General features: G+C 36.0%; 50 protein-coding genes, 1 tRNA gene and 1 riboswitch (1 of these 52 running past the window's edge). Of the genes, 29 read left to right on the forward strand and 22 right to left on the reverse strand.

Annotated elements, in window-relative coordinates:
- Positions 1 to 215: 215 nt before the first annotated feature.
- The 13 genes from ACN0U3_RS10895 (at position 216) to rfaD (ending at position 13894) form a co-directional block, all read left to right on the forward strand.
- Entirely contained in the window at positions 216 to 1112 is an 897-nt protein-coding gene (locus tag ACN0U3_RS10895) for an EamA family transporter (protein ID WP_417266245.1), read from the forward strand.
- Positions 1113 to 1151: 39 nt separating this feature from the next.
- Positions 1152 to 1246: riboswitch (TPP riboswitch) on the forward strand.
- A 50-nt stretch (positions 1247 to 1296) separates the two neighbouring features.
- Entirely contained in the window at positions 1297 to 2037 is a 741-nt protein-coding gene (locus tag ACN0U3_RS10900) for a class I SAM-dependent methyltransferase (protein ID WP_417266246.1), read from the forward strand.
- Positions 2037 to 3098: an AIR synthase-related protein gene (locus ACN0U3_RS10905; RefSeq protein ID WP_417266247.1), complete on the forward strand. Its 1062-nt coding sequence runs from the start codon at positions 2037 to 2039 to the stop codon at positions 3096 to 3098. Before ACN0U3_RS10900 ends, ACN0U3_RS10905 begins: the two co-directional genes overlap by 1 nt.
- A 4-nt stretch (positions 3099 to 3102) precedes the next feature.
- The gene (locus ACN0U3_RS10910; RefSeq protein ID WP_417266248.1) at positions 3103 to 3738 is read left to right on the forward strand and encodes a thiamine phosphate synthase; all 636 of its coding nucleotides are present in this window, start codon (positions 3103 to 3105) and stop codon (positions 3736 to 3738) included.
- Between the two features lies 1 nt (position 3739).
- Positions 3740 to 4003 carry a Trm112 family protein gene (locus ACN0U3_RS10915; protein WP_299200798.1) on the forward strand — a complete coding sequence of 88 codons (264 nt, stop codon included), beginning with the start codon at positions 3740 to 3742 and terminating at the stop codon, positions 4001 to 4003.
- A gap of 226 nt (positions 4004 to 4229) precedes the next feature.
- The gene (locus ACN0U3_RS10920) at positions 4230 to 6608 is read left to right on the forward strand and encodes a T9SS type A sorting domain-containing protein (RefSeq protein ID WP_417266249.1); all 2379 of its coding nucleotides are present in this window, start codon (positions 4230 to 4232) and stop codon (positions 6606 to 6608) included.
- A 148-nt stretch (positions 6609 to 6756) separates the two neighbouring features.
- On the forward strand, positions 6757 to 7800 hold the full coding sequence (locus ACN0U3_RS10925) for a Fe(3+) ABC transporter substrate-binding protein (RefSeq protein ID WP_417266250.1): 1044 nt from the start codon (positions 6757 to 6759) through the stop codon (positions 7798 to 7800).
- On the forward strand, positions 7781 to 9445 hold the full coding sequence (locus ACN0U3_RS10930) for an ABC transporter permease (RefSeq protein WP_417266251.1): 1665 nt from the start codon (positions 7781 to 7783) through the stop codon (positions 9443 to 9445). Before ACN0U3_RS10925 ends, ACN0U3_RS10930 begins: the two co-directional genes overlap by 20 nt.
- Positions 9446 to 9447: 2 nt before the next feature.
- The gene (locus ACN0U3_RS10935) at positions 9448 to 10449 is read left to right on the forward strand and encodes an ABC transporter ATP-binding protein (RefSeq protein ID WP_417266252.1); all 1002 of its coding nucleotides are present in this window, start codon (positions 9448 to 9450) and stop codon (positions 10447 to 10449) included.
- Between the two features lie 141 nt (positions 10450 to 10590).
- Positions 10591 to 10672: transfer RNA gene (locus tag ACN0U3_RS10940), tRNA-Leu, on the forward strand.
- 94 nt (positions 10673 to 10766) lie between these two features.
- The gene (tig, locus tag ACN0U3_RS10945; protein WP_417266253.1) at positions 10767 to 12128 is read left to right on the forward strand and encodes a trigger factor; all 1362 of its coding nucleotides are present in this window, start codon (positions 10767 to 10769) and stop codon (positions 12126 to 12128) included.
- 222 nt (positions 12129 to 12350) lie between these two features.
- Positions 12351 to 12803, forward strand: coding sequence for a hypothetical protein (locus tag ACN0U3_RS10950; protein ID WP_417266254.1), 453 nt, complete (start codon positions 12351 to 12353; stop codon positions 12801 to 12803).
- Between the two features lie 125 nt (positions 12804 to 12928).
- Positions 12929 to 13894, forward strand: coding sequence for an ADP-glyceromanno-heptose 6-epimerase (gene rfaD / locus ACN0U3_RS10955; protein WP_299200818.1), 966 nt, complete (start codon positions 12929 to 12931; stop codon positions 13892 to 13894).
- Positions 13895 to 14025: 131 nt separating this feature from the next.
- On the opposite strand, the gene ACN0U3_RS10960 is transcribed toward rfaD, so the two are convergent.
- Genes ACN0U3_RS10960 through ACN0U3_RS10970 form a run of 3 tightly spaced genes read right to left on the reverse strand, consistent with a single transcriptional unit; the run spans position 14026 to position 18676 of the window.
- Complete coding sequence (locus tag ACN0U3_RS10960; RefSeq protein WP_417266255.1) at positions 14026 to 15501, reverse strand: O-antigen ligase family protein; 1476 nt, start codon at positions 15499 to 15501, stop codon at positions 14026 to 14028.
- 3 nt (positions 15502 to 15504) lie between these two features.
- Positions 15505 to 16494: a hypothetical protein gene (locus tag ACN0U3_RS10965; RefSeq protein WP_417266256.1), complete on the reverse strand. Its 990-nt coding sequence runs from the start codon at positions 16492 to 16494 to the stop codon at positions 15505 to 15507.
- A 52-nt stretch (positions 16495 to 16546) separates the two neighbouring features.
- Positions 16547 to 18676, reverse strand: a complete 2130-nt coding sequence (locus ACN0U3_RS10970) for a S46 family peptidase (RefSeq protein WP_417266257.1) — start codon at positions 18674 to 18676, stop codon at positions 16547 to 16549.
- A gap of 94 nt (positions 18677 to 18770) precedes the next feature.
- Between ACN0U3_RS10970 and ACN0U3_RS10975 the strand changes: the two genes are divergently transcribed.
- Complete coding sequence (locus tag ACN0U3_RS10975; protein WP_299200828.1) at positions 18771 to 19430, forward strand: hypothetical protein; 660 nt, start codon at positions 18771 to 18773, stop codon at positions 19428 to 19430.
- Here ACN0U3_RS10975 and coaE read toward each other — a convergent pair.
- Genes coaE through ACN0U3_RS10990 form a run of 3 tightly spaced genes read right to left on the reverse strand, consistent with a single transcriptional unit; the run spans position 19423 to position 20964 of the window.
- The gene (coaE, locus tag ACN0U3_RS10980) at positions 19423 to 20007 is read right to left on the reverse strand and encodes a dephospho-CoA kinase (protein ID WP_299200831.1); all 585 of its coding nucleotides are present in this window, start codon (positions 20005 to 20007) and stop codon (positions 19423 to 19425) included. The two genes, ACN0U3_RS10975 and coaE, sit on opposite strands and share 8 nt — an antisense overlap.
- A gap of 4 nt (positions 20008 to 20011) precedes the next feature.
- On the reverse strand, positions 20012 to 20395 hold the full coding sequence (locus tag ACN0U3_RS10985; RefSeq protein ID WP_299200834.1) for a DUF1987 domain-containing protein: 384 nt from the start codon (positions 20393 to 20395) through the stop codon (positions 20012 to 20014).
- Positions 20396 to 20403: 8 nt separating this feature from the next.
- Positions 20404 to 20964, reverse strand: a complete 561-nt coding sequence (locus ACN0U3_RS10990) for a SiaB family protein kinase (protein WP_299200837.1) — start codon at positions 20962 to 20964, stop codon at positions 20404 to 20406.
- Between the two features lie 172 nt (positions 20965 to 21136).
- Here ACN0U3_RS10990 and ACN0U3_RS10995 point away from each other — a divergent pair, with 172 nt between their 5' ends.
- Complete coding sequence (locus ACN0U3_RS10995) at positions 21137 to 21877, forward strand: class I SAM-dependent methyltransferase (protein WP_417266258.1); 741 nt, start codon at positions 21137 to 21139, stop codon at positions 21875 to 21877.
- A complete protein-coding gene (locus ACN0U3_RS11000) occupies positions 21874 to 22638 on the forward strand; it encodes a ZIP family metal transporter (protein WP_417266259.1) in 765 nt (254 codons plus the stop codon). Before ACN0U3_RS10995 ends, ACN0U3_RS11000 begins: the two co-directional genes overlap by 4 nt.
- An 18-nt stretch (positions 22639 to 22656) precedes the next feature.
- Here the strand turns inward: ACN0U3_RS11000 and ACN0U3_RS11005 are convergent, their stop codons facing one another.
- Genes ACN0U3_RS11005 through ACN0U3_RS11015 form a run of 3 tightly spaced genes read right to left on the reverse strand, consistent with a single transcriptional unit; the run spans position 22657 to position 24687 of the window.
- Positions 22657 to 23139 (reverse strand): OmpA family protein, encoded by a 483-nt coding sequence (locus ACN0U3_RS11005; protein WP_417266260.1) that lies wholly within the window; start codon positions 23137 to 23139, stop codon positions 22657 to 22659.
- Positions 23140 to 23158: 19 nt separating this feature from the next.
- The gene (locus ACN0U3_RS11010; protein ID WP_417266261.1) at positions 23159 to 24265 is read right to left on the reverse strand and encodes a glycoside hydrolase family 3 N-terminal domain-containing protein; all 1107 of its coding nucleotides are present in this window, start codon (positions 24263 to 24265) and stop codon (positions 23159 to 23161) included.
- 14 nt (positions 24266 to 24279) lie between these two features.
- Positions 24280 to 24687 (reverse strand): OsmC family protein, encoded by a 408-nt coding sequence (locus ACN0U3_RS11015; protein ID WP_417266262.1) that lies wholly within the window; start codon positions 24685 to 24687, stop codon positions 24280 to 24282.
- 127 nt (positions 24688 to 24814) lie between these two features.
- Between ACN0U3_RS11015 and lipA the strand changes: the two genes are divergently transcribed.
- Positions 24815 to 25708, forward strand: coding sequence for a lipoyl synthase (lipA, locus tag ACN0U3_RS11020; RefSeq protein ID WP_299200850.1), 894 nt, complete (start codon positions 24815 to 24817; stop codon positions 25706 to 25708).
- Between the two features lie 168 nt (positions 25709 to 25876).
- Complete coding sequence (locus ACN0U3_RS11025) at positions 25877 to 28963, forward strand: T9SS type A sorting domain-containing protein (protein ID WP_417266263.1); 3087 nt, start codon at positions 25877 to 25879, stop codon at positions 28961 to 28963.
- Between the two features lie 434 nt (positions 28964 to 29397).
- Here ACN0U3_RS11025 and frr read toward each other — a convergent pair whose 3' ends face one another.
- From frr to rplM, 6 genes are all read right to left on the reverse strand, one after another.
- Positions 29398 to 29961, reverse strand: coding sequence for a ribosome recycling factor (gene frr, locus ACN0U3_RS11030; protein ID WP_417266264.1), 564 nt, complete (start codon positions 29959 to 29961; stop codon positions 29398 to 29400).
- 53 nt (positions 29962 to 30014) lie between these two features.
- Positions 30015 to 30719 (reverse strand): UMP kinase, encoded by a 705-nt coding sequence (gene pyrH, locus ACN0U3_RS11035; RefSeq protein ID WP_299200859.1) that lies wholly within the window; start codon positions 30717 to 30719, stop codon positions 30015 to 30017.
- Positions 30720 to 30813: 94 nt separating this feature from the next.
- Entirely contained in the window at positions 30814 to 31638 is an 825-nt protein-coding gene (gene tsf / locus ACN0U3_RS11040) for a translation elongation factor Ts (protein WP_417266265.1), read from the reverse strand.
- A 22-nt stretch (positions 31639 to 31660) separates the two neighbouring features.
- Positions 31661 to 32512: a 30S ribosomal protein S2 gene (gene rpsB, locus ACN0U3_RS11045; protein WP_299200862.1), complete on the reverse strand. Its 852-nt coding sequence runs from the start codon at positions 32510 to 32512 to the stop codon at positions 31661 to 31663.
- Positions 32513 to 32624: 112 nt separating this feature from the next.
- Positions 32625 to 33011 (reverse strand): 30S ribosomal protein S9, encoded by a 387-nt coding sequence (gene rpsI, locus ACN0U3_RS11050; protein WP_299200865.1) that lies wholly within the window; start codon positions 33009 to 33011, stop codon positions 32625 to 32627.
- Positions 33012 to 33016: 5 nt separating this feature from the next.
- Positions 33017 to 33472 carry a 50S ribosomal protein L13 gene (rplM, locus tag ACN0U3_RS11055; RefSeq protein ID WP_299200868.1) on the reverse strand — a complete coding sequence of 152 codons (456 nt, stop codon included), beginning with the start codon at positions 33470 to 33472 and terminating at the stop codon, positions 33017 to 33019.
- Positions 33473 to 33701: 229 nt separating this feature from the next.
- Here rplM and ACN0U3_RS11060 point away from each other — a divergent pair, with 229 nt between their 5' ends.
- The 5 genes from ACN0U3_RS11060 to ACN0U3_RS11080 all read left to right on the forward strand — a co-directional run bounded on the left by ACN0U3_RS11060 (position 33702) and on the right by ACN0U3_RS11080 (position 43297).
- Positions 33702 to 35819: a DPP IV N-terminal domain-containing protein gene (locus tag ACN0U3_RS11060; RefSeq protein ID WP_417266266.1), complete on the forward strand. Its 2118-nt coding sequence runs from the start codon at positions 33702 to 33704 to the stop codon at positions 35817 to 35819.
- 253 nt (positions 35820 to 36072) lie between these two features.
- Entirely contained in the window at positions 36073 to 36384 is a 312-nt protein-coding gene (locus ACN0U3_RS11065) for a hypothetical protein (protein WP_299200874.1), read from the forward strand.
- A 22-nt stretch (positions 36385 to 36406) separates the two neighbouring features.
- Positions 36407 to 40192, forward strand: coding sequence for a gliding motility-associated C-terminal domain-containing protein (locus ACN0U3_RS11070; protein ID WP_417266267.1), 3786 nt, complete (start codon positions 36407 to 36409; stop codon positions 40190 to 40192).
- 10 nt (positions 40193 to 40202) lie between these two features.
- Positions 40203 to 41138, forward strand: coding sequence for a type IX secretion system membrane protein PorP/SprF (locus tag ACN0U3_RS11075; RefSeq protein ID WP_417266268.1), 936 nt, complete (start codon positions 40203 to 40205; stop codon positions 41136 to 41138).
- Between the two features lie 2 nt (positions 41139 to 41140).
- Positions 41141 to 43297: an OmpA family protein gene (locus tag ACN0U3_RS11080; protein ID WP_417266269.1), complete on the forward strand. Its 2157-nt coding sequence runs from the start codon at positions 41141 to 41143 to the stop codon at positions 43295 to 43297.
- Between the two features lie 72 nt (positions 43298 to 43369).
- Here the strand turns inward: ACN0U3_RS11080 and ACN0U3_RS11085 are convergent, their stop codons facing one another.
- On the reverse strand, positions 43370 to 43891 hold the full coding sequence (locus tag ACN0U3_RS11085) for an NUDIX domain-containing protein (RefSeq protein WP_417266270.1): 522 nt from the start codon (positions 43889 to 43891) through the stop codon (positions 43370 to 43372).
- Positions 43892 to 43901: 10 nt separating this feature from the next.
- Positions 43902 to 45101 (reverse strand): pyridoxal phosphate-dependent aminotransferase, encoded by a 1200-nt coding sequence (locus ACN0U3_RS11090; protein ID WP_417266271.1) that lies wholly within the window; start codon positions 45099 to 45101, stop codon positions 43902 to 43904.
- Positions 45102 to 45459: 358 nt separating this feature from the next.
- Here ACN0U3_RS11090 and ACN0U3_RS11095 point away from each other — a divergent pair, with 358 nt between their 5' ends.
- Positions 45460 to 46059, forward strand: a complete 600-nt coding sequence (locus tag ACN0U3_RS11095; protein ID WP_299200894.1) for an RNA polymerase sigma factor — start codon at positions 45460 to 45462, stop codon at positions 46057 to 46059.
- A 114-nt stretch (positions 46060 to 46173) separates the two neighbouring features.
- Here ACN0U3_RS11095 and ACN0U3_RS11100 read toward each other — a convergent pair whose 3' ends face one another.
- The gene (locus ACN0U3_RS11100) at positions 46174 to 47256 is read right to left on the reverse strand and encodes an HlyD family efflux transporter periplasmic adaptor subunit (RefSeq protein WP_417266272.1); all 1083 of its coding nucleotides are present in this window, start codon (positions 47254 to 47256) and stop codon (positions 46174 to 46176) included.
- Between the two features lie 317 nt (positions 47257 to 47573).
- On the opposite strand from ACN0U3_RS11100, the gene ACN0U3_RS11105 reads away from it, so the two are divergent.
- Positions 47574 to 48116, forward strand: a complete 543-nt coding sequence (locus tag ACN0U3_RS11105) for a hypothetical protein (RefSeq protein WP_299200900.1) — start codon at positions 47574 to 47576, stop codon at positions 48114 to 48116.
- Between the two features lie 8 nt (positions 48117 to 48124).
- Here ACN0U3_RS11105 and ACN0U3_RS11110 read toward each other — a convergent pair whose 3' ends face one another.
- On the reverse strand, positions 48125 to 48751 hold the full coding sequence (locus ACN0U3_RS11110) for a hypothetical protein (RefSeq protein WP_299200903.1): 627 nt from the start codon (positions 48749 to 48751) through the stop codon (positions 48125 to 48127).
- Between the two features lie 59 nt (positions 48752 to 48810).
- Entirely contained in the window at positions 48811 to 49332 is a 522-nt protein-coding gene (locus ACN0U3_RS11115) for a hypothetical protein (RefSeq protein ID WP_299200905.1), read from the reverse strand.
- A gap of 280 nt (positions 49333 to 49612) precedes the next feature.
- Here ACN0U3_RS11115 and ACN0U3_RS11120 point away from each other — a divergent pair, with 280 nt between their 5' ends.
- The 3 genes from ACN0U3_RS11120 to ACN0U3_RS11130 are packed head-to-tail and all read left to right on the forward strand — an operon-like array spanning position 49613 to position 53840.
- The gene (locus ACN0U3_RS11120) at positions 49613 to 51181 is read left to right on the forward strand and encodes a hypothetical protein (protein ID WP_417266273.1); all 1569 of its coding nucleotides are present in this window, start codon (positions 49613 to 49615) and stop codon (positions 51179 to 51181) included.
- Positions 51178 to 52404, forward strand: a complete 1227-nt coding sequence (locus tag ACN0U3_RS11125; protein ID WP_417266274.1) for a hypothetical protein — start codon at positions 51178 to 51180, stop codon at positions 52402 to 52404. Before ACN0U3_RS11120 ends, ACN0U3_RS11125 begins: the two co-directional genes overlap by 4 nt.
- Positions 52392 to 53840, forward strand: coding sequence for a T9SS type A sorting domain-containing protein (locus tag ACN0U3_RS11130; RefSeq protein ID WP_417266275.1), 1449 nt, complete (start codon positions 52392 to 52394; stop codon positions 53838 to 53840). The genes ACN0U3_RS11125 and ACN0U3_RS11130 overlap by 13 nt, the downstream gene beginning before the upstream one ends.
- Positions 53841 to 53843: 3 nt before the next feature.
- On the opposite strand, the gene ACN0U3_RS11135 is transcribed toward ACN0U3_RS11130, so the two are convergent.
- On the reverse strand, positions 53844 to 54359 hold the full coding sequence (locus ACN0U3_RS11135) for a KdsC family phosphatase (protein ID WP_417266276.1): 516 nt from the start codon (positions 54357 to 54359) through the stop codon (positions 53844 to 53846).
- Entirely contained in the window at positions 54356 to 55129 is a 774-nt protein-coding gene (locus ACN0U3_RS11140) for a Rossmann-like and DUF2520 domain-containing protein (RefSeq protein WP_417266277.1), read from the reverse strand. The genes ACN0U3_RS11135 and ACN0U3_RS11140 overlap by 4 nt, the downstream gene beginning before the upstream one ends.
- Before the next feature lie 104 nt (positions 55130 to 55233).
- Here ACN0U3_RS11140 and ccsA point away from each other — a divergent pair, with 104 nt between their 5' ends.
- Positions 55234 to 57671, forward strand: the 5' portion of a protein-coding gene (gene ccsA / locus ACN0U3_RS11145) for a cytochrome c biogenesis protein CcsA (RefSeq protein ID WP_417266278.1). Its footprint extends 913 nt past the window's final position; the window shows 2438 of its 3351 coding nt (coding positions 1-2438); it begins with the start codon at positions 55234 to 55236; the stop codon falls past the right edge of the window.

The following is a 57671-nucleotide window of genomic DNA, read 5'->3' on the forward strand; positions in this document are numbered from 1 at the left end:
ACATTCATTTGTGTGAGGTTTTTTTGTTTTATGCTATTTGCTCCCATTGGGAGAGCACCGTAAATTTAAATCTTCGATTTATAAATTTTCGAATGTCTACGAAGGTTTACAAAACAGCGTTTTGAACCTTCGGGATAAGACGTAAGCCACTTTTAGATTTTCTTTTACGCCTTTATTTTATGGGCTGTATAGCTTAATTAATTATGTTTGCTTTTATGAATAAAAAACTTGGATTAACATACGTAGCAACCGGTTCTATTAGCTATGGGATTCTTGCTACTGTTGTTAAATATGCAAATAGTCAAGGTGCTGGAACTGCATTACTTACTTTTGCTCAGTATGTTTTTGCAGCATTAATCTTAACTATTCTTGCTTGGAAGGTTACCAATACAAGAAATTTTAAAGAAAATCATGAGTTGCCTTCTAGCAAATTAAAGAGAAAATTAATGGCATATGGGACAACTTTGGGTTTTTCAAGTAGTTTCTATTACATGACCATTCAATATGTTCCTGTTTCGGTTGGGATTATTTTATTGATGCAAGCCATTTGGATGGGAGTTGTAATTGACTTAATTACCACAAAAGGAAAAAATAGTAGCTTAAAAATAATTGGAGCTTTAGTCGCCATAATCGGAACTTTATTAGCGGCTAAAGTTTTTGAGAATTCAATCTCATTCCATCCTCTTGGAATTGCCTTTGGATTATTGGCGGCTATTAGTTTTACTTCTTTTATGTATTTTTCAAATAGACTAGATCATCAGACCCATGTGATTATTAAAAGCAAGTACCTCGTTTATGGTGGCTTTGTAATTGTTCTTTTATTTTGGAACTTTCATATTCTGCACGAATTTACCTTGAAAGATATGTTCAAATGGGGAGTCTTCCTAGCTATTTTTGGCTCTATAATACCACCTGTATTCTTTTCTCAAGGAATGCCATCAATAGGAACAGGCTTAGGAAGTATTGTTTCAAGTATTGAAATTCCATTCTCAGTGTTAAGTGCGGCGGTAATCCTAAATGAGGATGTTTCAATATTGCAATGGGTAGGAATTGCAATTATTCTTTTTGCCGTGGTTTTAATCAATTTTCGGAAAGAAAAAATCATTCATTAGTATTTTAGATTATCATAAGATTTAATTTATATCTTTGGCAATAAACATAGGGGGTGCTTAATTAATATTAGGCTGAGATTATACCCAACCTGATCTGGATAATGCCAGCGTAGGTAGTAAAGGCTTTTAATTTCGATTAAAGCATTCCCTGTATAATATTAATTTATCAAGGACTGTTTTAGTTATGAAAGCTACAAATCCAATTACATTAGAAGAAGAAAAGTTTGATCTAGTAACCCAAGATCTTCAAAAATGGCAAGGCCGTGAAGAATGGTTCTTTAATCGTGAGCATACAGATACTTATGAGCAATGGTACGAAGGTCGCTATAAACGTGCTGAAGTCTGGCAGAAAAAAGTAATAGGTGGGCTCGTTAAAAAAGATGATAGGGTAAAAACCTTACTCGAATTTGGATGTGGAACCACTAGGTTTACTCGTTGGTGGCATGAAATAGGCATAGAAGCCAGTGGTGGTGATATTTCTCCTTTTATGTTAAGCCAAGGAGTGCATTTGTTTCATGGAGACCTGGTGTTAGCAGATTCACATCACATGCCTTTTAAGGAGAATACTTTTGATGTTTTAGCTTTCATTACCACATTTGAATACTACAAAGATCCTGTACAAGTGATAAGAGAAGCGGCTCGTGTTGGAAAACATGGAATCGTATTTGGAATGATGAATCGTAACTCACCGAAAGTACTACGCCGAAGAACTCAAGAAATATTTGGTAAAAATCCATTTTACCTAACGGCAAATTTTTATTCTCCTAAATCTTTAATTAAAGTAATTGAAAAAGCTTTAGAAGGAAGGTCTTATGAGATTGAGTGGACAACTACGGGCTTACCAAAATGGTTCCCAGTACAAAAGTGGGATCAACCTTACGGAGACTTCTTTGGATTATATGTAAAGCTAAATGATAGTTTCTAATGGGGTTCGATCAATTATCTGGAAAAGTTACCGCTTCTTCTTTTAAAGAAGTTTTATTGCCTCAATTAGGTAGTAAAAGAAAAGAGGTTATAGTTGGTCCACAATATGGTGTTGACAATTCTATAATAGATATAGGAAACAATATTGGGATGGCTGTTTCGAGCGATCCGCTTTCTTTAATCCCTAATATTGGTCCGAAAGCTTCAGCATGGTTGTCTGTACATTTATTGGCGAATGATATTGCAACTTCTGGTTTTGCACCAAAATACGGACAGTTTGTCTTAAATCTTCCCGCTGAGACTAGCCTATCTATATTTGAAGAATATTGGCGTTATGTTCATCTGTTCTGTAAACAAATCGGTGTTGCCATTACTGGGGGACATACTTGCAGGATGGGAGGTAAAGACACTGTGATTTCAGGTGGTGGAACAATGTTTACTACTGCACCTCTAAATGAGATTATTTCTAGTCATGGAGCGGAGCCTGGAGACGTGATTATAGTTACCAAAGAAACAGCGCTAAACTCATCTTCTATTCTAGCAATGAGTTTTCCTGAAACCATAAAGAATAATCTGGGGAACGTTGTATTTCAGAAAGCTTGTGATAACTTTTATGAAACCTCCTCACTTAAAGAAGCATTGTTGGCAGCAGAGTATTTAGAAAAAAATACAGAGTTAAAAGCAATGCATGATGTCACAGAAGGAGGCGTATTAGGTGCTATTTATGAAATGGCTTGTGCTTCTGAAACTGGGTTTTTAGTTTATAACAATAGTTTGCCTACAGGAGAAGCACAAATGCAAATTATGGATTTGTTTGAAATAGATCATCGTTTTTGTATTGGAGCAGGTGCGATGATTATGGCAGTGAAGAAGGGGAAGGAAAATGACTTAATTGAATATTTAGCTAAACATAACATTAAGGCTACTGCAGTTGGAGAGATGATTTTGAAAAATAAAGGCTTTCGATTGGTAGAAAATGGAATTGAAAAAGATTTTCAATTTGATGGTGTCGATCCTTATTGGAAAGCTTATTTCAATGCTGTTAAAAATAATTTAAAATAAAACCATGAAGAAAATTGACGGAGGATTATACCTTGTCTTAGACCCTTCTAAAGAAAAAACGATGCTGTTGAATCAATTATCAGCGGCTCTTAATGGAGGTGTTAAAGTGTTGCAAATCTGGAACAATTGGAGACGTGGAATGCTACAAGATGATAAGGTTTTGTTGATTAACGAAATCATTAAACTAGCGAAGCACTTCAGTGTTCCTGTTTTAATTAATGAAGAATGGGAATTACTAAAACATACTGAATTGAATGGAGCTCACTTTGATTCTGTTCCGACTTCATTGGACCAAATTAAAAGAGATGTTGGTCGAGACATCAGTATAGGAATCACGTGTGGTAATAATATAGAATTGGTAAAATGGGCCGACGATCACAAAGTTGATTATATTTCTTTCTGTTCAATTTATCCATCCAAGTCTGCAGGAAGCTGCGAAATTGTTTCCCCTGTTACTATTCAAAAAGCCAATGAGCTTACCAATATTCCGATTTTTGTTTCTGGAGGAATTACACCAGAAAATCTATTACAACTTGAAGGTCTCGGAGTAGATGGCGTTGCGGTAATCTCAGGAATATTAGAGTCTAAAACACCTAAGAAATCAAGCTTTGCATACATACAATCATTAAATAAAATTTAAAATGAAACTATCATTATTAGAAAAATTATGTTGTCCACAGGACAAAAATGAACTTGAACTTAAAATATTTAAGCAAGTAGAAGATGAAATTATAGAAGGAATATTTACTTGTCCAGATTGTAAAAGGTATTACCCAATCGTCTATGGAATTCCAATTATGACTCCGGATGAATATAGACAAAAAGAGCTCGAGACTCCTTTGTTAAATCGATGGGGACTCCAACTACAAGAAAAAGAAGAACGTTTTATCTTATTAAATAAGTAAGGTTTTTTACCATTGGTAATGCTCACTGCGTTAATTTTCAGAACTAAAGATTTTAGTTAATACATGTTTTATCCTATTTTTTTAATAGATATATGGTAACCGGCTAGTTTACAGGAGTTAATATGTGGTTGTAGGTGTAGATTATTTTTCTATATTTATCCCCATTAATAAATAATCACCAGTCTTATCCCTAAATCACAAAAAAACAATTATTAAAACATGGTTTATGAAAAAACGTTTATTTAATTTTAAAAGTCTGTTGCTTATTATAGCTACAGGACTGTTAAGTATGAGCACGTTTGCACAAATGCAAATTGACAACTCTGATTTTGAGCAGTGGGACGATGTAGGAAGTACAGATGAGGAACCAGTAAATTGGAACTCGTTTATGACTGCGAATTGTCACTTGAGTTGGCAATGTGGTATTGCCCAAGACCAACAAATTGAAAGAACAACTGACGCTCATTCTGGAACTTATGCTGCCAGAATTTGGAGTAGAAGTGTTTTTGGAGTTGTAGCCAATGGAAATATGACTATAGGTCGCATAAATATGGGGAGTTCTACAGCAACAGATGATAGTAACTTTAATTATACGAATACAACAGATCCTGATTTTAATCAGGCTTTAACAGGTAAACCTGATAGTCTTGTCGTATGGGTGAAATACAATCCTGTTCAAGCGACAAGCCTAGCTAGAATATCAGCTACAATTCATGATAATTTTAATTATCGCGACCCAGAAGACGCTGTTGCTTCACCGCATAAAGTAGCACAAGCAATCTTAAATTATGGTTCAACAAATAACCAATGGTCTCGAATTTCTATTCCATTTGATTACGCAGGTCCTGCCACAACTCCAGCATTCATTTTGATTACATTCACCACCAGTTCTATCGCAGGAGGTGGAAGCGCAAATGATGAAGTGTTTATCGATGATCTAGAATTAATTTACAATGCAAACGAAGTTGAAATCGCACCTATTGCAGTCCAAAACTTATTTGTTAATGAATCTGGAAACGTATTGACTGCAACTGAAACTCCAAATGCAGCAAGTTCTGTTACTGCGAGACAATGGAAGTCTTCAACTACTGCAGGAGGACCTTATACTGCTATTGCTGGTGAAACAGGTACTACTTATACGCCAAGTTTTTCAACAGCTGGTACTTATTATGTAGTTTGTGAAACTGATTTTGATGGTGATGTTGTGGTTTCGAATGAAGTTCAGGTGATTGTTGATGCGTACACAGCTTCGATTGCTCCTGTGGCTGTTCAGAATTTAATTGAAAATCAAAATGGTTCTATTTTGACAGTAACTGAAAACGCAACTGCAGATTCAAGACAATGGAAGTATGCTACCACTGCTGGAGGTCCTTATATTGATATTACTGGCGAAACAGCAACAACATACACACCATTATTTCCAACAGCAGGTACATATTACGTGGTTTGTGAATCTGTTTTAGCAGGAACAAATATAATTTCAAATGAAGTTCAAATCAATGTTGTTGAATTCACAGCAAGTATTACTCCTGCTGCTGTTCAGAATCTTGTAGAAAATCAAACAGGTTCGACCTTAACAGTTACTGAGAGCCAGCCTGCGGATTCAAGACAATGGAAGTACGCTTCAACTTCAGGAGGACCTTATACAAATGATATTGCGGGGCAAACAGCAACAACATACACCCCTCAATTTTCAACTGCAGGCACTTATTTTGTTGTTTGTGAATCAAGTTTAGCAGGTAGCACAGTTGTTTCTAATGAAGTTGAGATTAATGTAACTACTCCAACCTCAAACGTAGTTTCAATTGCCCCTTCGTTAACGCAAACGCTTATTGAAAATCAAAGTGGTATAGCATTAACAGCAAACGAAATTCCTGCTGCTGCAAATTCTAGAGAATGGATGTACAGCACAACTTCAGGTTCTGGGTACACTTCTTTTGCACCTTCAGAAACTGCAGTGAATTATACACCGATGTTTGCGAACGTAGGTGTTTACTATGTAGTTTGTGTTTCTGATTTTGGAAATGGTGATATCGTAACTTCGGCTGAAGTGGTAATCAACGTTGTCGAGTTTACGAATTCTATTGACCCTTCTGCTGATCAAACAATAGATCAAGAGGAGTCAGGAAATGTGTTGACTGTTACAGAAACGCCAGCTGCTGATGCTAGAGAATGGATGTTCAGTACAACTTCAGGTTCTGGTTATGCTTCATTTACAACTCCAGAAACAGGTTCAACTTATATTCCTTACTTTGAAACTCCTGGTACATACTATGTTGTTTGTGAATCTGAAATTGACGGCTTTACTACACTTTCAAATGAAGTGAAGATTACCGTTGAGTCTACAGCTGGAGTTTCTGATGCAGAATTGCAAACATTCTCAGTATACGCTGTTGGTCAAAACATAATTGTTGACTTATCAGATGTAGAAATTAAGGATGCTTCAATTCAGGTTTTGAATGCACAAGGACGAGTTGTAGCAAAAGAACAACTTAGAAGCAATGTGTTGAACTCAGTTCAGCTTTCTGTTCCACAAGGAATTTATTTCTATTCAATTCACAGTGGATTAAATCACTACACAGGTAAGGTTTATATTAAAAACTAAACCCTGTAAAATGGAGATAGGCCTTCTGTAGAAATACAGAAGGCTTTTTTATTTAAAAAAAAATATTGGGAATGGGCTAAATTTGTAGCGTTCGCCTATTTATATCCATTCTAAATTACTATCTTTGCCACTCAAAATATCAACAAAAATGAAGAAAGTACTCGTAACTATAGTTGCTTTTGCATTATTTACCGCATGTGGAGATAATAGCACTAAAGAAGTTAAAGAAACAGAAACTGGACAAGTTGTAAACGTTTATACGCATCGTCATTATGAGCCAGACCAGAATATTTTCAAGATGTTCGAAGAACAGACAGGAATCAAAGTGAAGGTCATCAATGCAAGTGCAGACGAGTTAATTCAGAAAATGAAGATGGAGGGGAAGCAATCTCCTGCAGATGTATTGATTACTGTTGATGCTGGTCGATTAAGCAGAGCAAAAGAACAAGGTCTCCTTCAAAGTATCCAATCGGAGGTGTTAGAAAATGCAATACCTTCTCATTTACAAGATGTAGACAACCAATGGTTTGGATTGACGAAACGAGCGAGGATTATTGCTTATGCAAAAGACAGAGTAAAACCGGAAGAATTGACTAGTTACGAAGACCTTGTGTCTGAGCGTTGGAAAGGGAAAATCTTGGTCAGATCATCTTCAAATATTTATAACCAATCCCTAATGGCTTCTATCATTGCAAACGACGGAGAAGAAGGTGCGAAAAAATGGGCAGAAGGCATAGTTGCTAATATGGCACGCTCTCCAAAAGGATCAGATAGAGACCAGGTGAAGGCAGTTGTTGCAGGAGAAGGTGATATTGCTATTGTAAACTCTTATTACATTGGTAAAATGTTGAACTCTCCAGATGCTGAAGAAGTTGCCACAGCGCAAAAAATCGGAATCTTCTTTCCGAATCAAGAGGGTAGGGGAACACATATTAATGTGAGTGGAGCAGGTGTGGCCAAATATGCCCCGAATAAAGAAAATGCAATTCGTTTCATTGAATTTTTAATAAGTGAAGAAGCACAAACTGTATTTACCAATGCTAACTTTGAATATCCAATTTTAGAAAGCGTTGAGCCTGTTGAAGACATTAAGGTTTGGGGTGATTTTAAAGAAGATGACTTAGAATTGAACAAACTAGGAGAAAATAATAAAAAAGCAGTTTTGATTTTTGATGAAACAGGTTGGAAGTAACAAAGAGACCTTTTCCTTAAAATCAAGGCTAAAGAGATTAAAAAGAGACAGTAACAGATGGTCAATTTTCACATTGATCATCGTTCTGTTTTTAGCGCTTCCCATTATCTTTATTGGTGTAGAATTGTTCTCTGGTCCTGGTGAAACATGGAACCATATTGTTCAGCATTTATTGCCTGAATATATCTGGAATTCCCTCTATCTTGTTGTTTTTTGTAGTGTACTGGTACTCCTTTTCGGAGTTTCTTCAGCTTGGTTAGTTTCTAGGTTTGAGTTTCCTTTCCGTAAACAATTGGAATGGTTGCTTATTCTTCCTTTAGCTATCCCATCTTATATTGTTGGTTATGCTTATGCAGGAATGTTTGATTATGGTGGTAGCTTAGATTTGTTTTTTAGAGCAATGAACTTCGACTTTATTCGTATTGATATTATGAATAGAGCGGGACTCGCATTTGTTTTGAGTATCTCTTTATTCCCCTATGTGTATGTAAGTGCGAGGGCATTTTTCCTTAATCAAGCCAATAATCTTCTAGAAGCTTCTAAAATGTTAGGCGTAGGAGAGCGTAAGACATTCTTTAAATTAATGTTGCCGTTGGCTAGACCAGCCATAGTTGCAGGTTTGGTTTTGGTGTTGATGGAAGTACTGAATGATTATGGAGCTGCCAGTTATTATGGCGTGAATACTTTTACGACAGGAATATTTAGATCTTGGTTTTCTTTAGAAGAACCTGAAACTGCAGTTTACCTTTCAGCCCTGTTAATCATCATTATTTTTGCCTTAATTCTGTTCGAAAAATGGCAAGTGAGAAAAGTAAAATTCACTTCGTCCAAAACAAACAATACACACATCCAACGCAAGGAAACAAAAAAGTCTATTCAGTGGGTAATTTTTTCTGTCGTTTTTCTTCCTGTCCTTTTGGGCTTTGTTTTACCCGTAGGTCAGTTAATTTATTGGGCTTTTATCACCGCTTCAACAGTTTTTGACTTAGAGTTTATTTTAATTTCCTTGCAAAGTTTCGGCATTGCAATTGTCTCTGCTCTAATCACTGTGTTTTTTGCATTGCTTTTAATCTACTTTTCTAAATGGAGTGCTTTAAGATTCATTAAGAACATTGCCCGTATTGGTGTTTTAGGATATGCTATTCCAGGTGCTGTAATTGCAATAGGTATTATGATTCCAACCATTGCTTTAGACAAATGGTTAATCGATGTATTGGCTCAATTTGGAATAGATTCGGGGTTGATTATCAATGGAACCCTAATCGCTTTGTTCTATGCTTACGCTGTTCGGTTTTTAGCGGTTGCATATAATCCTATCGACTCAACAGCTTTGAAGGTGGATAATTCTATTCCTGATTCCTCAAAAGTGCTTGGTGTTGGAAATTTAAAGACATTTTTTAAAATTGAATTTCCATTAATTAAAACAGGTGTGTTTAGTGCAGTTATTTTAGTTTTTATCGACGTAATGAAAGAATTGCCCTTGACTTTAATTTTAAAACCATATCATATCGATACATTGGCCGTTAAGGCTTTCGAATATGCCAGTGATGAAATGGTGATGGAGGCTTCAATCCCATCTCTTTTTATTATCTTTACTGCAATGATACCCGTGATATTTTTAAATAAATTATTGATTAAAAAATAACAATGCTAGCAATTAAGTCTCTTTCTAAAAGTTTTGATAAAGGTAAGAATTACGCTTTAGAAGATGTAAGCTTTGATTTAAAGGCAGGGGACGTTTGTGCCATTGTAGGAGAGAGTGGAAGCGGTAAAACAACATTGGTGCGATTAATTGCTGGGTTAGAAAGACCTGACCATGGTAGTATTGTTTTAGAAGATAAAGTAATCGCCTCAGTCGATAAATTTGTTCAACCAGAAAAAAGAAAAATCGGATTGGTTTTTCAAGAATACGCCCTATTCCCTCATTTAACCATATTTGATAACATCTTATATGGGATATCAAAAATGAAAAACAAAAAGGCCAGGGTGCAAGAAATGCTCGATTTGGTTGGATTGAGTGATATGGGAAAGCGTTATCCACACCAACTATCTGGTGGTCAACAACAACGTGTTGCATTGGCAAGAGCATTGGCGCCAAAACCATCTTTGCTTATTCTTGACGAACCATTTAGTAACTTAGATTCTATGTTGCGCACCCAATTGCGTAATGAAGTTTTTGATATCATTAAAAAAACTGGTGTCACAGTATTATTTGTTACCCATGATACTCAAGACGCACTTTCTGTGGCGGATGAAATCTTGATCCTTCAAAAAGGGAAAGTTGTACAAAAAGATGCGGCGGCAAACCTTTATGTCAAGCCCAATAATTTATATGTCGCTTCTTTATTTGGCGATACGGTGCAAATCAATAAGAATTTGCAAACAGCTTTCCACTGCCCTTTAAAAGAAGATTGTTGTCATGCCATTAGAAATGAGAAAATCAAAGTCAATCCTACAACCTATGATTCAGATTGTGATTATATCACCACTGCTCAGGTCATAAGAAAAGTAGTCTTGGGAGATTCTATCCAACTGCTCTTGAAATTAGAATCTGGAGAGCAACTAACTGTCATGACCAAAGATGCAAATATTTCGGACACCATTCATATCGGCTTTAATTCAAAAGATATTTTGGAATTTAACCAATAGATAAAGAGCGCTTTAAATTTTTTTTCAAATAAATCGTCAATAATTATTTTTGTTAAAGAAAATTTACTTAAATTTGCACTCGCTTTTAGTTGTAAAAGTTGATAGGTATCAAATAACGATTTGGTATAGTATTTTAAGATTGCGGATGTGGTGAAATTGGTAGACATGCTAGACTTAGGATCTAGTGCCGCGAGGCGTGTGGGTTCGACTCCCTCCATCCGCACAAAATTAAAAGTGGTATGAGTATAAAACTTATACCATTTTTTGTTTAACCCTTTTTGGTTTTTAGTATTAAGTAAAAGTTTATTTCAATCGATATGAATATTACAAAAGAAAACGTTGATGATCTCAACGCACTATTGAAAGTTACAGTTGAAAAGAGCGATTATCAAGAAAACGTTGATAAAGCTTTAGCTGATTACAGAAAAAAAGCAAGTATTCCAGGTTTTAGAAAAGGAAAAGTACCAATGGGTATTATCAAAAAACAATATGGAAGAAACGTACTTGGAGATGAGTTAAACAGAATTGTAAGCGAAGGACTTTTTAAATATGTTGACGAACAAGAGTTTGAAATTCTTGGAAATCCATTACCTAAAAATGACGTTCCAGTAGAAGGTGACTTTGATAACCCAGATAATTTTGTTTTTACTTATGAAATTGGAATCTCTCCAAAAGTTGAAGTAAAACTCTCAGGAAGAAATAAATACGAATACACTAAAGTTAAGGTTGATAAAAAACTAGTTGACAAACAACTTGAAGACCTTACTCGCCGTTACGGAAAGTTAGTTTCTGGTGAAAAAATCGGTGAAAAAGATATGGTTCTTGGTCAATTCGTTGAATTGGATGAAAAAGGAGAAATCCTTGAAGGTGGAGTCATGAATAACTCTACAATTTCAATGGAATTCATCGAAGATGAAAAATTGAAAAAAGAATTGATCGGTAAAAAAGTGGGAGATAAGGTGGTTGTGAACCCTGTTCATGTTTCTCGAGGCGGAAGTGATACAGCTTCAATGTTAGGAATCGAAGAAAGCCAATTGGGGTCTATTTCAGATAAATTTCAGTTGACCATCAACGACGTGAAAGTAATGGAACCTGCTAAATTAGATCAAGAATTATTTGATAAATTATTTGGTGAAGGTGAGGTTAAGTCTGAAAAAGAAATGAGAGATAAGGTGAAAGCTGACATGGTTCAAATGTTTGAAAAAGACAGTGAAAAAATCTTAACCCGTAGAATTTCTAATGACTTAATTAAGAAAACAGATATTCAACTTCCTGATGGATTCTTAAAAAGATGGATCTTGGCTTCTCAAAAAGAACCTGTATCAATGGAGGAAATCGAAAAAGATTACGAAAACTATGCACGTAGTTTAAGATGGCAGTTAATTCAAAACGAAATCTTCAAAAACAACGATATGAAAGTTGAACATGAAGAGGCTATGAATTACACCAAAGGCTTATTGGTTAATCAATACGCTCAATATGGAATGCCTGCACCAGAAGATGAAGAGTTGACGAAATCAGCACAACAAGTTTTGTCTAATCAAAAGGAAGCTCAACAAATCTATGATATGTTGGCAGAAGAGAAATTAACGAAGTACTTTAAGGAAACCGTTAAGCTGGATGAAAAAGAAGTAGATTACGATGAATATGTTAAGATTGCTCAAGATAGCAATGCTTAAGAAACATAAAATTTGAAGAAAGCCTCATACATTGTATGGGGCTTTTTTTTTCAATTGTTTTCTGAATTTTTAAGCGCATATTTTTTTATTCCTTCTTTTCAGATTTGTCATCTGTTGTTTAAAATGTGCTTTAGTCTATTACTTATGGTTTGTTTATTTTATTGTTGTCTTTTTTTCTTATAACTTAGCCCTTTAACTTTTTAAAAATAAAAACACATAAGTATGTTATTACAAATTATTAAAAAATCATCCCTATTACTTTGTGTAGGAGCAATGGTGTTGTTTACTTCATGTAATAGTGAAGAGGTAGTTGAAGAGTCAGCTGATGCAGTTAAAGAATCCGTAAATGAAACGCAGCACAAACTAATAGATGCTGAATCAACAAATGATAAGGTTGTTGAAGGAGGAGCTGTAAATACGAATGAGGGAATAGAAAATACGCCTTTAAATACGGCACCACCTGTAAATAATGGAGTCGCTTTAAATCCTCCACATGGTGAGCCGGGTCATGATTGTGCGGTTCCTGTTGGACAACCGTTAAATGCAGCTGCAGGAGCAAATGTAAATGCACCAACAGTGAATACCCCAAAAGTGAATAACAATGTAAGGTTAAATCCTGCACATGGAGAACCTGGACATGATTGTGCAGTTCCAGTTGGGCAGCCATTAAACTAAAAGAGAATTGCTTAAAATAGCAGAAATCTAAATTTTTAGAACCTCATGTGATTGCATGGGGTTTTTTTATGCGTATTTTTGTGTTCTAAGTAATCTAGATTTGATCACTTTTAAATTAAAAGAATATGATAGTTGTAACAGGTGCTGCTGGTTTTATTGGTAGCGGTTTAGTGGGGAAACTAAACGATATGGGGATTAAAAGAATCATTATCGTTGATGATTTTTCAAATGATGATAAAGAACATAATCTCGTGGGTAAAAAATATGCTCAAAGAATTGATAGAGCTGATTTTATCGAATGGTTTAAAACACACGGAGATGAAGTGAAATTCGTTTTCCATATAGGAGCAAGAACGGATACAACAGAATTCGATAAAGAAGTCTTTGACCGCTTAAACTTAAATTATTCTAAAGACATTTGGAGGTATGCAACTCAACATGGAGTTCCTTTGGTCTACGCAAGTTCAGCAGCAACTTACGGTTTAGGAGAACATGGCTATGATGATAATCATAGAGTAGTAGAAAACTTAAAACCATTAAACCCATACGGTGATTCTAAAAATGACTTTGATAAATGGGTTCTAAAACAACACATCAAACCTCCGTTCTGGGCTGGACTCAAATTCTTTAACGTATATGGTCCAAATGAGTATCACAAAGGCAGAATGGCTTCAGTGGTACTTCATGCTTATCGTCAGATTTCTCGTACTGGTGAAATGAAATTGTTTAGATCTCACAATGAGAAATATGATGATGGTGAACAAAAAAGAGATTTCATTTATGTAAAAGATGTTCATAATATTTGTGCTTTCTTGATGGAAAACCGTCCAGAAAGTGGATTGTATAATGTTGGTTCTGGAAAAGCAAGAACATTTAAAGAACTTGCTGTTCATACCTTTCATGCAATGAATCGTGAAGTGGAAATTAGTTTTATTGATACTCCTGAAGACATCAGAGATAATTATCAATACTTTACTGAAGCAAAAATGAATAAGTTAATCTCAGCCGGTTACTCAAAAGGATTCCATACTTTGGAGCAAGGAGTAAAAGATTATGTTGAGAACTACTTATTAGATGGTAAGTACCTTTAAATGATATTCATATGTAAATGGAAAAGACCTGTAGGAAACTATAGGTCTTTTTTACTTTATGACTAATTCTACAAAGAATTTTTCCTTATTGTATTTTTGATTGCAGTAGGAAAGCAAGAAATTTAATGGTATTATTTAGATTTTGATAAGTCAGGGAGATGCATGGAAATTCTTTTCCTTTTTAGTCTGACTTGCTGTGCGATAATCATTGCTGCAGCACCGTAAACCGGAACCGAGGCTTTGTCTGTATCTAGATAGTTATTCAATAGACCATGAAAAAAATAGGTTGACATCGCCAATACAACACAAAGGATTAGCGTATACATCTGCTTTTCTTCGGGAGTAAACCTTTTAATGTTGATGAGTAACATGACACCCGAATAAAATAAAATAGCCACAAAAACAAGCACTGATAGCATTCCAATTAGTCCCATTTCTGCCAGCGGACCTAGATACTCTGAATGTGCATTCCCTTGTGTACCGAAATTTGTAGAGATAATGGTTAATTTCTCAGGGTCTTGATAAGGAGCATATTCAAATGCGTATGTTGCGGGTCCAAAACCAAAAACGGGCTTTTCTTTAAACATATTGAACGCAGCTCCCCATCGGTTGAGGCGTTCTAAATTTGAAGCATCTGAGGAGATATTGGCGGCAGACCTAAGTCGTTCATCGAAATTTGTTGTGGTATGTTCGTGTTTGTTTTTGGCCAATTCCATTTCTATTTTACTCCATGAAATGATAATGATAGAAAGTGCAGCTAAACCAACACCCAATACATATTTGAATTTGATTTTGTATTTTATTAAAACCCAAACACCAAAAGCAAAAACAACACTCAACCATGCTCCACGAGTATAACTAAAATACAAACCAATCAATGTAATGACTAAGATGATGGCCAGAATAACTTGCGCTTGAATGGAATGCTTTTTATAGGCAATTAATCCAAAAATGAAAAACAAGCTCATGGCTACGCTTGAACCATAAATGGTATGGTCTTTAAAGAAAGGCCACATCACCCAATGTCCTTCCTTTTCTCCAAAGTTATATCCAGAATGACGGATTAAGGTGTAAACAATAGCTATAGACATTCCTATAGTATAGCACCAAAGAAACTTTACAATATTGCTTTTCTTTTCGAACACCATAAACCCAATGGTCATCAAAGGAATGATGTACCAGAGTTTCATTAAAAGGAATTTGAATGAAACCATTGGGTTGGTACTTGTTATTGAGGTCAGGAAAACCCATGCTATATAAAACCCAACGGATAAAGTGAGAGGGTGTTTCCAAAACGATTTGTCAATGATAGAACTTTTTAACTCTTTAAAGATAATCAACAGCATTAACCCAAAAAGGATAGGTTCTGTTGGTAGAAATAATCCGATTTGACCTTCTGTGAATCCTTCAAGGTTGACAGATAATGGAGTTAATAGTGCAGTAATTAAAAAAGTTGTATGGGTATGGAAAATGGCAATGTAGGCAATGATTAAAACTAAAGGAAGGGCGTTGAAAAAGTAGTTATCCTGAAACATAAAATAGGCATTCAGCCCTATAAATAGAGCCACAAAACCAAATAACAAACCGTTCCTTTTTAAAGTTTCCACTGTCTAAATTGCATGCTTAATGGTGCGCACTCTTTCTCGAATCAATAATGCAATAAACATTAATAGAACAGCAGCAAATGTGTAAACCAACACAATGATCATTCTTTTTGGTTTGGCCTTTTTGTCAGAAGCAACTGCGTATTCTACAACGAATTTGTGATTGAAATTTTCTACTGCATCCGATTCTGCTTGTTCATAAGAAACTTCTTGATCTGTTAACTTCTCAATTCTAAATTCACGAAGGTCTGAAAGGGCGTCATAACGTGCTCCATATTTCAAGTTCACCTCAATTTGATTCTTAAAAAAGGCTTTGTCCTCAGCAGTTTTTGCTTCGTTTAATGCGGCAAACAAACTCGATCTTGATTTAGCATCTACTACACCAAGCTGCGAAAGACTATCCATTTCTTCGTTTAGTTTTTCTTGAGCATCTTTTAATTGATTCAACTTTCTTTTGTTGATTTCTAATGCTGGTACTGTACGCTCTTTGATCAAATCGTTTTTAACTGTATCAATAAGCTGAACTATTTTATTCGCAATATTAGCTGCTAATTCAGGGTCTTCATCTAAAACTGAGATATTAATCGAACCAAAACGCGTACGTTCAAAGTTGATATGACTTTTGTATGCTTTTCCCAATTTATAATGATAGCTTTTGTCCTTTGGATCGATGTCGTAAACTTTCGCTAAATTAAATTCATTGATAATTCTATTGCGCAAAGGAGATGACTGCAAAATCTGAATCAACTGCTCGGCGTTTTCTTCTTCACCAAAATCCATTGAGCTGGCCTTGGCGTTACTCAAAGCATTAAATGATACTGTACTTGTTGCGGCAGGGAAAACTATTGCGTCAGATCGATAAAGTACAGGTAAAAATAATGACACGATTATAGAAACTACTCCGGCGATTAAACCTGTAAGCATTAGTGGCTTCCTGTTTTTGTATGTAAAAACCAACAACTCATTTGTGTTGTGTTCAGATTTCTTTTTTTCCATCCTTTTATTTGTGTTTATACGCTAACTTTTATCAATAAGAATTATTGCGTTTTTATCTAACAATTGTCATTTCCTCAACCAAATGTGGTGCTTCACCATAAATGTCAATCATCCATAAAACGTAACGAATGTCAACAGAAATATTACGACAACGAGAAGCGTCAAACATGTAATCACTCATTGTGCTTTCCCAACTTCTGTCGAAGTTAACACCGATTAAATGACCTTCTCCATTGATTACTGGTGATCCTGAATTACCTCCAGTTGTGTGATTAGAGCCCGTAAAACAAACCCATAGTTCGCCATCTTGATCATAACCACCATAATTTTTAGCTTCGTAGAGTTCCAACATTCTTGGTAGTAAATCAAAATCTTCGTGTCCTGTGTTGTATTTTTCTATAACTCCATCTAAAGTCGTGTGGGGTGTGTACTTCATTCCATCTCTAGGGGTAGATCCTTCCAATTTACCATAGGTAACACGGAGTGTACTGTTGGCATTAGCCCAGTGTTTTGCTTCTGGATACATTTCGTATTTCCCTTTCACATAAGGCTTCATTAATTGATTTCTTGAACCATAGTACATGCGCAAATCTCCAAGCAGCTTTTCTGTAAATACTTCGTTTAATTGATTGAATAAATTGTATCCTGGATCCTTGTTGATTTTTTTCTTCGCATACTTAGTGAAGTTATTTAGAACCTTTTTGTAACGTAATTCATCAACTAAAAATGACTTTGTGTAAATGTCATTTTGTAATTTATTGAGGTCAGAGTGCAATAAAGCATTAGGAAGATATTTTTCATTAAGCGCTTTTTTGTAATATTCACTTTGAAGTAAGAATACTTCTTTGTCTATGTTGATATCATACTGAGAATAGAATGTATTTAATCCTGCTTTTTGTTCTTCAATCGCAGCTTCCAATTCAACATACTTCTCTTCTTGATAAAGTTTCATTAATTCATCTATTGCACGAGCTCTGTGAAACATTTCAGCACCTACGTAAACATACTCTATATACATGTTGTATGTGAAATCACTTTCGTTAAATGTTGTAGAAAGATCACGTAAGGTTTTGACTATCTCTCCGTATTCTGCATTCCACTCCTCAGAAGTTGCTGCAGTCTCAGTATATTTATCTTCGTAATCAATTTTCTTCTGAACAGCATTTCCTCTTTTCAGTCCATCAATTTGGCCCATCCATTTTTTCCATGCATTTGCAATTCTAGCTTGCTTTGATGCATACATAATTTCAGTAGCTTCTGATTTCTTCATTGCTGCATTGATTACAGATAGAGAAAGATCCCTCATGTCAATTTGCGCTGGACGAATGGTGTTGATAATATAATCTAACTCAGTGCTGATGGTGTGTTGGTTGGTTGTTCCAGGAAAACCGAAAACCATTGTGAATTCATCAACTTCTCTTGGTTTTAACGAAATTGGAAGGTGGTGAATTGGGGTGTAAGGTTTATTGCTTTCGTTATAATCAGCAGGAATATTGTTTTCATCAGCATAAATTCTAAATACTGCAAAGTCTCCAGTGTGTCTTGGCCAAACCCAGTTATCTGTATCTCCTCCAAATTTACCAACTGTTTTTGGTGGAGTTCCAACTAATCTAACGTCTCTAAAAGTTTCTTTGATCAATAAAAAGTAACTGTTCCCAAAATCAAAAGGCTTAATTTCAGCTTCGTAATGTGTTCCATCGAGAGCATTGGCCTTAATTAAGGCGATATTCTCCATTATTTTTTGGTTGGCCGCCGAGCCTTCTAGATCGTCAACGCCTGCATTTACAAGTGTGGTTACATCCTCTATTCTAACCATTCGAGTTGCAGTAAGACCAGGGTTCTTAAGCTCTTCATTGAGACTTTTTGCCCAAAAACCGAATTTTGCAATGTTGTTTTCAATCGTTGTATGTGAGTAGATTTGCGAAAACCCACAGTGGTGGTTGGTCAGTAAAAGTCCTTGGTCAGAAATAATCTCTGATGTACATCCACCACCAAAGTGCATAATCGCATCTTTGATACTTGCATTGTTGGCATCATAAATATCCTCTGCGCTAATCTTCATTCCCATGGCCTTCATATCAGATTCAAAAGCACCAAGCAAGGTGGGAATAAGCATGCCTTCTTCGGCACGAGAAAATAAACTAAAAACTACAAACAAAAATATTGTACTAACTTTTTTCATTACCTAAATTTTTATTAGGTTGTAAAGATAAGAAGTGTAAAGAATTTTTAAGGTTCTTATCTGAATAAAGATTTAATTTTTACAACTTTGTAGTGTGGAAGTATTGAATTTTATTTTTCGAATTGGTGTAATATTAGCTGTTTACAATTTTTTGTGGTGGTTAATTATGCTGGCGGTGAACTTGTTAAGGGGTGGAAGACCTAAACAGTTGTTTGAAGTTTATTTAATTAAAGCAGTTCGTTATCTTTTCTTAGCGGATGTCGTTTTTCTGTTTACTGTTTTACAGGCCGGGGATATATTGGTGTTGAATGACTTGCTTATCGCAGGTTTGATCTTGTTGATCTATTTTGTAGGTAAAATTCAGTCTAAACAACACCGACAGTCTTTCTTTTCAGTAAGAGGACAAGCCAATATCCCTGGAATGGGGGATTTGTTCAATCGATTAAAACCTACTTTTGATGTACGTTATGAAATTGCTGTAGTGGTTTTGGCTTTGGTGACTTTCTATGGTTTTTACTTTATACCTGAACTCGCGTCTAATGCGATTTCAAATTGGTTCTTAGACAGTATATTAAACATAGAAGATACGCCAGTCTTCGGATTTGTATTTAAAGTCATTGGATTCTTTTTCTTGGTGACTGTACTCATGAAAGTCCTAGGAGGATTAATGACAATATTGACGGGAGGGAATCGTGTTGCTCCTGAACAAAAAGATGAGGATGATCATTTTGATGATTTTACGGAAATCAAATAGTTTCTCCGAGCGATCTTAGGATGGACTCAATTTGTAAAGTGACCAGCTCCTCGTTGTCGTTATTGATGACAAATGAAGCTAATGCTTTCTTTTCTTCATCTTTCCATTGGTTTTCCATGCGTTTTAACACCTCTTTGCGTGTTGTTTTGTCTCTATCTATGACGCGTTGAATGCGCAATTCTTCTGGAGCTGTGACCAAAATAGTGTAGTCAAAATCTTTGTAACGCCCAATTTCAAAAAGAATTGCTGCTTCGTTGAATACAAGAGAAGAGTCTTGTCGGTTACTCCAGTCTTCAAATTCCTGACGAACAGCTGGATGAACAATGGCATTAAGTTGTTCCTTTAACTCTTCATTGTTGAAGATTTTATCGGCTAAATACTTTCGATTGAGTTGCTTGTCGATGTAGGCCTCTTCTCCAAACACTTCTTTCACTTGTTGAATAACGTTTCTATTATTCACCATTAAAAGTTTTGCCTCAGTGTCAGAATCAAAAACTGGAAAACCTATGACCGTTAAAATTTTAGCGACAATAGACTTTCCAGATCCTATTCCTCCTGTAATTCCTACTTTAATCACCGGCTTATATCTCTTCTACTTCAATCATTTTGAAAGGCAATGGAATAATGGCTTGATAATCTTCTCCAGCTTCCTCCATGTCTTCATCATCCTCTTCAAAGTACCAATTTACCTTGACCTCAGTTCCATTTCCGTTAATGCCTTCTAAAAGTTTAAAAACATCAAGAATACATTTAGAAGATGAAGTGTTGAAATATTCTAGCTTAACATCAAATATCGTAACCTCTTTTGGAGATTTACCATATTCCTCTATCCATTGGTTTATTGGCTTGTAGAATTCAACTGAATTCTCAGGAATTGACCTCCCCTTTAGTTCTAAACGCCCTTCGTTGGCATTAAAGCTAACAGCAGGGGTTTTTGGTGTGCCTTCTAGATTAATATTTTCCATTTTTTTAACTAATTAATTTTAACATTTAAACAAAAGAAACTGAACTTGTCATCTATTGGCAGAAATGCGTATTCAAGCTTGTTGCCCGATTTTCTTGCGATGTCGATTAAGCCCAGTCCTGCGGTTCCCTTGTTGGATAATTGCCCGTGATTCAACACAGACTTATACATCTCGCGGAGCTCCTCTTTATTTAATTTATTGATTTCTATTATTTTTTGCTCCAAACTTTTGGCCTTGTCTCTGTCAATGTAGTTTCCTGTCTTGACCTCGTAGTAATCATCTTGTTTAGCGATCATCAATAAGGCTGACTTCGAAAATAAAGAGTCTAAATCCTGGTCTTTGTTGGTGTTGGTGTCTTCGTTGTGATGATATAGGTTCTGAAGACATTCAACTAAAACATTGTAAACTTTTTTTCTGGTTCTTAGCGATTTCTCTAAGGCTCCTAGTTTGGATTCCATAATTTGAAGCACCGATGAAAGTAAGTCAGGTGTAACAACCCCCTTAAATGATAGCATGGTGTTTTCACGCTCCATTGTTTTATACAATTCATAAATATTCTTTAAGGGCATTATTTAGTGCTTAAATCGGTATTTGATATGACAAATATATACTTTTGTTCGATAAACACAACCTAACTACATGTTTTCTTTGAGATTATGTTATTTAATGCAACATGATTGCAGGTAAACATAAAAATAGGTACATTTGTGCCTTTGAAATTTTAAATCTAAGATTATTAGCATGACAGAACGTAAAGAAAAGTGGTTTGAAACTTGGTTTGATACTTCTTATTATCACATACTCTACCAAAATAGAGACTTCGTTGAAGCAGAACGTTTTATCACCAATTTGTTGGCTTTTCTAAAATTACCAGCAGGTTCTAATTGTCTTGATTTGGCATGTGGAAAAGGACGGCACTCTGTCTTTTTGAATAAACATGGCTTAAAAGTAACGGGGGTAGATTTATCAGAAAACAGCATAAATGAGGCAAAACCTTTTGAAAATGAAACTTTGACATTTGATGTTCACGATATGAGAACAGTCTATAAAAAGAATGAATACGATACTGTATTTAATCTTTTTACCAGTTTTGGTTATTTCGACGATTATGAAGATAATCTCAAAGTGCTGAATTCCGTAAATGAAATGCTTGTTGCTGGTGGTCAATTGGTGATCGACTTTATGAATGCTGATTTTGTATTGGATCACTTGGTAAAAGAAGAGGAGAAGACCATGGATGGAATAAAATTTCATATTACGAGAAATTATGATGGGAGTCACATTTTTAAAAACATCCATTTTACTGATAAAGGGAAAGAATTTAATTTTCAAGAAAAAGTTCAAGCCATCAAAAAGGAAGAATTCGAAGACTTGTTAGAAAAGGCCGGATTTGAAGTGCAACATGTTTTTGGAGATTTTTCCTTGGCGCAATTCGATAGAAGTAAATCAGATCGCTTGATCATCATAGCAGAGAAAAAATGACATTATTATGGGGAACATTACTTCTGATTAGTTCGGTGCTTGTTGGAGGGGGAGTGGTTGTGTTTTTACAAAACTTAAACCGCGGTAAAATCATAAAGGTTTTATTATCGCTCAGTGGGGGTTTTCTTTTAGCCATTGCTTTTATACATTTCATTCCAGAAATTTATGCACACGGATCAGAAGGCGTCGGATATTATATTCTTCTGGGATTTTTAGTTCAATTGTTTCTTGAGTACTTCTCTGGTGGAATTGAACATGGGCACATTCATGCGAAGGATACAAAAGGAACTATTCCTTGGTCCTTATTTATAGCGCTTAGTATTCATTCGTTTTTTGAAGGTATGCCATTGGCTGCTGAGTTTCTCGGTGAGGCAAGCGAGCATGTTGTTGAACATGTTGGACATCATCATCACCATTCAAAGGGAGAAGGGGTGCAAGGATTGTTGTTGGGGATCATTTTACATAAAATCCCTGTGTCCATCGCTTTGATGACTTTGTTGCTGGCTTCAGGATTTAAGGTTTCAAAAGCTTGGGGCGTATTGTTTGCCTTTGCATTGATGGCTCCGTTAGGGATGATTGTAGGTCATTATGGTGCCAAAAATGCATTCTTTAATTTGGAAATTATTCTTGCTGTAGTAGTAGGAATGTTCCTGCATATCTCTACAACGATTATCTTTGAATCAAGTGAAAATCATAAATTCAACTTCATAAAGCTCGTTAGCTTGTTGGTCGGTGTTGGTCTTGCGATTTTGGCAATATAGTAAAGGTAATTTCCTCAGTTATTTAAGAATCATTATTTCTGTTCTTCTGTTAAGTTGGTGTAGCTTTTCTTTTTGTTGATTAGAGTGTGCCCGTTCAATATCAGCGTCCTTTATTAACAGTTTTGATTCACCATACCCTTTAATTGTAATCCTTTTAGGGGAAATGCCAAATTTGTTTACGAGTTCAGATTTTATTGACTTCGCCCTGTGTTCTGATAGTTTTAAATTTGAAATAGAGCTGCCTCTACTATCGGTATGAGTGCCAATTTGTATATTCATTTCCGGAAATTCTCTTAAAAAGTCTGAAATCACTTGAATAGAATCATGAAATTTAGGCCATACGAACATGCCGCCAGAAAGTGAAAAATGAATTTCAGGTGCGCGTATTTTGTCGCCTGGTTCGAAAACAGTATCTGTGAAAGATTTATAAAACTTTATCGGCGCTTGACCATAGCTTGTGAAAGTGGTCAGAATAATAAATGAGATGAATAAGTGCTTCAAATTTATTGAGCTTTTACTCCTAATGAGAAAACAAATCTCCTTCAGTACATAGTTTTGCTCTAATGATTCTCTTACATGATGCGTCTACCTTTTGTTTAAAATCTGAATCTGTTCTGTATTTTTCTAAAATTTCTTCATGTGCTTTAGAAGCGTTTAGTGGCATGAGTAGAACGTCAACACCGGCGTCTATTGCTTTAACGTTAGCTCCTTTGATTGTTGAAACACCAAGCATATTCATGGCATCCGTAACAATGAGTCCTTCAAATTTCAGACTGTCTCTTAAAAGATCTGTTACAATTTCTTTAGAAATTGATGAAGGAAGTCCTTTGGTGTTGTATTGTGTTTCATTTTCCACAGCGATATGTGCAATCATAATACTCATAACTCCTTGTTCGATAAGTGGAGGATAGTTTTTCACTTCCTTCATTTCACCTTTGATGTAAACTAACTTTTTGTGGGTGTCACCTTCAACATATCCATGGCCAGGAAAATGTTTCGCAGTAGCAATGATATTGTGTTTTTGCGTTTCTTGAATGAAGGCATTTGACCAAGGAATAACGCTGTCAGGAACGTGGCCGAAACTTCTCCAACCAACAGTTTTGTTAGGCGACATGTCTACAACAGGGGCGAAGTTGTAATTGATGCCTATTTGGTTAAGGTCTTTAGAGATCGTTTTTGCCACCTCTTCAACTTCTTTGATGGTTTTTAATGTATTGGCTTTTTTTACTGGAGTTGAGTTCTTGATTTTTCTATTCACCAAGCTCGCTTCTGCGTCTGCGCTATATAAAAAAGGTAAAGCGCCTGCTTCTGAATTCCAGTTGTTGTATTTCTTTACCCATTTTGTGAATTCTGCTTTATTACCATTAAGTAATAGTAGTCCACCTATTTTTTTGCCTTTCACCAATTGATCGATTGTGCTTTCTGTCTGACCGTATGGTCCAATCGCCGGCATAATTAATTGAGCCACTTTTTCTTCATCAGATAATTGATTGAAGTAATGGCTTACCTGTTGGTCAAGTTTTGTGTTGTTGGAATAAAAGTCCTTTAAAGCAAAGTCTGTATTTTGTCCAATCGCTATTTGAACAAAAAGAAGACTAACCAAAGTGGTAATTTTAATAATGTGCATTTTTAATTCTTTAATTATGAATATATAAATTCTATGTTGACTTCAATTTCCGGAGCAACACTTTTAGCTACTGGACAATTTTTAGCAGCATTTTGAACTCTTCTTTTTTCTTTATCGTTCCAATCATTGCTGCTGAGGTCTAAGCTAATGTTTAACTTTCCTACTCTCCGTGGATTGTCAATCATTACTTTTTCAACATCACCTTCGCACTTCTCAAAAGTCAGACCATTCTGTTCACAATATATACCAATTATTGTAATCATACAATTGAGATAGGCTACGGCCAATAAATCTGTAGGGGAAAAACGAGTCCCTTTCCCATTATTGTCAACAGGAGCGTCTGTCTCTAAAGTATTGCCAGATTTGAGGTGTGTTGAAGATATTCTTAAATCTCCAAGATAGGATGAACTTATTGTTTTCATAGTCCTTAATATTTGCTAATTTTGTAAGATCATTTATTAGTTACAAAAATAGTGTTTTCACTTCAATAGAATAAAGTATAGGTGGTCATATATTTTTATCGACTGAAAATAAAATTAAAATATTGCGATGTCAGTAATTAAAGAAGTCAAGCAAACCAAAATACAAAAGCCAAAATGGTTACGTGTTAAGTTGCCAACAGGAGAGTCTTATAGACATGTTAGAAAACTTGTAGATGAACACAAGTTGCACACGATTTGTGAAAGCGGAAGTTGTCCTAATATGGGGGAATGTTGGGGGGAAGGAACGGCGACCTTTATGATTTTAGGAAATATTTGCACAAGGTCTTGTGGTTTTTGTGCTGTTCAAACAGGTCGACCAGATGAGGTTGATGTTTTAGAGCCTGGCCGAGTTGCGAACTCTGTGAAATTGATGGAGGTGAAACATGCCGTATTGACTTCTGTGGATAGAGACGACTTGAAAGATGGTGGAGCAAATATTTGGGCGCAGACTGTTCGTGCCATTCGAAAACAATCACCAGGAACAACATTAGAAACGTTAATACCTGATTTTGCTGGTAAATGGGAGAATTTAAAAATTGTTACAGATGTGGCTCCTGAAATTGTATCTCACAATCTGGAAACGGTAAGGAGGTTAACCAAAGAAGTTAGAATTCAGGCAAAATACGATAGAAGTTTAGAGGCTCTATTTAGGATTAAGAAAGCGGGAATGCGAACTAAATCTGGAATTATGTTAGGGCTTGGAGAAACCCATGAAGAGGTCATAGAAACAATGGAAGACTTAAGGTCGGTTGGGGTTGATATCATTACATTGGGTCAATACCTGCAACCAACTCCAAAGCATTTGCCAGTTGCTGAATTTGTTACACCTGAACGTTTTGAAGAATATAAACAACGTGGAATTGAAATGGGCTTCAAGTATGTTGAGTCTGGTCCATTAGTAAGGTCTTCTTATCATGCTGAAAAACATATATTTGATATGGATTTGGCTGATCATGATTAGAGTTGTATATTAATGGTTAAGAATTGCAACTGGTTAATAATCATTGACCGAATAGTGTTGTATTTTTACGAAAGAATAAATTGGTGTTAATAAATATTAAAACTTAATTTTTTTTACTTATTTTAGCGCCTTATATATGGATGTGAAACCGAATGTATTAAAATGAATATGAAGAGAAGTAAATTGATTCTTGGAGGAATAGGAGTAGCGGCATTATTGTCAACTACGCTTTTTGTGTCTAATAATATTGGACATGAAGAGGAAGCAAGATATAGTCAAGATAGAGGTTCGTTGGCGACTCAAGCAGGGGCAAACGGATATTTAGAGTGGCTTAAAGGAAAAATGATTGACCTTGAGACTGGAGAGGTGATTGAGAGTGAAAAACTCAATGCTGTTATTCAAAACCACAAGATGAATCAAACAAAAGCCATTACTGTTGAGTGGTCAGAACATGGTCCGGATAATATTGGAGGTCGTACAAGAGCAATTCATGTAGACCATACTGATGAGAATATTATATGGGCAGGAGCTGTTTCAGGTGGATTGTATAAATCTACCAATAAAGCCAATAACTGGTCACGTGTAGAGAGCTTTCCTGGAGGGCAGTTTATTTCTTCAATTGCTCAAGATGCAGGAGGGAATATTTATGTTGCTACTGGTTCTGTAGATGAATCATGGACAGGAGAAGGATTGTTTGTTTCACCTGATGGAGGGGAAACATGGCAAGTAGTTCCAGGTACAGAAAACTTACCAAGAGTAAATAGAGTAGCAGCAACTCAATATAGTTCTAAAGTATATTTTACGCATAACGCAGGTTTGATGGAGTATACTTTTGGTGGAACTATCCAACCAGCAGCTTCTTACACTTCTAATGTGGGTTCAAAAACACTAGCTTACGCTGCAGATGGATTAGGACTAGTAGTTGGATCGGTAAGTAATGAAACTTGGTTCTCTCCAGATTGGGGGGCGACTTTCCAAAAAGTATCTGGTTCAGGATTAATTTCTCAGTCAGGATTCGCACGTATTGAATATGCGATTTCTAAAAAGAAGCCAAATGGTTTATATTCTATTTATGCTGCAACTACAACAAGTAATAATGCAGGACAATGGATTTCATTGGACAATGGTGCAAGTTGGCATAAACACACGCCTGCAACAGGAGCAGATGTTGGAAATGGTGTGATTGATTACCGAGACCAAGGAACATATAATTCAGTAGTTTCGTTTGATCCAACGGATGTGAATCGTGTTATTGTTGGGGGAATTGACCTTCATACTTGGAAAAAGCAAATTGATAACCCACCTTCAGGAGGTTGGAGTAAAATTTCAGTTTGGTTTGCAAATCCGACAAGTCCATTATACGTACACGCAGATAATCATGAATTAAAATGGAGTAGCGATAATACTTTATATATTGGTAATGATGGGGGAATTGGTGTTTCCTTAGATAAAGGAAATACTTTCTACCACGCAAATAGAGGGTATAATGTAACACAGTTTTATGCTATAGGACACGATAGAAATGGTGCTGTAGTAGGTGGAACTCAAGATAATGGTACATTATACAATGACCATAAAAATGGTACTTACCAAGAATTTAAACGTATTGCTGGTGGAGATGGTTTTACTTCGGAGATTTCATTTTTTAACCCAAATGTGATCTTTACAAGTGTTTACTATAACTCGATGAGTAGAAGTGGAGATGCTGGAGAAAACTCAAGTGCTTTCACTCCTGCATTTGGAGCTGGTTATGACCCTGTAGGAGTACAAGGAGGTCAACACCCATTCCATACACAGTTTCACTTGGCTGAATACTACGATACCAATTCAGAAGATTCAGTTATTTATATTCCAAGAGCAAGTTATGAAGTTGGTGATACTGTAAGAGTACCAAGTTTAGCTACTGGTGATACAATTCCATACATAACTCCAACGACAATTCATTACGATGATACATTGATGTATGATCCGGCTTTAACGACAACTGAATATGAAGTTGAAGACGCAATAACTGGTGCAATATATGACCTCGGAACAAATTCATATACTCCATTCCCTTCTGCTTCAGGAACTACGCCACCAACTGTTGGTGATACAATAGAAGTGTTTGTACAAAATGGTCCTGATACAGTTGTAGTAGCTGCGGTTACCGCATACGACTTTTACTTTGGTTCAAATGCATCAGGTCCAGGAGTAATTCCTTTTGGTCGTGATACAATGCGCCTAGGGATTCCTTGGGACACGCTTACAGTTCAAGACCCATTCCAATCATGGTTTGTATTTAGTACTGCTAAAAATGGTGGTGAAGTATGGGGAACGCGTGAAGCAACAAGATTGTCAACTGCAAATCCTAAATGGGTTCGTTTGATTGATGGTATTGGTGGATCAGCTGGTAATTTAGATGTAGCTTTCAGTAAAGACTTAAACCATATGTTTGTTACTGCTGGTGGTGGTGTATATCGTTTGGATAGTCTAGGTTCTGTTTATACTTCTGATCCAGACTTTAAAAATAAATTGCATTTAGATGATGGTGCTTCAGCAACAACAAAGACTTTAGTTTCTTCTGGTAGCTTCTCAGGTATTGGAATTAATCCTAATAATGCAGATGATGTAGTGGCGGTTCAAACATTTGGAGGAAGCGTTTATAGATCTTCTAACGCAACTGCTGCTTCTCCAACAATGTCAAGTGTTGGATCACAAAGCGGATTAGCATTCTATGATGTAATTATTGATCGTGATGACAGTAATGTCTTGTTTGCATCAACGCATGTAGGTGTTTCTATGTCAGAAAACGGAGGTGCAACTTGGACAGACGTTTCTTCACCACTATTTGCGGGTGTTCCTGTATATAGATTGCGTCAAGCATGGAGAACATGGGATGAAGGAAACAGAGTTCCAGGTGAAATCTTTATTGGAACACATGGTCGAGGAATTTGGTCTACGGATGCTGTACTTAGTGTAAACGAAAGTGATGGGTTAACACCAAAGGAAAAGGTGAAAGCATTCTCATTAGAGATTTACCCAAATCCAGCACGTTTCAACTCTACAATTGTTGTTGATATGAAAGAAAGTAAAGCGCTTGATATTCAATTCTACAACATTTCAGGTAGACTTGTTAAACGTATCCGTAAAACTGATGCGCATGTTGGAAGAAACGAAATTGGATTCAATGCTTCTGACTTGCCACAAGGAACTTACTTAATTAGAGTTCAAAGTGGTAATCAAATTGAAAACACGAAGTTTGTGAAAATGTAAGCACAAGACTTTAAGATATTAAAAAGCCCGATGTTATGCATCGGGCTTTTTTCATTTTTTTAAATTTTAAAGGTTTTTCAGAACGGTCTTGGGATGGCATGACTTAGTTGGTGCTAGTTTGATGAAAAGGCGCCTCTACCTTAGCTTATTTGAATTCTGGTGAAGGGAAAAAATGCTAGACTTTTGATCATACAATACCAAGTCTTCCTGGTCTTAGCCCTATTCTTGGTTGTTATTACTTATTTGGTCAGGTGTAAAGATGGCTTGAAAGTAATTTGGGGTGTCCTATTTCGCCTTATTAATGAGATTTTATAGATTAAGCGACATCTATAGCTTCAATTATATGGTTGTATTGAATAATTTTCTGCCTTTAGATAATAAAAAAGCCCTCCAATTTTATTGGAAGGCTTTAAGTATGATAATCTGTGAAGGAATCAAATAGTCATTATGTCTTTTTCTTTAGCCACAATTACGTCGTCTATTCTTTTTACAAAAGCATTAGTGATTTCTTGAATTTCATCTTCAGCAGATTTTGCAATGTCTTCTGATAATCCGTCATTCTTTAATTCTTTAATATAATCCATTGCATCCTTACGGTTATTACGGATACTTACTTTTGCGTGTTCACCTTCAGATTTAGCGATTTTTGCTAGGTCTTTTCTTCTTTCTTCAGTGAGCATAGGAATGTTGATGATCAACATTTCTCCGTTATCTTGAGGGGCTAAACCTAAGTTTGCGTTTATAATAGCTTTGGCGCATTCTCCCAAAATACTTTTCTCCCATGGTTGAACAGTTAATGTTCTTCCATCGAGGGTTCCAATATTCGCTACTTGACTTAATGCGGTCATACTGCCGTAGTAATCAACCAAAACACCGTCAAGCATATCAGGAGTAGCTTTTCCTGTTCTAATTTTACGTAATTCAGACGTTAAGTACGTTAAGCTCTTCTCATTTGAAGACTTAAACTCACTAATGGTCATATTAATCTCTTCTGTCATTATTTAGTTATTTAAACCATTGAATATTCATTGCAAATTTAATAAAGAAATATTTATGCGACAATAGTTCCTACAGATTCTCCCATTATTATTCTTTTCAGATTTCCTTCGGTATTTATATTAAATACAATGATTGGAAGATCGTTTTCTTTACATAATGTAAATGCTGTCATATCCATTACATTTAGCCCGTTAGCATACACATCATCAAAAGAAATGTTGTCATATTTCTCTGCAGTAACATCCTTTTCAGGATCTTTAGTGTATACACCATCCACTCTTGTTCCTTTAATTATAACATCTGCATTGATTTCAATAGCACGTAATGAAGCTGCAGAATCTGTTGTGAAATATGGATTACCTGTTCCAGCACCAAAAATAACAACCCTGCCTTTTTCAAGGTGTCTCACAGCGCGTCGCCTTACATAAGGTTCTGCAATTTCTTTCATTTCTATAGCAGATAGTAGACGTGAATCTATTCCTGCTGTTTCTAATGCTGATTGAAGTGCCATTGCATTGATCATTGTGGCCAACATCCCCATGTAATCTCCATGCGTTCTGTCCATTCCACCTTCTTCTGCTTGTACACCTCTAAAAATATTCCCTCCACCAATTACGATACCTAACTCTACGCCTAAATCTGTAATTTCTTTAATTTGCTCTGCATATTTTGTCAATCGGGCATTGTCTATTCCAAACTGCTTATCTCCCATAAGTGACTCACCACTTAATTTCAACAGAACTCTTTTATACTTCATGGTTAAGAATCGTTATTCGTTTATAAATTTCATGCAAAATAAGACAAAAAAAAGAGAGAAACAATGTTCTCTCTTCTTTTACTTTAAATATTGATTAGCTTAATGAAAAGCGTTTAAATTCAGTAACCGTTAGACCTGATTCTACAGAGTTCAAGAACTTTTCTACTGACATTTTATTGTCACGTACGAAGTCTTGGCTCAATAGTGTGTTCTCTTTAAAGAACTTATTTAGTCTTCCTTGTGCAATTTTATCTGCTAAATCAGCTGGTTTTCCTTCTTCAATTGCTTGGGCTTTTCCAACCTCTAATTCACGATCGATTACCTCTTGAGCAATACCTTCTTTCTTCAAAGAAATTGGGTTCATTGCCGCAACTTGCATTGCTACTTGTCTTCCTGCTTCTTCAATAGCTTCTCCCTCTTTATTCAATCCGACTAATGTAGCCAACTGATTTCCTGGGTGATTGTACGCTATAACTGAAGTTGCTGAAATTTTAGCAAAATTATTTAAATCTAATTTCTCTCCAATAACACCAATTTGTTCAACGATTTTCTCGTCTACAGTTAGTTTGTCATTGTATTTCAATTGTTTTAATTCATCAACAGATGCTACGTCGTTTTTAATACCAACCTCAAGGATTGACTTTACGAAGTTTTGGAAATCTGCATTTTTCGCAACGAAATCAGTCTCACAGTTGAATTGGATTATATATCCAGTTCCTCCATTAGTTTCTGCAAAGATAAGACCTTCTTTTGCTTCATTGTCTCCACGTTTTGCCGCTACTTTTTGACCTTTTTTACGTAAAAAGTCAACCGCTTTTTCCATGTCTCCATCCGCTTCAACTAAGGCTTTCTTGCAGTCCATCATTCCTGCACCTGTTTGTTTTCTTAAGTCATTTACCTGACTAGCTGTAATTGCCATAATATCTATATTACAAAAATTATTATTCTGATTTATCTTCGGCTTTAACCTCAGACTTCTCTTCTACTTTTGTTTCTTTTGAAGCTTCTTTTTTCTCAGCTTTTTCACTGTCAGCTTTTGCTTTTGCTTCTTTCTTTTTTGTTTCTTCTGCTTTCTTCTCAGCTTCTTGCTTAGACTTTGCAGTCTTACGCTCTTCTAAACCTTCTTTAATTGCATTAGTAACATAATCCATAATGATTGCCACTGATTTAGAAGCATCATCGTTTGCTGGGATTGGGAAATCAACCAATTTAGGGTTTGAGTTCGTATCCACCATAGCAAATGTTGATATCCCTAAACGAACTGCTTCTTTTAAAGCAATGTTTTCTTTCATTACATCAACGATAAAAATAGCTGCTGGTTGACGCGTCATGTCAGCAATAGAACCAAAGTTCTTTTCTAACTTCTCACGTTGTCTTGTGATGAATAGCTTCTCACGTTTCGATAGTGTATCCCACGTACCGTCAGTTTGCATCTTATCAATAGAAGTCATCTTACGAACTGACTTTCTAGTTGTTGCAAAGTTAGTTAACATCCCACCTGTCCAACGCTCTGTAACGTAAGGCATGTTGATCTCCTTTACTTTGTCTGCAACAATTTGTTTTGCTTGTTTTTTTGTAGCAACAAATAAAATCTTCTTTCCTGATTTTGCAATTTGTTTTAATGCTAAACAAGCTTGCTCTAAATGAGCGATTGTCTTATTTAAATCTATTACGTGAATACCCTTTTGCTCATCAAATATGTATGGAGCCATTGCTGGGTTCCACTTTCTTTTGAGGTGACCAAAGTGTACACCTGCATCTAAAAGTTCCTTAAAATCTGCTTTTTTTGACATTTTAATTTTTTTTCAAGTTTACGTTCCTTTAGTAATCAATGATAGAGGGTTCTTTCGAAAAGTACTCCACCACTTGGATACTAAACAAGCGCCAAATAAAGTTTGTGTAAGATTAACGTTTCGAGAATTGAAACTTCTTACGTGCACCTGGTTGACCTGGTTTCTTACGTTCAACCATTCTTGGATCACGTGTCATTAAACCTTTTTCCTTTAATAAAGGCTTGTACTCTTCGTTAACTTTAACTAAAGCACGAGCGATCCCTAAACGAATGGCTTCAGCTTGACCGTTGATTCCTCCTCCTTGTACGTTTACAACTACGTCGTATTGACCAGTAGTCTCTGTTACAGCAAATGCTTGCTCAACTTTTGTTTGTAAAATCGCAACAGGAAAAAATTCTTTTAAATCACGTTTGTTTACGGTAATGTTCCCTTTTCCAGGTTTCATGTAAACACGCGCTACAGAAGTTTTTCTTCTTCCTAATGTGTTAATAATTTCCATACTCACTATTTGATTGATTCAAGATTAATCGTTTCTGGCTTTTGTGCAGCATAATCATGCTCAGTACCTACAACCACCTTTAGGTTTTTGTATAACTGACTACCTAGTTTGTTCTTAGGTAACATACGCTTTACAGCCATTTCTACTAAACGCTCTGGACGTTTTTCTCTTAATTGTTCGGCAGTTAATGAACGCTGACCTCCTGGAAAACCTGTGTGACGAATGTATGTTTTCGTCTCCCACTTGTTACCGCTTAAACTTACTTTCTCTGCATTGATAACAATAACATTGTCACCACAATCTGCGTGAGGAGTGAAGTTTGGCTTGTGTTTACCACGGATAAGTTGCGCTACTTTACTTGCCATACGCCCTAGCGTTTCGCCTTCTGCATCAACCAATAACCACTTCTTTTCAGCGTTTTCTTTATTGATAGAGACAGTCTTGTAACTTAATGTATCCACTTCTTTAATTTTAATAAATAAGACAATAATCCCAAAATTTGGGGATGCAAATATATAACTTAAAGATTTGAATAACAAACACACCTTGAAAAGATTTGTAAATTATTTCTGTGTGTACTTTGGTAGCGCTAATATACTAAACGTAAATGTAGGGTTTTATTTATAATAAAATCATAGTCTTGAGAGTTTGTTTATATTTACGCTTCAATTATTATTAAGTTATAAATATATGTATAATCGTTTTGTTTTACTCTGCCTAGCATTCCTGTTAACAACAGTTTCTTCGGCGCAAAAAGACCTCACTCTTGAACAAGCTGTTATGGGACAGTATCAACAGTTCTATCCTGAACATATTTTTGGATTTGAATGGATTAAAAATCAAAGTAAATATTCTTATTTGAAAGGTTATCAAACATTAGTTGTTGGTGAAGTAGGAGGAGATGAAGAACAAATCATGCACATTCGTGAGTTGAATGAGTTATTGGATATTCAATTCTTTTATTTTGCAGGATTTAAATGGAAAAATGAGTCAACTTTTGTCCTGAATTTTAATGAAGTTGTGGTTACCTATAATATAGAAACAAAAAAAGGGACTAAAGTTGAACTTCCGAAAAATGCTGAACGCATAAAATTTAATGAAGATTATTCTCTCGTTGCTTATACACGAGATAACAACTTGTATTATTCACCTGTTGATTCTTTTGATGAAATTGAAGTTACGAATAATATAGATTTGAATATTGTTTCAGGTCAGGAGATAGCAAGAAGTGAAATGGGCATAACTGAAGGGATATTTTGGTCTCCTTCCGGAAATCGTATCGCATTCTATCAAAAAGATGAAAGCAATGTTCATGATTACCCTTTGTTGAACATCAATGATTATCCTGGATCTCTAACCTCTATTAAGTATCCAATGGCTGGTCAAGATAGCGAAAGGGCTAGAGTAGGAATATATTCAATCAAGGATAGGAGCACAGTGTTTATTTCAACTGAACATGGAGAAGAAAATTATTTAACAAATGTGAGTTGGACCCCAGATGATCAATTTATTTTATTGGCAGAAGTTGCACGTTCGCAAAAGCACATTTGGGTCCAGAAGTACAATGTTCAAGGGCAACTTATAAAAACATTGTTCGAAGAAAGTTCGGATACTTGGGTTGAGCCTGAGAAGCCAGCTTATTTCCCTTCTAAAAATAGTAATGACTTTGTTTGGGTTAGTGAAAGGGATGGGTTTGATAATCTATACTATTATTCTATTGATGGGGAGTTGAAAAGACAATTAACAAATAATAAATTTATGTTGAAAGAGGTTGTTGCTGCTCATCATGGAGAAATATTTTTTACCGCCACAGGAGAGAACCCTCTGAATACATTGCTTTATAAAGTAGATATTAAAGGAAGACAAAATTTAATTACAAAAGAAAGTGGTACACATAGCGTAAGTGTGAATTGTACCGGGGCTTTTGTTTTTGATCAATTTTCATCTCATGACACTCCTAATAAAGCGTTAATTAAGAGTGTGAAAGGGAAGGAGTTGAAGGAAATGGTTGTTGCAGATAATCCACTTGCTGAGTATGGATTGTCAAAAGCTGAAATTAAGACTATTCAATCTAAAGATGGTGTAGAGTTGTATACTCGTTTAATTAAACCTAAAGATTTTGATTCAACGAAAAAGTATCCAGTTCTCATTTATGTTTATGGAGGACCACATGCACAATTGATCACGAATAGTTGGTTGGACGGTGCTAGTCTTTGGATGCACTGGATGGCGAATCAAGGATATGTGGTTTTTACATTGGATAATCGTGGGTCAGGAAATAGAGGAGTAGAATTTGAGCATGTAATCCACCGTAATTTAGGGGTGGTTGAACACCAAGATCAATTGGAAGGTGTGAACTATTTAAGTCAGCTAGATTATATAGACACAAGTAGAATTGCTGTTCACGGTTGGAGTTATGGTGGGTTTATGACCGGAACAATGATGATGAAATCGCCAGGCGTTTTTAAGGTTGGTGTTGCAGGTGGTCCGGTTACGGATTGGAAGTTTTACGAAGCAATGTATGGAGAACGTTATATGGATACACCTGAAGAGAATAAAGAAGGGTATGAAAAAACCAGCCTCTTGAATCAGGCGGAAAATTTAAAAGGAGATTTATTGTTGATTCATGGAACTTCTGACCCCGTAGTGGTTATGCAACATAATTTAGCTTTAATAAAAAAGTTTGTAGAACTAGGGATACAGGTAGATTTCTTTCCGTACCCTATGCATGAACACAACGTTAGAGGAAAAGACAGGGTGCATTTAATGCAAAAAGTACTAGATTACGTGTTGGAGAATAATCAATAAGTTATCACATTGATAGCTGCTAAAATCAAGACTTGATTATGTCTAATATGTAGAAGCTACTCTTTTCGGAATGCAACAAAACTGAATTTAGTGACATTATAGGGTGTAATATATATATTGAATTAATGTAAAAAACGTCCCGAAGAGGACGTTTTTTACATTAATAAGTAGTTATGGTTCATTAAGTTGACTTAAAAATTGTGTTAGTAATATATTTTTCGTTGTTTTGTAAAGAATTTACTACTACTACATTATGAAATACATTACTACTCTCGTTTTATTAGTTCCTTTTTGCCTGTTTGCGCAAGAACATCAGTACAGTTACAGTTTTTCTGGAGAGATGGATTCCATCTTTGTTGAGGACTTGTCTCTTCAAATTTCTAAAATTGAAGGGGTGAAAGAAGCAAAAGGTCGCTATAAAGTTGAAAAAGGAGCAGGTGAGATTTTTATCTATACCATAGAAAGTAAGAACGAACACAATCAAACTCCTTTCTCACCAACAAAAGTCAAAGAGATTTTTATCAAGAATAGGCTGACGCCACTTGATTTTAGAAAGTTGAATTAATTATTCTTAATACCTACTATTTATGAAAAACATAGTTTTTTCAATAACATTTTTCATGTTATTTACTATTTGGGCTGTTAACACTGCAAACGCTCAAAGTGATGGTTGTTCTTTTGCTCCGAATTTACCTGTAACATCAACATGTACTTCTCCAACTATAGGCTCTACAACAGGAGCTACACAGACCATTCCAGGATGTGCAGGGAATGCAGATGATGACGTGTGGTATACATTTGTTGCAACTTCAACATCTCACCAGATAAGAGTGACCTCGAGTATTGGTTTTGACGCTGTTTTACAAGTTTTTTCCAACACTTGTTCTTCTTTAATCTCTTTAGGTTGTACCGATAACGGAGGTTCTGGTCAACCGGAGATTTTTAATTACTCAAGTTATGTTGTTGGTCAAACTTATAAATTAAGGGTGTATCATTATGGAACAGGTTCAGGTTCGGGAGATTTTTCAATTTGTTTGACCAATGCGGCGACCCCACCATCAAATGATTTTTGTGGAAATGCAATTCCGCTAGCAGTGAATTCATCATGTTCATTTCAAACGTTTTCGAATATAGGTGCGACTCAGTCTTACACAGGTTGTTCAGGAAATGCAGATGACGATGTGTGGTTTAGCTTTGTGGCAACAAACGCGGTTCAGCAAATTCAGGTCAACCCTATTTCTTCAATGGATTTAGTTGTGCAATTATATTCTGGTTCATGTGGCTCTTCTTCTTTAATATGTAAAGATGATGCATTCACAGGAGGTATGGAGACAATAAATGCTGTAGGGTTAACACCAGGACAAACTTATTACTTTAGGGTTTATGACTATTATTCTGGAACAACAGGGAATTTTGAGGTCTGCGTAAACGGATCTCCAACAGCGACTCCTACAAATGATAATCCTTGTTCTGCAGTAGCTCTACCAGCGGTGACGTCTGAATGTACTTATGCAACATTCACGAATGTTGGTTCAACAGCAACGACTGGACCTGGAATTCCTACTCCATATAGTTGTGCAGGAGGAAGTGGAACAAATCCAATAGGAGGGTTTAGCTCATCAACGGGTGATGTATGGTTTTCGATTACAGTTCCTTCCTCAGGAAACATTAGCATAACTTCTCAACCCAACATTGGATCAGGAGCCTTGACGGATGGGGTGATGGCACTCTATCAAGGTACTTGCAGCAACCTAACACAAATTGCTTGTTCAGATGATCATAATTACCCTGGAACTGGTCACGATAATTTACCTTTTATTGATGCTTCAGGATTGACGCCTGGAAGTACTGTTTATTTAAGGTACTTTGGTTTTGGAAGTTCAAGAGGGAAATTTGGTATATGTGTGAGTACCGCAAGTAATGATGATTGTGCAAATGCATTGTATATCTGTGATATTAATGGATACAAAGGTTCTACAGGAGCTTTTTATACAAGAGATCACCCTGGAAATATGCGTGCGAATGCAGAAGTGAATGACCCACCAGCTTATACTTGGACTCCAGGAACTAATCAAGGAGGAATCTTTGGCCAAGGAGGATACTGGGGAAGTGGGGCTCCTTATTTTGATGTGAGGATTGATAATAATTCTTGGATTAAATTTACGGCGTCAGCTTCAACAGCGACATTAAATGTTTCTATCTATGATTGCTTCGTAGGGAACTATCCGAGTGGAGGAATTCAAATGCAAATTTTCTCTGCCAACAACTGCGATAACTTTGTTCCTGTTTCTAACTTTGAGGAAAACAGTACAGGTTTTGTGATTACAGCAAACGGGTTAACAGTTGGAGATGACTATTATCTGATGGTGGATGGATATGCCAATGATATTTGTAATTATACCATTAGTGCAAATACAGGTGTGCTTTTCCCTAATATTCCGCCTCCACCTCCAATTTGTGCAGGTGCAAGTGTAACGTTAACTGCCCCAAATGGAGCAACTTCTTATGAATGGGCTCATAATGGCGCAACAACTCAGTCGGTTACTGTCAATCCAAGTGTAACGACAACTTATACCTGTGAGGTGTCTGGACTTTGTGATTACAAACAAACTTTAAGTGCTCAAGTGGTTGTGAAACCTAATCCAAACGTAACATTAAATACAGGAACTACAACTTCGGTGTGTGCTGGAGAATCTGTTACGATATCCGCAAGTGGAGCGTCTACGTATTCATGGAGCACGGGACAGACGGGAAGCGCAATAAATGTTGCTCCTTTAACGAATACAGTTTATACGGTGACAGGAACAACTAACGGATGTCAAGATACAGAGCAAGTAAACGTTGTTGTTAACAGTTTACCTGGACTTTCGTCTAACCCAACTGCAACAGCAGCAAGTTGTGGGGCTTCTGACGGTGCTTTAACTGGTGCTTCGGCAAGTGGTGTAGGGCCATTTACTTACCAGTGGACTTCAGGTTCTGGTACTGTGGTTTCTAATTCCTCAAATGCCAACAATATTTCTGCTGGATTATATAGCTTAACAGTTGTAGATGGGAATGGTTGTTCAAGAGATTTTGGACCTTATAGTGTCACCAATCCTGGTTCACCTGCCGCGCCTGTAATATCAGTTTCTGATAATGCAGTTTGTGAAAATCAGAATGTGAGTTTTTCTGTTGTTTCGCCCGATCCAGGAGCGAGTTATGAATGGTCAGGACCTAATGGATTTTCTTCTACCAATAACTCGTTTTCTGTTCCAATTAATTCTTTAACTGATGGGAATTATTGTGTTGTGGCTACAGTAGCCAATTGTGTAGGACCTTCTTCTTGTGAGGTTGTTGATTTACTTCCACCTCCTTCTTTAAACTTGTCCTCTAATGTTCAGGATACTGTTGCCTGTTCAGGAAGTGATGTGAGTCTTACTGTGACAGGTGCGAATACTTATTCTTGGTCAGGGCCAAATGGTTATTCAGCTTCTGGAACTCCAATTGTTATTTCTGGAATTTCTGAATCAGGTGAAGGATGGTATCAAGTGCAAGGGAACGATGGAAATGGATGTTCGGCTAATGATTCTATTTATGTGAACGTAGTTGGACTTCCAAATGCGAATGCAAATGCAAGTGAATCTTCTCAAAGTGCTTTTTGTGAAGGAACGGTAGCACAATTGTATGGTGAGGGTGGAGTTTCGTACCAATGGACAGGTCCAAATGGTTTTTCTTCAACTCAACAAAATACGGGAGTTCCAAACTTTTCTGATGACAATACAGGAGTTTATACATTAATTGTTACCGATGCCAACGGATGTCAAGCACAAGATACCATTAGTTTGTCTCTTTCAGAGTTGGAAAACTTTAAAATCGTAAATGCTGATACTTCAGTTTGTCCTGGAGGAAATGTGACCTTGCTTGCAGAAGGAGCTGATAGTTATTCTTGGTTTGGTCCAAACGGATTTAATTCAACGGAAAATCCTGCTTATATCATTGATATTTCAATGGATCAAGCCGGAATTTATTATGTTGAAGGTTTAAATAATGAAGGCTGTTTTGGAGAAGACTCTGTAAACGTCGAAGTGATTGTTTCTAGAAACTGTTTATTCATTCCTGGTTTTACCTCTCCTAATGATGATGGTTTAAATGATGCCTGGGTGATTACTGGTATCGAAGCCTTCCCAAATGCTGTGGTTTATATTTATAACCGTTGGGGGAATCTTGCTTTCTCTGCCTCACCTTATGAAAATGATTGGGTAGGCCAAGTCAATGAAGGAGTGAATATAGGAGACGGTTCGGGTAAAGTTCCTCCAGGTACTTATTTTTATGTCATCGAATTGAATGACGGAATAGATGAGCCGCTAAAAGGTTACATTGAACTTCAATATTAATACTACTGTTATGAAATTGAATAAATATATATTAAAAGTCGTCGGCTTTCTGTTGATCATGACTTATGGTTCTACTTATACAATAGCCCAACAAGATGAACAATTGTCAATGTATAACTTTAATCCACTTTATTATAATCCTGCTTATGCGGGAAGTAAAAGTGCTTTAAGTGTGGTGGCAATGGGGCGTTTTCAATGGGTAAATTTTGAAGGAGCACCAAATACTCAATTTGTTTCGGCACATACTCCTGTTTTAGGGAGGAGTTTAGGAATGGGCTTGACAATGGTTAATGATCAGGTAGGTTCGAGAAAGAGAACAGCCGTTTATTATAATGTAAGTTCTGGAATAAGATTGAATAACAATAATGATCGCTTGGCTTTTGGACTTTCTATTGGAATGGATGTGATGGCTTATGATTTTTCTGGATTGGATGTTCATGACGTTTCTGATCCTTTTTATGGACAAACGGTGTCTACTACAAAGGCAAATGTTGGTGGTGGAATCTATTACTATAATGATAGGTATTATGTTGGGGTTTCTAGTCCGAGACTTTTGGAACCAAAGGCGTCAAGCACTGATGATATCATGACTTCTTTAAATCAGAGGCACTTTTTTATTACTGCGGGTAAAGTCTTTGACCTGAATAGTGTAATAAAGCTAAAACCAACAACATTGGTGAAAATCACTCCAAATAGTCCGTTGACTTTTGACGTCAATGCAAATTTTCTTTTTTATGAACGTGTATGGGTAGGAGCGCTGTATCGTTTTCATGAAGCTGTAGGACTTAATTTTGTGTATAATTTTAATGATTTTATTCACGTAGGTTACGGATATGATTTTCCAATTAATAAATTAATCAATCATCAAAGTGGTTCTCACGAAGTGCTTTTGCAAATTGATATAGGTTCAAAAAAGAACGTATTTATTTCACCTAGATATTTTTAATGATGAAGAAGTTTTTTCTATTGATCTTTACGTTTTTTCTGACGGTACAGGTTAACGCTCAACTTAAAGCAAAGTTGGCGGCTAAACACTTTGATAATTTGGCTTATTTTGAAGCTGCCCCTATGTACAATGAGTTGGCTGATAAGTTTTTGGCTAAGCAAAAAGGAAAAAGAGAATACGTGTTGCGAGCGGCAATTTCTAATGGTAAAATAGTAGAATATCGACGATCTAATAAATACTATAGTAGCTTGTTGAAACTAGATGTTAAAGCGTTGAATGAGAGTCAGTACATGGATTATATTGACCAACTCAGAATGTTGGAAGCCTACGAGAAATCTGTCGAGGAAGCCAAAAAAGCATTGACACTTTATCCTGAAAATAAATATTTTAGACTTTTAAGTGCCGAAGGTGATGACCTTAATGACATTAAAAAGATGGCGAAATTTAATCAGGTGGAGGCAATGCCTTTTAATTCTGATTTAGGTGATTTTGCACCGATTTATTTTCAAGATGGGTTGGCTTTTACCACAAAGTCTTCGGATAAAGGTTTTCTTGCAGGAAAATATGCTTGGGATAATTCCTATTTCACCAGTATGCTTTATACAGAACAAGAAGAGGGGGAATGGAGTAAGCCGAAACCACTTTCAGGTGAATTCTTCTCTCGAAAACATGATGGCCCCTTGGCGATAAATGCAGAAGGAAATAAATTGTTGTTAACGAGAAACCTGAGTGGTAAAGAACAAAAAGAAGGTGTTCGCTTCTTGTCTTTGTATGTAAGTGGAAAGGATAGAAATGGAAAGTGGGGACCACTGAAGCCTTTTCCATATTCTGTTAAGGAATCAAATACAGGACATGGATGTTTCTCCTTAGATGGTAATCGTATTTATTTTGTTTCTGACCGAGAGGGAACTTTAGGTAAAACTGATATTTTTTATAGTGACTATAAAATGGGGGAATGGCAAGAACCGGTAAATTTTGAAGCTGTTAATACAGAAGGAGAAGAAATGTTTCCTTTTATTAGTAAAGACAATAAATTGTACTTTGCTTCTAACGGACGCTTAGGGTTAGGCGGCTTAGACATTTACTCTATTGATTTGAATAATGAAGGAAGTCAGCCTGTTAACCTTGGTGCAGGAATTAATACTGCTGCCGATGATTTCGCTTTGATTGTTGATGAGACCCTGACAAAGGGGTATTTCTCCTCTAATCGAAAAGACTTCATCGATCGTGTTTATAGTTGGGAAAGAACTTCTCCTGAGATTAATTTAAAGGTGAATGTCTTGGTGAATTATAAGGTGAAAGAACCTATGGTAGATCAAGAAGTTCTTTTGATTGATGTACAGGCAAGAGACACTTCTGTTTTGATGACCAACGACTTAGGTGTGTTGGAAACAAAAGTTGATTTCGGGAAAGAGTATGAGATTAAGGTAGAGAAAGAACTGTATGAACAAGACGAGAAAGTTGAATTTAGTACTTTTGGAGTGTTCAAAGATACCAATTTGGTTCAGGAGGTATTGATGAATCCTACTTTTATCATTGCTCGTATTCATGTAATTAGAGAAAGTGATAAAAAGCCAATTTACAATGCTGCAATCAGTATGTATAATCCTAAAACCAAGAAAGATACCATGCTTTATACTGACGAAAATGGGTACGTAATTGGTAATGTTGATAGACACAGTAACTATTGGGTAAGGGCATCCAAAAAAGGATTCCTTGATAATGAGGCCTCTTTTTCAACAAATAACTATAGTGATAAAGAGGTCGAGCTTGAATTAGCTATGGTTAAAATTAAAAAAGGGGAAGTCTTTAAATTAGAGAATATTTTCTATGATTTGAATAAGGCAACATTAAGGGAAGAAAGTCGCGTAGCATTAGACAAGTTAGCAGTCTTCCTTATTGCGAATGGTGTAAAAATAGAGTTGAGCTCTCATACTGATTCACGTGGATCTAAAACATATAATTATGACCTCTCTCAAAGAAGAGCACAAGCATGTGTAGACTACTTGGTGAGCAAAGGTGTGCCAAAAAAATCGATCATTGCAAAAGGATATGGTGAGACCAGATTGGTAAACCGCTGTCGTGATGGTGTGAAATGTTCAGAAGAAGAACACCAAGAAAATCGTAGAACAGAGGCTGAAATTCTGGAAGTAGAGTAGGCTTGTTTATTAAAAGGTATAAAAAACGGCAATCGATTCGATTGCCGTTTTTTTATTGTGTATTATTGAAGATTACCTCAGCTTTATTTTGTTTAAATGCTTCGAAATCAATTTGACCTCTTCAAGACTTGGGGTTTCATTGATGCAATCAATTGAAAGTGACGATATGCTTTTCTGTAATTGATGATAAGCCATTCTAACCATTTCGTTGTGATCAAACGCCAAATCAGGAAGTTCTTTTAGATTGACCCATTGTGCTGTTTTAGCATCGTCATTGGCTTTTGGGGTAATGTTGCTCTTGTTCATTAAAAGGTAATGTGCAACAGAAACAACTCGAAATCTAGGATCCCGTTTTACTTCTCCAAAAGTATGAAACTGTTTCATAAAACTTATGGAGACGCCTGTTTCTTCCTTTAATTCTCTAACTGCAGCTTGTTCGGGTGTTTCGTTGTCTTCAATAAAACCACCTGGTACTGCCCAGCTTTTTCCATTGGCGGATTTTTTACGTTCGATAAGCAAAAGGTATAATCCTGAGGCGTCGAATCCAAAAACCACTGCGTCTGCGGCTAACTTTATATTTTGTTGAATACTCAAAGCGAATTGTTTAATAGGTCGTGTGAGGATACTTTTCAAGTGCTTTTTCTAGGCAAACCAAAGCCATTTCTAGCTCTTTTTTCTCTAACACATAAGCAATGCGGGCTTCGTTCTTCCCTAATCCAGGTGTAGCGTAGAAACCGCTTAAGGGTGCCATCATCACTGTGTTTCCTTCGTAAGAGAAATCTTCTAAAAGCCATTGGCAAAAATGTTCCGTGTCTTCCACTGGGAAGGTGGCAACAGCATAAAAGGCTCCTTTTGGTTTTGGACAATATACACCTTTGATTTTGTTTAATCCATCTACCATGATGTCACGACGCGCAACATACTCTATTGTTACATCGTCAAAGTATTTTTGTGGCGTTTTTAAAGCTCCTTCTGCAGCAATTTGTGCATAAGTTGGGGGAGAAAGACGTGTTTGAGCAAACTTCATCGCTCCTGCAATAAACTCAGCATTTCTTGAAATGAGCGCTCCAATACGTGCGCCACACATTGAATAACGTTTTGAAACGGAGTCGATCAATACTACATTGTTCTCAATCCCTTTTAAATTCATTACAGAGAAGGGTTTCGCTCCGTCATAACAAAACTCTCTATAAACTTCATCGGCAAAAAGAAATAAATCGTGCTTTTTAACTATTTCGCTGAGCTTTTCTAATTCTTCTTGTGCGTATAAGTAGCCTGTTGGATTACCAGGGTTGCAAATTAAAATAGCTTTCGTCTTTGCAGTGATCTTGTTTTCGAACTCTTCGATTGAAGGTAAAGCAAACCCATCTTTTATTGATGAGGTAACTGGCACGATGTTGATTCCAGCAGCTGCCGCAAAACCGTTATAGTTCGCATAAAAAGGCTCGGGAATAATCACCTCGTCTCCTGGATTTAACCCAACAGAAAATCCAAATAATAACGCTTCTGAACCTCCAGTTGTTACGATGATTTCGTCTGAAGTTATTTGAATGTCATTTTTTGAATAGTATTCTGCCAAGCCTTTACGGTAGGACTCAAACCCTGCGGAATGAGAGTACTCTAAAACTTTTAAATCAGAGTTCTTAACGGCGTCTATTGCAACTTGTGGAGTCTCAATGTCTGGTTGACCTATGTTTAAATGAATAACATGTTTTCCTTGTCTTTTTGCCTCTTCTGAAAATGGAACCAACTTTCTAATTGGCGAAGAAGGCATGCTGATGGCTTTTAATGATAATTCTGGCATATTTTCTGTCTGTTTTATTTGACCTCAAAAATAGTTAAGACTAATTGATTTAGTTCAATAATTTTAGGAAAGATTATCCAAGTACCTTTTAGCGTGTATTGTGTTTTCAATGTTTACCTAAGGAATTAAGCCTAAAATAAGACCTCTAATCAATAAATGTTCATCTTTTTCCAACCCTTTAACTTGTTTGTGCGTCTTAGTTTGTAGAAGATTTCTTTTTTGGACTGACTTTTGTTATTCTAGAATTAATCTTTATATTTGACTATTAACAAAATAAAACAATTGCTTATAGGAACATTTTTACTCTAAAAAACAGAATTACATTTTAAACAATAGTTAATCTCTAAACTGAGTAATTATGAACTTATCTAAACTAGAAGATAAAGATTTAATATCTTTATACATTAACGGGCAAGAAAAAGCATTTGAAGTTTTATTGAATCGCCATAAAAACAAGATATACAACTATATCTACATGAAGATTCGTGACCAGGCTTTGTCACAAGATATATTCCAAGAAACATTTATTAAAGTAATCAATACCTTGAAAAAAGGCACTTACAATGAAGAAGGTAAGTTTTTGCCTTGGGCAATGCGTATTGCACATAACTTGATGATCGACCACTTTAGAAAAACAAACAAGGTGAGAATGATCTCTGAGTCAAGCTCTAGGTATGAAGATTTTACCATATTTGATCTCCTTGAAGTGCAAGACAATAACGTTGAAGACGATATGATTTACAGTGAGTTAGTAAGTCAAATGGTCGAGTTGATTGAACATTTGCCAGATGCTCAACGCGACATCTTGAACATGAGAATTTTTAAAGAAATGTCTTTTAAAGATATCGCCAAAAAAGAAAACGTGAGTATCAATACTGCTTTAGGAAGAATGAGGTATGCATTGATTAATATTCGAAAGCTAATTGAAAAACATAATTTAGTTACTCCTCTTTCATAAATCATACAAACTCTTGATTCTATTGTTGTTGAACTTTGTTGGCTTCAACAGAACTTTCGAATAAGTTTTAAACCTTATTTAAAGCCTCATCATTTTTTGGTGAGGTTTCTCTATTTAGAATTTAACCCCCTCAGTGTTTTTTATAACGAAACAGTGGTTAGGTAAGCCGTCTACGAGCGCTGAATCAGCTTTTGTGGATATGATTTTTACTGGAGTTTCTAGTAATTTATTTTCTGCGAAAATATATACAGAGTTGTTTTTTATAGCAGTTTTTGGTAACGATGGATAGTGCTTGCTTTTTTGTTTTGAGTAAACAATCTGTACTGTAGAATTTGTAAACACACTTTTTTTACCTGTGAAAGTAAAGTGAGTTTCTATTGAAGCTGAATCTGAAATTTTTGTTCCTGTTCCTTTGAACTTTCCTGTACCGATCGTGTCCTTGCTTGGCCCAACAAAATAAATTTCTTGTGATTTTTCTAACACATTGACAAAGTCTATGGGGATGTGCGCTGTAACCTGTTGTGAGTTATGTTTAGCTAAAGTTAATAGTGATTCGTTTTTCTTAACCATAGCACCGGGTCCGATAGAACTCTCTAAAATAAAACCATCAAAAGGTGCTGCGTATAAATATCCTTCCGCTTTCTGTTCAAGCTTTTTCGTTGAATAATATTGGGTGTAGATGTTAAGTTTGTGTAAGAGATTTTCTTCTTCCTCAAGCCTTACTTTTGGTAGTTCTGGGAGGGGAAGCGTTCGGTCAATTTTGTGTTCAAAAGCTTTCCATTTGGCCAGCTCCTGTGGAATTTGTTCGCCTATTTTTGTGAGCGATTGTTGTACGAGATATTTATAGTTTAATCGGGCAATTAAAAGTTCATACAGTACCTCTAGTCGGTTGACTTTGATTAAAATTTCATTTTTTTTAAAAGCTGTTCCAGGTGTGAGTGAACGATTGTCGTGGTCTATTCTGCCCTCGACATTCATTTGTACTACAACTTCTTCCGTGTTGTTGATTATGCCAAAAAGCATTGGGGACTCAATATCTGGACCCGTTTTTACTTCCATTAATTGGAATTTTTCGATTGGGTTTTCGTCAGAAGATTCGCTGATTTCTTTCTCTTTTTGAACATTTAAAAACATCACCGAAATTAATCCAAGAAGAATTACCGTTATTAGAATGATCGTTTTTTGATGAGATTTCATTTTGAATGTATTCGTGTGTTATGTAAACAAAATTAGTAGAATTACCTGGTTATCCTAATAAAATTTAGTCCCTTAAAGGAATCTATTCTGTTTTACTCCTTAACTGTTCTTGCGATATATAAACAAGGACTTAATTTCGTTCAAGAGCCAAAAATTCTACTCCATGTTTTTTTTTGATTTTTTGGCATTTTCAGTCATAAATACTCAGTAAGCGCCTTCAGATGTTAATAATCTTGTTGAAAAGGTAAGTTTTTTTCTTGTTGAGTTAGCGCCATTACTGTTTACCTTTGTATATAAATTAACTTCAGATCAGCAATATGCTTAGTACAATATTTAAAAAGAAAGTTTCAGACGAACAATTAGCCAACGTTTTTGTGAACGGAATTCTAGAGGTTATTGATAAAGGATTTGTAGAAGTTAAATCGATTATGGAAGAAGATCCAGCCTTCTCAAAGAAACCAGATTTATCCCAGGCATCAGACGGTCATTTTGCAATGATTGTTATTGTTGGAAATATGGAGTCTGTTGGTGAATTTTTCTCTTCAAGTCAACAGCGCAATATCGAACCTTTAGTTTTTACACGATTAGCAGAATCATTTCAGATGGATGAACATAAGTTTAGAGGATATTTCAAAGAATATTCTGATTTCATGGCCCGCGTAAATCATCCTTCAAAAGTTACTTTGTACAGCATGTCAAAAGCGATGTTCCATAAGTACAGGTTGAACCAATATCAAGACGATTACTTTAAAAGTATGGATTCTCCAAACCCTTTATTCTTAAAAAGAATGGATGAAATCATGAAAAACTTTCTTTGGAATTGGGAAGCTTTCTTTAAGCGCTACAAAGTACAAATGTAAACCTCAGCTTATTTCCGCTGAAAATCTCCATTTCTCCAAGAATTAATAAACTTACTCCATGCAGCAGGGTTCAATAAGTTATTGATTGGTGTTTGTCCTTGCGTGTAGATTTGAGTTTGTCGCTGCTCTGTTTGCCAGTTGTATGACAAGCTTCCATCGGTTGGTACACGAGCTGCAACAAAAGCTAAGCTTTCACCAGATAATTGTTTTTGAGCTCTTCTTAACGCATCGTCGTATGGGTCCATCTCAACAAATGCACGGGCAAATTCTTCTCTAGATGGCCATGGATAAATATCTACTTCTGGAAGTAATAAAGTGTCTGGCGTCATCACATGTATTATGGAATAACGTACTTCTTTTAATGAGTCAGGTACGATATATGAGCTGGTTTTAAATCCAAACGCGTTAAATAGGATCGTATCTCCAGGTCGGGTTACAAAACTGAAGTAGCCATAGTAGTCTGACATTGTTCCTTTTCCTGTTGTTTTGTCAACAATTGAGGCGTAAGATACTTGGTCTAAACTATCGGCAGAAACCAACACTCCAGAAAATTGAACCAACTTCCTTTCTTCTTGTGCTTGAATTACACCAGTGGATATGAATAAAAACGCAACGATAAAATATATAAATCTCATAATCTTAGTTTATCATCTAATAATACAAAAATAAGTGCAATATGTTTATGTTTCAAATGTTAAAATAACCTTTGAAACTCCTCTTTAACTACTTTTATCGCTATTTCTGTAGGTAATTCATCCAGCTCACCAACAATTTCAAAGATCTTGGAGCTTAGGTCTGTTGCTGTAGACTTTTCATCCATTTGTTGAGCCGCAACGTTGATGATTTTAATGGTTTCTTCCTTGCTTTTTTTAACCATCTCCCAAGAAGAATTAGAAATGAAAATCTGTTGTGCTACATTGTGGTCAAATTCGTTTCGAATGTTGCTCAGTAACTCAGTCTGTAGTGCAATTGCACTTTTGTTGGTGTTGTGTAAACGCATGATTAAACTATGAGGGTTGATGCGTTCCAACAATAAAACTATTCTTTGATAAGCATCTGCTCTTGGCTCTAAGAAGAATTTTTGACGTTCTTGTTTGAGTTGAATACTCATGTGTTTTAAATCCTTTTCGTTGTTGTTCTTTATGAATGTGTAAACAACAAAAGCTACCGCAAGTGCTGGTATTAACGCGACAATAATATAAGTAATGTAATCCATTTTGTAAAGTTTCTTTCTTCAAATTTAATAGTGTTTCCGTAATATTCGATCATTATTAATTTTTAATTTACTATTTCAGTTAAAATTACCGCAATGAGTAGTTTTTAATTATTTTTGATGAATGACTAAGGTTTCTGATTTGAATTGAGTCAAACAAAATTTTAATATTTTGCTTTTGAAAATGTAAGCCTGAAAATAAATAGCTGTTATTTAGTGCTTTATTTTTAATTACAACCAACGCAACTCAGTAAATACCGTTATAGAGTTAAGAAGTAACTACATGAAACACAAAATATTTATTTTTATGGCAGTCCTTTTGGTGAGCATGGCTTGCCGAAAAGAGAAGACCAATTGGACAAGCGATTGGGTTGTTCCTATCGTTAATGACTCTTTGTTAATTAAAAATTATGTTAATGATTCTACTTTAGACATTAACTCAGATCAATCTATTCAGGTCATTGCTGATAGAACTTTGCTTAACCTTGACTTGTCTGAATTGATTAAAATTCCTGACACTTCAATTGTGCAAACTTTTGCTATTTCATTTGCTTCTCTTGAGTTGTCTCCTGGATTTACCTTTATCGATGAAGTCAAAGAACACGAGTTTACATTTGATGATGTTGTTTTGCGTGAAGCAAGAATAAAATCGGGTAAAGCTTTTATTCGCATCGAAAACCCAATTCCAACGAAAGGAATTTTTACCATTTCATTACCTGGTACAGAAAAGAATGGACAGGAATTTTCTCATACTGAAACTATAGATGGAGGAACTATTGTAGAACCGGGTGTCGGATTCATAACATTAGACCTTTCTGGATATACGATTGACATGAAAGGTGTCGACGGTGATTTGTACAATATGCTGCGGTCAAAAATGAATGTAAAAACAGATCCGAATGGACCAACCGTAACAATTACGGATCAAAATATTTTCAGAACTAATGTTGAGTTTAAAGGCTTGGTTGTGGATTATGCTAAAGGATATTTCGGAAACATTACTTTTTCTGATACGACCACAGTTAATGTGGATGAATTAAGTAATGTTGTTGGAGGAGCAATTAATGTTGATGACATTAATTTAGATTTAATCATTAGTAATGGTATTGATGTAAGAGCACAAGGAAATATCTCATTGTTTGAAAGTGTAAATTATTCCAACAACGTGGTGTCACTTAATCATCCTTATTTTGATCAGAACTTAAATTTGAATCCAGCAACCGGACAATGGCAGTCACTTACTCCTTCAGAGTTGTATTTCACCTTTGATAATTCCACTGGAAACTTGAAGGGGTTTCTCGAGAATTTAGGAAGTACATATAATGTAGGATATGCTATAACGCTTAACCCATACGGGAATACTTCAAACGGAAACGATGTGTTGTATCCTCAAAGTGATGTGAAAGTAAAGTTGAAAGCGAATTTCCCGCTATTGGTTGGAGCAGATGACTTAACTTTACAGGATACTTTTGCTATTGATTTTAAAAATGACAACAAGTTGCTGAGGGTTGAGTCTGGAAGGTTTATTCTGAAGTCAACCAATACTTTCCCTTTCGGAGCAGAAGTGCAATTGACCTTGCTGGATAAACATAAAAATACATTGAAAGTTTTAAATTCTAATGGGAAGATTTCTCCAGCATTAACCAATGGAAATACAGATGGACATATTCCGATTGAAGAACAAATTGAGTTTGTAGTTGACGAAGCCGTAACAGAGGCTTTAATTGATACAAAATACTTAATGGTTCGTGCTCAATTTTCAAGTACTTATTTGAATAATAATGTTGTTTATTCGAATGCTGCACTTAAGTTTTTACTTTCCAGTCAGTTAAAATTAAAAGCTAGTTTATGATTTCTTTGCGCATTAAAATGGTGTTGCTGACCTTGGTTCTTTGTTCTTTTGAACTCCTGAATGGACAAAGTTTATTGCCGGTTATGTATGATTCTACTCTTGCAAATCATCAGGTGAATGTTGTGGGGAACTTATTTCAACACAGCACGCGATTAAACAATGAACTTTCAAGAAAATTTATTTTTGGAGGAACAATAAACGATGAATTGAGTCTAAAGGTTTATGAAAATCAAAGCGATTACAATAGAGTAGGTTTTGGCGGACATATTGGCATAGAGTATAGGGCGCCAAATCAAATTTTTAAATCTAAACCCAATTGGAGTTGGATGGTGAATGTCTCAAATGAAGTACATGGTGCAGGAGAATATTCAAATGACTTATTTGGATTGGTTTTTATAGGAAACGCTCCTTTTTTAGGAGGTAATGCTAGTTTTACGAATACTTCAGGACGATTTGAGCAGTTTTTAAGCATTGGTGGAGGAATTCATGATCGAAAAACAAAATCTTTTTTAACCCTCAATGCGATTCTGCCACAACAGTTTTTTGAGTTAAGTGTAAATAGAGGAAATGTTGCTTTTAGTGAAACAGGAGATCAAATCGATTTGAGATTTGAAGGAGAGGTGTTGAGGGCCAATTCATATGCATATTTTAAAGGAATGGGGGCAGCTGTAAATTTTGACTTTAATCTGCCTTTTGGAGATTCTGAATCATTTAATGGTGTTGTGAGTGTTGTAGGTAGAAATTTGGGAGCTTATCAAATACATAATGCTGACTTTATTACCATAGATACAGAACAAAGCTTTACTGGTTTTTCATTAAATGAATTGTTGGAAGAGGAAGGAGTGGAAGCCTTGAAAGACTCCCTTAATGTTTCAGAAACCAATAAGTCTGAATTTAAAATGCTACCTGGGTTTCTTCAGGTAGGAAAGGTTGTGTTGGCAAATTCTCCAACAAAAGTACAATCTTTTTTTGGAGTTAGAATGTATACGAATAGAGTGTATAGGCCTTTGATCTATGCGGGAGTTCATTATCAACCCATTAATCAATTCTCTGTTGGCGCTCAAGGTTCCTTCGGGGGCTATGGGAATTTTAGGTTGGGATTATATGCCAACTATGTCACTAAGCAGCTCCTTATTGGGTTAGGAACTGAAGATGTACTAGGTGCTATTTTTGGGAGCCAATATGGTCATTCAGGATTAATAAGATTAGCATGGAAAATCTAAGAAAAATTATATTGTTGTTGATTTTTGTAACTCCTTTTATTGGTGTTGCTCAGATTCCTTTTTTTAAGAAGTTTACTAGTGGTCCTTTTGATCAAGGAAATGGGATTACACAGTTGCCAGACTCAAGTTATGCTGTAACAGGAGCTTCTGGAGGCTTCGATGAAAATTCAGGACAAGCTTATCTAATGCTGATCGATAGTGTGGGGAATCATTTGTGGACGAAAAACTATGGTGGTACTGGTGACGATGTGGGTGTGCGTGTTATTCACGTGCCTGGTGATGGCTTCTTTATTGCTGGATACACGAGTTCAACACCTAATGCTGATTTTGATTTTGTACTTTATAAAACGGATGAAACAGGAGAACTACAATGGGAAAAACGCTATGGTGGATCGGATTGGGAAAAATTACACGACGCAAAACTTTTAGCTGATGGAGGGTTGATATTGGTGGGACAAACTGAGGGGCTTTCTACGGATGGAGTTGATATGTTTCTTGTTAGAACAGATGCTTTAGGAGATACCCTATGGACCAAAACCATTCAGTCTCCTGAAGATGATGTAGCCTACGCTGTAGATACTATTTCTAGTACCCGTATTGTTGTAGGGGGTGACATGGGAGATGGCGGTATCCTTAAAGGAATGCTCGCTAGTTTTAATGTTGATGGAACGCAAGAATGGATTAAGTTTTTTGACCAAAGCGGAATCACAAGAGTGAGGAATATTGTTGTGTTTGAGGGTCATGTTTTTCTATTTGGAGGTCTTTATAATAGTGACCAATCCAGGATTGATCGTTGGCTAGGAAAAGGAGATTTTAACGGTGATTATGTTGGGCATTGGACGCATCCTTATCAAGAAGACGCTATGGTGACTGCTGGAACGATAAGAGATGCCTTTTCTGTTTACTTAGGTTTTCAGACAAAATCACCCGAATTGAATCCTTTCCAAAACGGGAATGATGTTTTTACTATGAAATTTGGGGCTAACCTCGTTTATATCGGAGCTAGTCAAAACTTCTCAGCTGTTGATGAAGACATTATTCATCAAATGATTACTGCAAATGATGGTGGAATTGTTCTGGTAGGGACTGTAAGCGATGACGGAGTGAACCCGTCTTTGGGTACAGATATTATGGTTGCCAGAATTGGTCCTGGAGATGAGGTTGTAGTAAGTCCTGACACAGGTCTAGACTTCGTGAGTTTACAAGAGGAGAAAAAATCCATATTGACTGTATTCCCTAATCCAACAGAGGATTTGATTTATTTTTCAGATAATGTAATAGGAATGCACTACGAAATTTTAAATTTTCAAGGCCAAGTAGTTCTTGAAGGAGTCATTGAGAGTACAGTTTCATTGCATGATCTTAATTCCGGAATATATGTAATAAAGGTACAAGACCAAGATCAACTGTGGACAGGGAAAATCATTAAAAGATAAGGATTACCACTCGTGTGCTTCGGCCTTAAACCATTTGTCTTGAACACGAAGGGTTTGCTCTATTACATCACGTACACAATGGTGGCCGCCTTTGAATGGTGATTGGTAGTCTGCAATCTCTTTAATTTCAACAGCGGCATCTTGAGGGCAAGCGGCAACGCCAACCATTGACATGACATTGTAGTCTGGAATATCATCGCCCATGTACAAAGTAGTCTCGTCCTTGAAATTATATTTCGCCTTAAGTTCTTCGTAAACTTTCACTTTATTCGATGCTTGAAGCACCACTTCTTTGATTCCTGCCGATAATAGACGATCTTTTACTGCTTTTGAATTTCCGCCGCTGATGATAAAAATAGTATAGCCCATTTTTGCGGCATACTGTAATGCATATCCGTCTCTAGAATTTAAAGTACGAACAGCTTCATTGGTGAGAATGTTTACTCCACCATCGGTTAATACGCCATCAACATCAAAAATAAAGGTGTTAATGAAAGGTAGTTTTAATTTGTAACTCATGATTTTTTAATTTCTTTTTCTATTAATTCGCTAAACAGTCGATAGAGTTGTTGGGTCTCAGGACGAGTGATGTCTTTTAAGTGTTTTTGAATGATGGATTGATCGCCTCTAGTTGCCGGACCTGTCTGCGCTTCAATTGGCGATAATGTTTCAAGTTTAGCTACCGTTTCTTGAATGAGTGGTTTGAGTAAATCAAAGTCCAAATGATGTGCTTTGAGGTGTTCTTGTGCTAAATGATACAAGAAATTCGTGAAGTTATTGACCATCACGGCTGCAATGTGAGTGTTGTATCTGTCTTGTGAGTTGGCAATAAGCACCCTCGAACTTAAGGTTTCTGCTAAGGTTTTTAATTCCGTTTCAAATGATTTTGTAGTTGCCTCAATTAAAAAAGGAACAACTGAAATATCAACGTTTCTATCTTGACTAAATGTTTGTAAAGGATAAAAAACTCCTAAATTTGATTTTTTAGGTAAACTTTCTAATTGAACACTACCAGAAGTGTAAGCTATTTTAACGTCGTCAGAAATTGAAGAAACTATTTCAGAAATAGCAGAATCTGAAACACAGATTAATGCTAAATTGTCTTTTGAAATCTTTTTAAGATCATCTATAACGTCCGAATTTAGCTTTTTAGCAAGATTTTTGGCTTTTGTTATATCTCTTCCCCAAACCCCGTTTATAGAATGTCCAACGCGGAATAATTGTTGGCCTAATTGATGGGCAACTTTACCCGTTCCAATAATTACAATATGTTTTTTTTCTACTTCCATGAAATGATGAAATAACAAAGCTTCAATTGGTCCAAAATTAACATTAAAATGATTCTAAATTAGCAAAGCTTTCTTAGTTTTGTAAAGTAAAATAAGAAAAGACAATGTTAGATAAAATTTTAAGAGGAATCTTCTCGATGAAAATGATGGCAGTCAGTATGGTCATCTTCGCTGTAGCAATTGCTGAAGCTACGTTTATCGAATCTGATTATGGTACGCCAGCCTCAAAAATCGCAATATACAATGCCCTATGGTTCGAAATTCTTTTACTTCACTTATCCATCACTTTGATTGTAAATATGGTGAAGTACAAAATGTACCAAAGAGAAAAATGGGCAACATTCGCATTTCACCTTTCATTCTTACTTATAATAGTTGGTGCTGCTTTAACGCGCTACGTTGGTTTTGAAGGTCAAATGAGAATCGCAGAAGGAGAAACAACAAACGTGCTTTATAGTGCAACTCCTTATCTTACTCTAAAATCAAACGATTTAGTCAACCAATACACGCATCAAGAAAAACGATGGTTGTCAGAAGGAGTAGAAAACCCATTTAGTTTTGACTTTCAGCTGCCAAATCAAGATAAGATTAATGTAGAATACGTTTCTTATAAAGAAGGAATGGTGGATTCATTGGTTGAGGACAGTGAGAACGGAAGAAATGCTTTGGAATTGGTGATTCGTGGTAAAAATCATTACCTATTTGAAGGTGGACAAGATCTGATTGGGGGAGTGAATTTCGCTTTCGAAAATGAAAATCCTTCTATGCCAGGAGTGAAAATTACTGATGAAGGAGGAATGTTGTACATCGAGTCAATTAGTCCTTTCAAAAGAGTGGATATGATGTCTTTGTCTAAGGAAGACCGAATGAGTAACAATATTGACCCTAGCGCTGTTACGGAAATTCCTGCTGATACTTTGGTTCCTTTCTTTCCGAATCAATTGTATATGATAGGAACAGAAAGTTTGGTGTTTAGACAATACAAAAGAAATGTGGTGATGCGAAAAATGAAATCTCCAGATAAAGATGGAGGATTCAATTACCTAACCATTAAACTTTCTAATGATAAAGAATCTAAACTTGTTGAAATCGAAGGTAGTCCAACGCATATTCTACAAGAACACTATGTTCAATTTGCTGGACTCAATTTTGAAATTGGATATGGAGCAAAACCTATTCTATTGCCCTTCTCTGTGAAATGTAGAGAGTTCCAATTGCATAAATATCCGGGATCGTCAATGGCAAGTTCTTTTGCCTCTGAAGTGACGGTTATTGATTCAACAAGAGGAGTCGTGCATGACCAAAGGATTTTTATGAATAACGTTATGGATTATCACGGTTACCGCTTCTTCCAGTCAAGTTATTTCCCAGATGAATCAGGAACTGTTTTAAGTGTGAATTATGACTGGTGGGGAACAACAGTAACGTATATTGCCTATTTAATTATGACCATTGGAATGGTAATGTCAATGTTTAATCGTGTAGGAAGAATGAAAGAGTTGAATAACTTAATTAAGAAATCTAGAACAAACCGTTCGAAAATGATAAAGACAATTACTTTGTTAATTGGTGTAGGTTTAGGGGGACTAACTTACGCCCAAGCAAATGAACATCCACATACAAATGAACATCCGCAAACAGAAGCGCATGTTCACGACCACGACCACGACCACGATCATGATCACGATCACAATCATGACCATGACCACGACCATGCTGAAGCACATGACCATTCAGCACATAGTACACCGCATCCTACGCCTAGAAAAATAGAGGTAAATTATTTATCAGTAGAAGATGCTGCCAAAATTGATGATTTGTTGGTGCAAGACTATGATGGACGAATCATTCCTTTCCATACCATGGCGGATAAACTGATGAGAAAGATTCACCACAGCGATAAGTTTGGTGAATACAACGCAGTTCAAACCATTATGGCTATGCATTTATATGGTCCTGATGGATGGAATGATATTGATTTTGCTTTTGTCTCGGTTAAGATCAGAGATGAAATCGGGACAGGGAAATATGTTTCGGTTAATGATATGGAGGACGAATTCGGAGTCTTTAAGTGGATGAAAGAATATGAAGTTGCGCATGGAAAAGCCGATGGTCAGAAAAATGAATTCGACAAGCAATTAATTAAATTAGGTGAACGCTACCGTTTATTGAAAGAGATATTTCAATTTCAACATTTGAGAATTATTCCTATCCCTGGAGATGATAACGGAACTTGGGTTTGGCCTTTCTCTCGCGATCTAAAAGACAAGGACCAAAAAGCAAATGCTTTAGCTACAAATCTTTTGAGAACATTGTTTTCTATATCACAAGGAGAAGCGACTTTCTCAGATGCCCAACAATTCCTTGCTCCACTCAAAGAACATCAGTGGGAAGAGTTGAGGAAATACGAGGCAGAGAACCCGCATTTAGATAAACTTACTCAAAGACATGTCGATGTAGAAATTGCTTACAACAAATTTAAAATCTTTGATAAAATTCAATCTTTCTACTTTTTATTCGGGTTTTTGTTACTGATTTTATT

It is taken from the genome of Brumimicrobium sp. (assembly GCF_048268645.1).
GTDB classification, from domain to species: Bacteria; Bacteroidota; Bacteroidia; order Flavobacteriales_D; family Crocinitomicaceae; genus Brumimicrobium; species Brumimicrobium ulvae.

Bases quoted from the DNA above. Each gene is read 5' to 3' on its own strand.
- ACN0U3_RS10895 (WP_417266245.1), top strand. From the start codon at position 216: ATGAATAAAAAACTTGGATTAACATACGTAGCAACCGGTTCTATTAGC.
- ACN0U3_RS10900 (WP_417266246.1), top strand. From the start codon at position 1,297: ATGAAAGCTACAAATCCAATTACATTAGAAGAAGAAAAGTTTGATCTA.
- ACN0U3_RS10905 (WP_417266247.1), top strand. From the start codon at position 2,037: ATGGGGTTCGATCAATTATCTGGAAAAGTTACCGCTTCTTCTTTTAAA.
- ACN0U3_RS10910 (WP_417266248.1), top strand. From the start codon at position 3,103: ATGAAGAAAATTGACGGAGGATTATACCTTGTCTTAGACCCTTCTAAA.
- ACN0U3_RS10915 (WP_299200798.1), top strand. From the start codon at position 3,740: ATGAAACTATCATTATTAGAAAAATTATGTTGTCCACAGGACAAAAAT.
- ACN0U3_RS10920 (WP_417266249.1), top strand. From the start codon at position 4,230: ATGAAAAAACGTTTATTTAATTTTAAAAGTCTGTTGCTTATTATAGCT.
- ACN0U3_RS10925 (WP_417266250.1), top strand. From the start codon at position 6,757: ATGAAGAAAGTACTCGTAACTATAGTTGCTTTTGCATTATTTACCGCA.
- ACN0U3_RS10930 (WP_417266251.1), top strand. From the start codon at position 7,781: ATGAAACAGGTTGGAAGTAACAAAGAGACCTTTTCCTTAAAATCAAGG.
- ACN0U3_RS10935 (WP_417266252.1), top strand. From the start codon at position 9,448: ATGCTAGCAATTAAGTCTCTTTCTAAAAGTTTTGATAAAGGTAAGAAT.
- tig (WP_417266253.1), top strand. From the start codon at position 10,767: ATGAATATTACAAAAGAAAACGTTGATGATCTCAACGCACTATTGAAA.
- ACN0U3_RS10950 (WP_417266254.1), top strand. From the start codon at position 12,351: ATGTTATTACAAATTATTAAAAAATCATCCCTATTACTTTGTGTAGGA.
- rfaD (WP_299200818.1), top strand. From the start codon at position 12,929: ATGATAGTTGTAACAGGTGCTGCTGGTTTTATTGGTAGCGGTTTAGTG.
- ACN0U3_RS10965 (WP_417266256.1), bottom strand. From the start codon at position 16,494: ATGGAAAAAAAGAAATCTGAACACAACACAAATGAGTTGTTGGTTTTT.
- ACN0U3_RS10970 (WP_417266257.1), bottom strand. From the start codon at position 18,676: ATGAAAAAAGTTAGTACAATATTTTTGTTTGTAGTTTTTAGTTTATTT.
- ACN0U3_RS10985 (WP_299200834.1), bottom strand. From the start codon at position 20,395: ATGGAAAATATTAATCTAGAAGGCACACCAAAAACCCCTGCTGTTAGC.
- ACN0U3_RS10990 (WP_299200837.1), bottom strand. From the start codon at position 20,964: ATGCCCTTAAAGAATATTTATGAATTGTATAAAACAATGGAGCGTGAA.
- ACN0U3_RS10995 (WP_417266258.1), top strand. From the start codon at position 21,137: ATGACAGAACGTAAAGAAAAGTGGTTTGAAACTTGGTTTGATACTTCT.
- ACN0U3_RS11000 (WP_417266259.1), top strand. From the start codon at position 21,874: ATGACATTATTATGGGGAACATTACTTCTGATTAGTTCGGTGCTTGTT.
- ACN0U3_RS11010 (WP_417266261.1), bottom strand. From the start codon at position 24,265: ATGCACATTATTAAAATTACCACTTTGGTTAGTCTTCTTTTTGTTCAA.
- ACN0U3_RS11015 (WP_417266262.1), bottom strand. From the start codon at position 24,687: ATGAAAACAATAAGTTCATCCTATCTTGGAGATTTAAGAATATCTTCA.
- lipA (WP_299200850.1), top strand. From the start codon at position 24,815: ATGTCAGTAATTAAAGAAGTCAAGCAAACCAAAATACAAAAGCCAAAA.
- ACN0U3_RS11025 (WP_417266263.1), top strand. From the start codon at position 25,877: ATGAAGAGAAGTAAATTGATTCTTGGAGGAATAGGAGTAGCGGCATTA.
- frr (WP_417266264.1), bottom strand. From the start codon at position 29,961: ATGACAGAAGAGATTAATATGACCATTAGTGAGTTTAAGTCTTCAAAT.
- pyrH (WP_299200859.1), bottom strand. From the start codon at position 30,719: ATGAAGTATAAAAGAGTTCTGTTGAAATTAAGTGGTGAGTCACTTATG.
- tsf (WP_417266265.1), bottom strand. From the start codon at position 31,638: ATGGCAATTACAGCTAGTCAGGTAAATGACTTAAGAAAACAAACAGGT.
- rpsB (WP_299200862.1), bottom strand. From the start codon at position 32,512: ATGTCAAAAAAAGCAGATTTTAAGGAACTTTTAGATGCAGGTGTACAC.
- rpsI (WP_299200865.1), bottom strand. From the start codon at position 33,011: ATGGAAATTATTAACACATTAGGAAGAAGAAAAACTTCTGTAGCGCGT.
- ACN0U3_RS11060 (WP_417266266.1), top strand. From the start codon at position 33,702: ATGTATAATCGTTTTGTTTTACTCTGCCTAGCATTCCTGTTAACAACA.
- ACN0U3_RS11065 (WP_299200874.1), top strand. From the start codon at position 36,073: ATGAAATACATTACTACTCTCGTTTTATTAGTTCCTTTTTGCCTGTTT.
- ACN0U3_RS11070 (WP_417266267.1), top strand. From the start codon at position 36,407: ATGAAAAACATAGTTTTTTCAATAACATTTTTCATGTTATTTACTATT.
- ACN0U3_RS11075 (WP_417266268.1), top strand. From the start codon at position 40,203: ATGAAATTGAATAAATATATATTAAAAGTCGTCGGCTTTCTGTTGATC.
- ACN0U3_RS11080 (WP_417266269.1), top strand. From the start codon at position 41,141: ATGAAGAAGTTTTTTCTATTGATCTTTACGTTTTTTCTGACGGTACAG.
- ACN0U3_RS11090 (WP_417266271.1), bottom strand. From the start codon at position 45,101: ATGCCAGAATTATCATTAAAAGCCATCAGCATGCCTTCTTCGCCAATT.
- ACN0U3_RS11095 (WP_299200894.1), top strand. From the start codon at position 45,460: ATGAACTTATCTAAACTAGAAGATAAAGATTTAATATCTTTATACATT.
- ACN0U3_RS11100 (WP_417266272.1), bottom strand. From the start codon at position 47,256: ATGAAATCTCATCAAAAAACGATCATTCTAATAACGGTAATTCTTCTT.
- ACN0U3_RS11105 (WP_299200900.1), top strand. From the start codon at position 47,574: ATGCTTAGTACAATATTTAAAAAGAAAGTTTCAGACGAACAATTAGCC.
- ACN0U3_RS11110 (WP_299200903.1), bottom strand. From the start codon at position 48,751: ATGAGATTTATATATTTTATCGTTGCGTTTTTATTCATATCCACTGGT.
- ACN0U3_RS11115 (WP_299200905.1), bottom strand. From the start codon at position 49,332: ATGGATTACATTACTTATATTATTGTCGCGTTAATACCAGCACTTGCG.
- ACN0U3_RS11120 (WP_417266273.1), top strand. From the start codon at position 49,613: ATGAAACACAAAATATTTATTTTTATGGCAGTCCTTTTGGTGAGCATG.
- ACN0U3_RS11125 (WP_417266274.1), top strand. From the start codon at position 51,178: ATGATTTCTTTGCGCATTAAAATGGTGTTGCTGACCTTGGTTCTTTGT.
- ACN0U3_RS11130 (WP_417266275.1), top strand. From the start codon at position 52,392: ATGGAAAATCTAAGAAAAATTATATTGTTGTTGATTTTTGTAACTCCT.
- ACN0U3_RS11135 (WP_417266276.1), bottom strand. From the start codon at position 54,359: ATGAGTTACAAATTAAAACTACCTTTCATTAACACCTTTATTTTTGAT.
- ACN0U3_RS11140 (WP_417266277.1), bottom strand. From the start codon at position 55,129: ATGGAAGTAGAAAAAAAACATATTGTAATTATTGGAACGGGTAAAGTT.